The organism is Streptomyces sp. NPDC001544 (assembly GCF_042894285.1).
GTDB lineage: Bacteria > Actinomycetota > Actinomycetes > Streptomycetales > Streptomycetaceae > Streptomyces.
The window spans coordinates 1-55,886 of record NZ_JBIAVN010000026.1; the positions used below are offsets into that span (position 1 = coordinate 1).

Sequence of the window (55,886 nt, forward strand, 5' to 3'; positions counted from 1 at the left end):
GTGGGGGCCCCTCCCGCTCGAGCGAAGTCGAGAGTGGGGGAGTGCGTGCCAGACCCCGCGACCCCGGCGTGATCCACAAGACACCCCCTAGGGCGCCGAGCGGTCACGGACGTCGTGCCACGAAGACGAACTCCTGTCCCGGCCGGTCGGGCGCGTCGCGAATGCCCTCCACCTCGTAGCCGTGCGTGACCAAGTCCCGCTCGACCTCTTCCCGCTCCCGGAAACGCAGCGTCGAATCCGAGGTCAGTACCTGTCCGTCCGCGGCGAACACGAAGGTCCAGCGGAAGGTCACCAGGGGCAGGCTCTTGCGGACCAGTTGGACCCAGCTCTCGACGGAGCCGACGCCCGGAACCTCTGTCACGCGGTGGGAGATCTCGCGGGTCCACTCCTCCCAAGCCCGTCGGGCCGGATCCCGGGTCTCGAAGACGAGATGTCCACCGGGCCGCAGTGCCTCGTAGGCTCCCCGCAGCGTCTTCTGCCACGTCCCAGGATCGACGATGGCCTGGGCGACATTCGCCGTCATCGTCACCAGGTCGACCTGCAGCGGCGGTAGATCCGCGGCGTCACCGCGGACCCAACGCACTCGCTCGCTGCCCGGTTTGGCCCGTGCGACGTCGATGGACGCCGACGCGGGATCGACACCGACGGCCTCGATCCCGCGGTCGGCCAGGAGAAGTGCGAACACTCCTGTGCCGCAGCCGATGTCCAGCACGTGGCGCGCCCCGAACTCCTCCGCCATCTCGAGGTAGGCGTCGAGATCGCTGCGGTCGGGGTCGAGCGGATCGTAGATCGCGGCGAGCCGGGGGTGCCCGAAGCATTCGTCAGCCATGCCGGAGAACGTATGGGGAACCGGCCCCGATGACTACTTGGTTTCGCCGGCAGCAGCGGCCTTGCCGTGCGCCTCAGCCGGCCCGCACCAGAGCGATCCCGGCCTCCTCCTTGGTCCGGGCCCGTCGCAGCAGCACCACGAGGGCCGTGCACTGCACAGCCATGGCGAGCGCATGCTGCGCGTCGCCCGGGCCACCGGGACGGCGGAGCGGGAATGGCTGCGCGAGGCCATCGACACGCTCAGCCGAACCGCGCCCTGACGCGTGCCGCCGGGCAGCGATGTCCTCACGGGTGCCGCCGGCCGTATCCGGCGATGCCGTCGTCGGGTGCGTCCGGCAGGGCGATGCGGGCGGTGATGCGTTTGCCCACCGGTTCCCGCACCACCTCGAAGCCCTGGGTGACGGCCATCACGATCTCCAGGCCGTGCTGCCCCACCCGGCCCGGGTCCGCCGCCCGCGCCACCGGCAGCGCCGGATCGCCGTCCCACACCGTCACCTCGACCAGGCCCCCGGCGATCGCCAGCTCCATCAGCACCGGGCCCGGCGCGTACTTGCGGGCGTTGGTGACCAGCTCGCTCACCACCAGCCGGGTCAGATCCGTGGCACGGGCCGACACCGCCAGCCCGTGCTCCGCCTGCACCCGGGCCAGGAATCGGGCCGCCGCCTCACGAGCCTCCGCGATGCAGCCACCGTCACCCTGCAGGGCTACCGTGGCCCGGACCGGCTCAGCCTCCGGCGTGGCACCGTCGTCACCCACAGGCACTGATTCCACAAAGGCCGCCCTCACCCTTCACCCCCGGCAGCTACCCGCCGGCTCGCACCCCACACCTGTCCGGCCTGCCCGACCCGCCCCGCCCAGGCCCTTCGACCCCGTAGTATGCGGGTCAGCCTGCCGGGAGAACCGGTCCGTAAGTATCTCCGACAGTGCCGAGGGGAAGCGTGGCGGACTCCGACAAAGCGTATGAGCCCTACCGTCTGTCGGTCGTGTCCACCATCACCGACGGCATTCGCGTGCTGACCGTGGCCGGCGAGATCGACCACGACACCGCCCAGCCTCTGCGCCAGGCCCTGGACATCTCCCGCCTGGGTTCCCCGCCGCGTGTGGTGATCGACATGCGGCAGGTCACCTTCATGGACTCCGCCGGCATCAACCTGCTCGTCACCGCCCGCCGGGCCACGTCCGGGCAGCACGGCTGGCTCCGCCTGGCGGGGGCACCCGAATCCGTCATGCGCACCCTGCGCATCGTGGAACTCGACACGATCATCGACTGCCATCCCACCCTCCGCGACGCCCTGCAGCCGTGACCGCCCCGCCCAGGTCATGGGCGGGGCGGTCACGGAGCGCAGGAAAGCCGCAGCCCGGTCAGCCCGCGGGCAGGGGGAAGCCGACCGCCATGCCGTCGGAGCCCGTGGCCAGCAGATCGTAGGTTTCGGTCAGGTGCAGCAGACGTGCCGGCTGGTGCTGCAGGCCGGTGACGAGGAGCCGGCCCCCTTCGTCAAGGAGGCGTCGGCGCAGCTGCAGCAGCAGGTTCAGGCCGCTGGAGTCCATGAAAGGCACTCCCGAGACGTCCACCTGCAGCGTCCTTCCGCCGAGCGGGGTGGCCAGAGTGGCCCGTACGAGTTCGGGACAGGAGCCGAGATCTATCTCTCCGGCTACGGTGATCACGGTGCGGTCGGCGTACTGCTGAGTGAGCACGGCGAAATCGGTCATGGTTCGCCCCTCTATTCCGGGGTCGAGCCCATAACGCCCCGTGGCCTGAGGCATCAAGCGCGCGGCTAGGGCCACGCATGGTCGAGCAAGCCACCCGTACCGCGTCCCGGTCACCGAAGTGACCTCAAGGGCGGCGCGGGGCCTCTCACCAAACCAGGCTGGTCAGCCCTCAGCGTCCCACAGGACAGCCGGTTTGCACCAACCCCGGACCGGGCCCGCTGCGGGCGGGGCACCGCGAGCGGTCGGCCGGTGGACGTCACCGGCCGGTGAGCGTGTCAGACGACGGGCGGAGGCGGCTCACCGCCGTCGCGCAGAGTGAAGATCTGGTCGAGACCGACCATGGCGAGGACACGCAGGAGCGTGGGCGGAACAGCGGTCAGCACGATGTCGCCGTCGGCGGCCTGGGCGTGCTGGCGTGCGGCGAGCAGGGCGGTGATGCCGGTGGAGTCGCAGAACTGCAGATCGGACAGATCGAGGTTCAGGACCTGGCCGGGCTCCAGGGCCAGGGACTCGACCTGACGTCGCAGCGCGGCGGCCTGCTCGTAGTCGAGTTCGCCGGCCACCCGCAGGACGGGGCCGTCGACGGCGTCGTGGTGGGTGATGTGCAGCGGGGTCATCGTGGGTGATTCGTTGCCGGGCGGTTGTCGGACTGGGTTGCGGGGACGCCGAGGGCGAGCAGTGCGGTGTCGTCGTTGAGTCCGTCGCCGAAGCCGTCCAGCAGCTCGGTCAGTGCGGTGATCACCGCCTGGGGAGCGGCGGGCGCCTGGGCGGCGGCAAAGACGAGAAGGGCCTCTTCTCCGTAGAGGCTGTCGCGGGTCGGGCCGGTGCGGGCTTCGGTGAGGCCGTCGCTGTAGAGCAGCAGGGTGTCACCGGGGGCCAGGGTGGTTGTGACGGTGGCGAACGGGGCCTTGGGCAGGGCGCCGACGAGCAGGCCCCCTGGGGTGGGCAGGAAATGGGCCTGACCGTCGGCCCGGAGGATGAGCGCCGGCGGGTGGCCGCCGGAGCCGAGGCGGACCGTCATGCTGCCGTCCGCGCCAGGGTCGAGGATGCCGAATATGCAAGTGCAGTAACGCGGGTTGCCGCCGGCCGTGTACCGCTCGTGCAGGACGGCGTTCAGCGTGGTCAGCGCGGCGTCGGGCTCGGGGTCGTGGTGGGCGGCGGCACGCAGGGTGTAGCGGGTCAGGGAGGTCAGGGCGGCGGCCTGGGGACCCTTGCCGCACACGTCGCCGAGGAAGAAGGCCCAGCGCTCGCCGTCGATGGGGAACAGGTCGTAGAAGTCGCCGCCCAGTTGGTCGGGAGATGCCGTGTGGTAGTAGACGGCCGTTTCCAGCCCGGGCAGCTTCGGCAGGGTGTCGGGCAGAAGGGACTTCTGCAGTACGGCGAGCGCGTCGGCCAGTCGTTGCCGGTCGGCCTCGGCCTGCCGACGGGCCTGCTCCGCCTCCGCGCGGGCCCGTTCGGCTTCGGCGCGGGCCCGTTCGGCGTCCTGACGGCGGCGTAGCAGTTCCTCCTCGTACGCGCGCCGGTCTGCGGCGTCGAAGACGGTGGTGCGGATGAGCAGGGGTTCGCCCTCGCTGCCGTGCTTGACGACGGAGGAGACCAGCACCGGCAGGCGGCCGCCCTGGGCGTTCTTCATCTCCAGGGCGATGCCGCGGAGTTCGCCCTGCATGCGCAGCAGCGGCGCGAAGTGCGTCTCGTGGTACAGCTTTCCGCCGACGGTCAGCAGATCCACGAAGCGCTTGCGTCCCACCACGGCCGAGCGTTCCAGGCCCAGCCAGTGCAGCAGCGTGGTGTTGATCTTGGCGATGGTGCCGTCCATGAGTGTGGACAGGTAGCCACACGGAGCCGACTCGTACAGTTCTTCGACGCTGTCCTCCAAAAGAGCGGTGAACGCCGCGTCCATGGCCTCGTCGTCGCCTGTCTCGGACGGCTCGGGCAAGCCGTCCGTGCGACACATCACGACCAGCTCTGCAGGAAGTCGATGATCGCCTCGGCGGTGGCTTCCGGAGCGCTCAGCTGGGGGCAGTGCCCGGTGGCGGCGAGGGTGACCAGGCGGGAGGAGGGGATCGCGGCGTGCACGTAGGCGCCGACCTCACGCGGAGCGATGGCGTCCTGAGAGCACTCCAGCACCAGGGTCGGCACGCTCACGCTCTTCAGATCGTTCCGGCTGTCGGACAGGAAGGTGGTGCGGGCGAAGACGCGGGCGATGTCGGGGTCGGTGGCGCAGAAGCTGTTGGTCAGCTCCTGCCCCAGCTCCGGCCGTTCCGGGTTGCCCATGATCACCAGGGCCATGGCGGAGGACCAGCCGAGGTAGTTCGACTCCAGAGAGGCCAGCAGCTCGTCGATGTCCTCCGCGGTGAAGCCGCCGCGATAGCCGTCGTCGTCGATGTAGCACGGCGAGGGGGCCACCATCACCAGGGATCCGATCCGCTCCGGCGCGGCCTGCGCCGCCAGCACCCCGATCATGGCGCTGACCGAGTGCCCCACGAACACCGCCCGCTTCAGGTCCAGCGCGGCACAGACCTCGGTCACGTCCTGGGCGTAACCGTCGAGCGAGGAGTACCGCTCCTGGCTCCAGGCGGAGAGGTCGGACCCGCCGGAGCCGACGTAGTCGAACAGCACCACGCGATACCGCTCGGCCAGCGTCGGCACGATCAGGCGCCACATGTTCTGATCACAGCCGAACCCATGCGCCAGAACCACCACCGGCGCGTCGGCGGGACCCGTGACCGTCACATTGTTCCTCCGGCGAACATCCATGCGGGACATCCTCTCACCTGCCCCGAGATGCTCGAGAGGGTGGTCATGGACCTTTCACCAACGCTCCGGGCCCCGAGTGCCCGGCCCGATGGATCCCTTCGCCACGGCAGGTGCCGACGTACCGCCTCAAAGGGGTCGGTCGACGGCCGGGGCGGCGGCGTACTCCTCGTCGGTGACGGGGGTCAGCCAGTGCACGACGTCGTGGTCGGAGTCGCTCTCGTTGATGGCCAGGTGGACCATCAGCCGGTTCGGCGCTGCGCCGTGCCAGTGTTCCTCGTCGGCCTCGAACAGGACGCGGTCACCGGGACGGATGACCTCGACCGGTCCGCCCCGGCGCTGGCACAGGCCGACTCCCTCGGTGACGAAGACGGTCTGGCTCAGCGGGTGGCGGTGCCAGTGGGTGCGCGCGCCGGGCATGAAGTGCACCAGGTTGGCGGTGACACGGGACGGCTCGGGCGCGGCGGCGACGGCGTCGATGTAGACGTCGCCCGTGAACCAGTCGGCAGGGCCCTTGACGGTGTCGATCGAGCTTCGGGTGATCTGCAAGGTCGTTTCCCCCTCTCGGGTCAGGGCTTCAGCAGCGCCTTGATGGCGCGCCGCTCGTCCATCGCCTTGTAGCCCTCGGCGACCTGCTCCAGGGGCAGGGTGAGGTCGAAGACCTTGCCGGGGTCGATGCGACCGGTCAGGACGCGGTCGATCAGATCGGGCAGGTAGCGGCGCACGGGGGCGGGGCCGCCGCGCAGGCCGACGTGGGAGAAGAACAGCTCCTGGCCGTCGACCTGCACCCCGTGGGGGACGCCGACGAAGCCGACGCCGCCGCCCGGCCGCGCCGCGTGCAGGGCCTGCTGCATGGCCTGGGCGGTGCCGACGCATTCCAGCACCGCATCGGCGCCGATCCCGTCGGTGAGGTCCTTGATCCGCGCGACACCCTCCTCGCCACGTTCGGTGACGATGTGGGTGGCACCGAACTCCCGGGCGAGCTTCTGGCGGCTCTCGTGGCGGCTCATGACGATGATCCGCTCCGCGCCCCTCTCCTTCGCCGCGATCACCGCGCACAGTCCGACCGCTCCGTCGCCGACCACCACGGCCGTGGAGCCGGGCTCGACCTCGGCGGCGTCGGCGGCCCACCAGCCCGTGCCCATCACGTCGGAGACGGCCAGCAGGCCGGGCCAGAACTCCTCGCCCGGCACCTCGTCGGTGGCGACCAGCGTGCCCTGGGCGTTGGGTATGCGGATGTACTCGGCCTGGCAGGTGCTCATGAACTCGCGGTCCACGCAGTTGGACTGGAAGCCGGCCAGGCAGTTGGCGCAGGTGTTGTCCGAGGTGGCGAAGGAGCCGACGACGAACTGGCCGGGCTTGACCGCGGTGACCCCGGCTCCGACCTCCTCCACGAAGCCGACGTACTCGTGCCCCATCGGGTGAGCCTCGTCGGTCGAGTCCAGGCCACGCCAGGGCCACAGGTCGGAGCCGCACACACAGGTGACCGCCGTGCGGATGATCGCATCGGTCGGCTTGAGGATCTTCGGATCGCCGAGAGTCTCGAAACGCACATCGCCGGGGGCGTGGATCACTGCTCCGCGCATGAGGGAATTCCTTACGTGCTGAGGGTCGGGCCGCTCGTGCCCGTGTGCGGTTGCGTACCGGGCATGGAAGGGCGACGCTCCGCTGCCCTTGCCTCCCGGGCGGGCACGACCGGCGTGTGGCGACATGTGCGCCGCGGCCGAGAAGTGCCACGCCTCTTCAGGTAACCGGTTTTCCTCCTGGGCAACGAGTTACCGGTGAAAGGTGTACTGCCAGTACATCCCTCCCGCGGCGAGCAGGCCGTACGGTCGAGGTGTGGACAACCGTGACGAGGTCCGCGAGTTCCTCACCTCGCGGCGGGCGAAGATCACTCCGGAGCGGGCCGGGCTGCCCGCCGGTTCCCGGCGCCGCGTGCCCGGGCTGCGCAGGAGCGAGGTCGCCGCCTTGGCCGACATGAGCGTCGAGTACTACGCGAAACTGGAGCGGGGCAACCTCCCCGGCGTCTCCCCGTCCGTCCTCGAGGCCGTCGCCCGTGCCCTGCAGCTGGACGATGCCGAACGTGCCTATCTGCTTCATCTGGCCCAGGCCGCCGACGGATCCGACGTCCTCACCCGCCCGCGGCGCCGTACCACGCGGCAGTGGACACCGCATCGCAGTCTGCAGTGGACCCTTGACGCGATCACCGCGGGGCCCGCCTTCGTCCGCAACGGCCGGCTGGACCTGCTCGCCGCCAACCAGCTCGCCCGCGCCTTCTACGCCGACGTCTACGCCGGCCCCCACAACCACGCGAATCTCGCCCGTTTCAACTTCCTCGACCCCCTCTCCCGCCGGTTCCATCCCGACTGGGAGCTCTTCGCCGACATGGCGGTGGCCATCCTGCGCACCGAGGCCGGCCGCAACCCCCACGACAAGGACCTGCACGACCTCGTCGGCGAACTGTCCACCCGGAGCGAGGAGTTCCGCACCCGCTGGGGATCCCACAACGTCCGCCACCACGGAACCGGCGTCAAACGGTTCCACCACCCGGCCGTCGGCGACCTCACCCTCGCCTTCGAGGGCCTGGAGATGGCGGCCGAACCCGGTCTCACCCTGACCGTGTACACCGCCGAACCCGGCTCGCCCTCCGAAGAGGGCCTCCGCCTGCTGGCCTCCTGGGCGGCCACCGAAGAGGCCGGTTCACCCACACGGCATTCCGCCGGCTGAAGGACTTCAGGAGACGACCACATGCGAGGAGCAGCCATGTGCGCCACCGGTGGCGGCCCGTCGGGGACGCCGTCTTGAGCCGGATCCTGGTGACCGGTTCCGCCGACGGCCTCGGACGTGCCGCGGCGCAGTCACTGCTGTCCGCGGGGCACGAGGTCGTGGTGCACGCCCGGAACGAGCAGCGCGCCGCGAGCCTCGACCCGCTCGTCGAGCGAGGAGCGGACATCGTCGTGGGCGACTTCGCTCAGCGTGACGCCGTACGCCGCCTCGCCGCCGAGCTGCGTGACGCGGGGCCGCTCGACGCGGTCGTCCACAACGCCGGCGTGTGGAGCGGACCTGCGGTGATGCCGGTCAATGTCATCGCGCCGTACCTGCTCACAGCACTGCTGCGGGAGCCGCGGCGGCTGGTGTACCTCAGCAGCAGTTCGCACTTCGGCGGGCGTCCCTCGCTCGACGGGGTCGACTGGCGGGGCCGGAGCGCGGGGTCGTACTCCGACAGCAAGCTGTTCGTGACGACGCTCGCGGCCGCGGTGGCGCGGCTGCGCCCCGGGGTGCTGAGCAACGCGGTGGATCCGGGCTGGGTGCCGACCAGGATGGGCGGCCCCGACGCCCCGGACGATCTCGAGCTTGGCCATGAGACCCAGGAATGGCTGGCCGTCGGCCACGACCGTCAGGCCCTGACGACCGGCGGGTACTGGTACCACCGCCGGCAGCTGCAGCCGCACCGTGCCGTCCACGACGAGGCGTTCCAGGACCGCCTCCTGCGGACGCTGGCCGAGGAGACGGGCACCGCGCTCGACTGATCACGGGTGTGCGAGCCGCGCGTCGGTCCGGCGTCGGCCACCGGCGAGCGGTGCTTCCACGTCGGGGTCGAGCTCCGCCCATGCGGTCGCGACGGCGTCGAGGAACTCGGCCCGGTCCGTGCCCGGCTGCTACGCGTGGGCGTTGGCGGCGCTCCAACCCGCCACCCCGAGGATGCGTCACGTGCGGCGACTCAGCTCTCCGCGGCCGTGCGCCCGTCCTGATCGGTGGTGCCGGGGGCGAGCAGAATTCGTCGGCACCGCCCATATCGGCTACCTGCCGGGCGCACGCATCCTGGGCCTGTCCAAGCTGGCCCGTGTGGTCGAACACTTCGCGTGCCGCCCTCAGGTGCAGGAACGCCTGACGAAACAGGTCGCCCACTGGCTGCAGACCCACCTGGAACCCAAGGGCGTCGGTGTGGTGATCGAGGCCGAGCACTCCTGCATGACACTGCGCGGGGTGCAGGCCACGGGTTCCAGCACCATGACCTCCACGCTGCTGGGCCTGCTGCGTTCCGATGCCCGCTCCCGCAGCGAATTCCTCGCCCTGGCCGGCGTGACCTCCTGACCCGCACCGCACCGCGCCGCGCACAGCCCGGCGTGGCGGCAGTCGCCCAGCGGCTGTGCACCATCACGTTCCGGTGCCGACCACGCCCTCGCCGCAACCGGCGAAACGGGCCGGACGCTGCCGCTGTTCGCAACACCCTTACCGGCCGGGTTACTTGGGGATCCGGATGTCGCCGATAGGCCAGTCCTGGCGGGGTATCCGGGAAGCGACAGCGGTATGCCGACACTCGCGGGAGGTACGTGCCGTGCACGCCTTGAGGCGCTGGTTCGATCACAGTCTCACCGCCCACGCGGTCCTGGTCTTGCTGATGGTGGTGGGGGTCACCGCGCTGATCCGCCGGGACGGGCATCCGGTGTCGTGGTTGCTGCACGGCGTGCTCTACACCGCCCTCGCCGTCTCGTTCACGGCCGTGCAGCGCCGACGGATCAGCCGCGCGGTCGGCACCGACCCGCGAGGAGTCGCCGAGCTCAACGTGAAGATCCGGCGCCGTGAGGTGCCGAGCGATCCCGAGGAGCAGGCGGCGATGCGCCGGCTGGTCGCCGAGCAACTGGGGCGGATGGAGCGTGGGGGCCGGTGGCTGCCCTACTGGCTGGGCTTCCTGGGCCTGGTCGCGGCCGGCATGCTCGCCCTGGGGGTGGCCTCCGACTCGTTGACCTTTCCGCTCATCTTCACATTCTGTGTGGTCGGGCTCTGCGGCTGGGTCCTGTGGATGCGTCCCCGGTCCATGGAGCGCTGCCGCTTCATGCGCTCGGCTCTGCAGGGCCGAAGCGAACGGGTGTAGGAAGCGGCGGCGCCGCCGGTCAGCGGCGTCTTCGGTGACCGAATTCCTCTCATCCGCCGGTAGTACGGCCGATCCTTCGCGTGCATGATGCCCCTCGGCGCGGCCCCGGCGAAGATCACCCTGCAGATCTTCCCGCTCCCGTACGCAGAGAGGCTGTGCAGACAACCATGCTCTTAAGCCGTCGGTACCCAGGACGTCCGGCCCCGGCGAGGCGGGGATGGACAGTCGCCGTGGCCTGTGCCGCCGCCCTTGTCGTCCCTTCGGCCGCTCTGCTCCCCCAGGCGCAGGCAGCGACCCGTTCCACCGCCACCCCGGCCGCTTCGCACCGGTCGGCCCCGGACCGGGCACGCCTGACCGACGCGTTGAACGCCATCCACACCGCGGGCATGTACGGCGCCTACGCGGCCGTGCGGGACGGTGACGGCGTGTGGCGCGGCGCCACCGGTGTCGCCGACCGGGACACCGGCCGTCCCGCGACACCGGGCATGGAGCACCGGATCGGCAGCATCTCCAAGTCGATGACCGCCGTCGCCCTGCTCCAGCAGGTCGCCGCGGGACGCCTCGACCTGGACGCACCCCTGTCCCGCTACCTTCCCGGCCTGGTCCCCGGTCGGCGCGGCGACCGGATCACCGTGCGCATGGTGCTGAACCACACCAGCGGTATCGGGGACTACGTCCCCTATGCGTTCCCCTCGTTGCAGACGCTGGACACGAGCAGCCTCGACGAGTTCCGCTTCCGGCACATCTCCCCCGAGCAGCTCGTCCGGATGGGGGTGCAGGCTCCGCCGACCGGAGAGCCCGGCGAGCATTGGTCGTACTCCAACACGAACTACATCATCGCGGGTCTGCTGCTCGGCAAGCTCACCGGTGAGGACCCCGAGCGGTACATCACCCGCCACGTCATCCGCCGGGCCGCGCTGCGGCACACCTACTTCCCCACCGGCCCGCGCATCAAGGGTCCGCATGCCAAGCTGTACGAGTCCTTCTACGGACTGATCGACCCGCCGCGCGACTACAGCGTCTACGACATGTCCTGGGTGGGAACCGCCGGCGCGGTCGTCTCCACCATGGCGGACCTCGACCGCTTCTACCGGGCGCTGTTCACGGGCCGGCTGATCCCGGCCGCCGAGCTCGCCGAGATGAAGAAGACGGTTCCGATGACCGATTCCCAGGGCAACGTGGTCGGCCACTACGGCCTGGCGCTCATGCGGTACGACTGGGGCTGCGGTACGTTCTGGGGCCACACGGGCGCGGTGTTCGGCGCCGAGACACTGGCGATCTCGAGCCAGGACGGCCGACGTCAGATGGCCCTCGGCTACAACCTGTCGAAGTACGACAAGCTCGGAGCGGACGGCACCGTGCCCGCGGGCCCCATCGACGCTGCCATCAACACGTTCGTGGCCACATCGCTGTGCCGTCCGGCCACCGGTTCACCGGACCTGCGGCCGGCCGACGTGGACCACGTCCTGGCGCCGGGGAGCTCTCTCGACGGAGAGTGAGCGCGGCCGTCTCGACGCGCTCTCCCGTGGCAGGGGCGTCGGCGAACGTGCCGCTCGTTCATGTTCGTTCCGCACCGACCTCCGGTGACGGTGGCATGCGCCGGCCGCGGCCCGAGGGGCTCGCGGGCGGCGCATCTTCAGTCATGAGCCGGGCGGCGGCCGGCGGCGCGGCCGTCACGCATGTCAGTCCGACAGCCGGTGGACCTGCCGCGTCTCGATCAGTGCGGCTGCCATCAGCTCTGGGTCCAGGGTTGAGGAGTCGGTGAGGCGGGCGGCGGCCGCGTAGGAGTTGAGCATCGCCTTCGTGACGCGCAGCGCGGTCGCCGGCCGGCGGATGATGGGCTTGACCCATGCTTCGACCGCGGAGTCGAGTTGGGGCGCAGGGGCCACTTTCTGCAGGAGCGACAGGGAAAGGGCCTCCTCGGCGTCGAAGGAACGGCCCGTCAGTATGAGTTCGCGGGCGCGGGCGGCGCCGACTTCGCTGAGGAGGCGGGGCAGAAGGCCGCCCCATGCGGTGGGCAGGCCGAGGGCGAGCTCGGGCAGCCGGAAGGTCGCCGTGTCGGTGCTGACGCGCAGGTCGCAGGCGAGGGCGAGGGCGAGGCCGGCGCCGATCGCCTTGCCTTGGATGCGGGCGATGGTGACCGCGGGGTTGCCCGTGAGGCTGTCACAGACGCGGCGGGCGCGGTGCCCGGACGCCCGGATGCCGCTGCCGCCGGGGTCGAGGCCCAGGTGCTCGGTGTACTCGGTGCGGTCCCCGCCGAGGCAGAAGTCCTGACCGGCTCCGGCCAGCACGACCACCTGGATGTGCGGTTCCTGCCGGTCCAGCACCGACTGGAGGTCCTCCAGCATGGCGTCGGTGACGGCGTTGCCCTGGTCGGGGGTGTTGAGCTCGATCGTCAGGACGGGCCCCCGCCGACGCACACGCAGTGTCTTCAGCTCCAGTTGTGTCTCGAGTTCCGGGGAGTTCGTCATGTGCTTACCTTCAGGGAGGTCACTCTCCGGAAGACCATCCGGGGAGCGTAGGTGGGTGCGGACACCGGGCGCAACGTCTCGAAGCGGCCGAGGAGTTCGGTGAGGAGCGTGCGGGCCTCGAGGCGGGCGAGCGCGGCGCCGATGCAGTAGTGGGCACCTCCGCCGAAGGTCATGTGCGAGCCCTTGCGCAGGATGTCGAAGCGCTCCGGGTTCTCGTTGCGCCGTGGATCGTGGGCCGCCGCGCCGTACATCACGTGGACCATCTGGTCCTTGGCGATCGGTGTGCCGGCCAGCACGGTGTCCTCGGCGGCGATCCGGGTGTTGAGGTGGATGGGCGGGTCGTACCGCAGGGCTTCTTCTATCGCGCCGTCGACATGCTCGGGGTGCCGGCGCAGCCACCGCCACTGGTCTGCGTCTTGGCCGAGGAACCAGACGGCGTTGGCGAGCAGGGTCGCCGAGTTCTCCAGGGAGGCGATCGTGATGAACATGGTCAGGTCGTAGACGGTCTCGTCCGCGGCTGCCGGATCGTCCGGGAACTGCTCGTCCCAGTGGCGGATCCAGCCGGAGACGACATCGTTGCCGGGGGCCGCGCGGCGTTCCCGGATGAGGCCGGTGAAGAACTCCCGCATCTCGGCGGTCGCCTGGGCGGAGACGTCGAGCTCGCTCTTCGTGGGCAGCAGCTCCTGGGAATGGACCTGGCGGTGAGTGAAGTCGAGGACGTGCGCGTGGTGGCGGGCGGGGATGCCGAGCCATTCGCCGACGGTGAGGACCGGTAACGGGTCACCGACGATGGTGACGAAGTCGGCCTCACCGTCGCGGCGTATTCGCTCGGCCAGTTCGTCGACGAGCCGTTTGGCCTGCGCGGAGACACCGGGCGCCAGGGCAGCGAGTGAAGTGCGGTCGAAGGCATTGCCCAGGCTGCGGCGTTGCTGTGTGTGCGTGGGCGGGTTGAGCCGGAACAGGGCCCGGCTGATGGCCTGTGTCGCGGGTGTCTGCCAGCGTTCGGCGTTGGGCTGGCGTGCTTGCCAGGCGAGGTCCGGGGCGAGCCAGGTCCTGCCGCGCAGGACCTGGTTGCAGACGTCGTACCCGGTGGCCAGGTAGCCGCCCCACGGGGCGGGGACGACATCACCGAGGGCGCGGAGCTGGTGCCACACGGGTTGTGGGTTGCTCTGTCCCTCAGGGGATCGCAGGCGCCGGATGAGGGAGATGACGGCTCTGCGGTCGAGGGTGGTGCCGGTTGTGTCGCCGACGACGGTCACGCGGAGCTCCTCTTGGCTGGGCGTTACCGGTTACCGGCGGAATCTACCCTTCACCACTCCCTTGTCATGCACCCGCCTGTGTTGCTCTGGTCACTTTCGGTGCAGCGCGTCACACGCGGAACAGATCGAGGAACTGCTTCCAGATTCCCTTCCTCGCCGACGTCTGGGCAGTGGCCGCGGGGGTTTCGGGCACTCGCGCGGTCTGCGGCGCGGGATGCCGGGCGGCGGGCGGAAGTGCCGCCGCCATGCGGGTCGCCGGAGTCGGGCTGAACGTGACGGGCAGGTCGGCCAGGGCCCGGTGGAAGGGGCCGGGCCGCCACTGCAGTTCGTGCGCGGGCACCGCGAGGGAGACGTCGGGCAGCGCGTTGAGGAGCTGTTCGATGGCCGTGCTCGCGACGACCTGGGCGGCGCCCCGGGCCGGGCAGGCGTGCGGCCCGGCCCCCCAGGAGAGGTGGGCTCCCCTGCTGTCGCCCTGGTCCGCTGTGGTGAGGGCCAGGTCGCGGTTGGCGCCGGCGAAGCTGATGACGACGGGACTGTTCGCCTCAGCCACCAGGCCCCCGAGGTCGACGTCGCGCAACGGGTAGTGGGTGGCGTAGTTGGCGATCGGCGGGTCGTTCAGCAGCACGTGGTCGAGTGCTTCGTCGATCTGCATACTGCGCCCGTCGCCGCCCCCCTGCGTAAGAAGCCGGAGCAGCGCGTTGGCGATGAGGTTGCGTTCGGGTTCCACGCCCGCCCCCATCAGCATCACCAACTGGTCCTTGAGCTCCTCGTCGTTGAGCCCGGCGGGATGCTGGATGAGCCATGAGGTCATGTCGTCGCCCGGCTCGCGGCGCTTGAGACTGATCAGCTCCATGAGGGCGGCGGTGAGGTCGTCGTTGGCGCGCAGGGCGTCCCGGCCGTCGAAGAGTGCGGACATCGCACTGGTGACGGTGTCACCGATGTCGGCCGGGCAGCCGAAGAGCTTGTTGAACAGCAGCAGCGGAAGCAGCTTCGCGTAGTCGTGGATCAGATCCGCCTGGCCGCGCTCGCTGAACTTGTCGATGAGGTAGGCGGCGATCGGTTCGACGTCGCGGCGGATCCGCGTGACGTTGAGGCGGTCGAGGCTCTCGGTGACCGCCTTGCGCAGCCGCAGGTGTACGGCGCCGTCGGTGAACAGGCAGTTGGGCCGGTAGCCCATCATGGCCAGGACGGGGCTGTCGAGCGGGACGCGTCCTTCGTTGAGCGCGGCCCAGCGGCGTGCGTCGCGCGCGAAGAGAGAGGTGTTCTGCAGCACCCGCAGGGCCATCTCGTGGCCGACGATCAGCGTGGCGTCGACACCGGGAGCGAGTTCGACCGGACCGGCCGGGCCGTGCTCCCTGATCTGGTCGTAGACCTTCTGCGGATCGGCCGCGAAGGTGCCGTCGTACATCGGGCATCTGGCCGGGTGGGAGGCGCCCGTGCTGTAAACGTCCATGTCAGAGTCCTTTGCAGGCCCGGACGGCTGGGTCCGGGCCGAAGATGGCGGGTCAGGCTGCGCGGTCGAGCAGATGGCGGACCAGGGTGATCAGAGCCTGCGCGGAGGATTGCTGGTCGCGGGCGTCGCAGTGGATGACGGGTGTGTCGGGGAGCAGGTCGAGGGCCTCGCGGATCTCCTCGGCGTCGAAGTGCTTGCCCTGCTCGAAGGTGTTGACGGCGATCGCGTAGTCGAGGCCGTACTTCTCGATCAGGTCGATCACGGGGAACGACTCCTCCAGACGTGCGGGGTCGACCAGGAGAAGGGTGCCGAGTGCGCCGCGGGCCATGTCCTCCCACAGCTGGACGAAGCGCTGCTGACCGGGTGTGCCGAACAGGTACAGGACCAGTTCGTTGCTCAGGGTCAGGCGGCCGAAGTCGAGGGCGACCGTGGTGGTCACCTTGTCCGGTGCCCCCTGCAGGTCGTCGACGTGCAGGGACGCCTTCGTCATCTTCTCCTCGGTGCGCAGGGGCGTGATCTCCGACAGGGACCCGATGAAAGTCGTCTTGCCCACGGCGAAATGCCCCACGACCAGGATCTTCGCAGCGGTGCGCACCTCGTCCGAGACGTAGATGGAGCCGTTCGCCCTGGGCTCAGCCGATGTTGAGGTTTTCCAGTCCATGCAGGACCTCCAGGAGGATCGCTCTGTCGACGTGCTGGGCGCGAGCCGGTGCGGCCCGCTGCAGGAGATGGCCCTGTTCGGATAAATCGGTCAGCAACAGGCGGGTCACACCGACCGGCAGCCCCAGATGGCCGGCGACCTCGGCGACGGAGAGGTAACCGCCGGCGCACAGGTCCCAGATGGCCCGCACTTCGGGGCCGGCTCCGAGCGGCAGGTTCCGGCCGGGAGCCAGTTGGACCAGTGTGTGGAGCGCCAGCCGGTCCTCAGCCGGAAGACGGCGGCCGCCGGTGATGACGTAGGAGCGGACGAAGTCGCTGGTGACCGGAGCGTCCTCGCCGGGCCTGGTCATGCGTCAGCACCGGAGTTGAGGCGGGGCGTGGCGCTCAGCCCGCTCTTCATGGCGCTCGCGGTCTTCTGCATGCGCATCGACATCGCCTCCATGTCGACGTCCAGCGCTGCCGAGACGGCCAGGTAGGAGCCGCTGCCCCCGGCGATGAGGAAGATCCATCCACCGTCGAACTCGATCAGCGTCTGCTTCCAGACGCCCTTGCCGGCGCCGACGAAGGGCGCGACGCTCCGGCACAGGGACTGGATGGAGCTCATGGCGGCGGCGTTCCGCTCGGCGTCGTCGCGCAGGATCTCCCTGGAGCGTTGCATCAGCAGTCCGTCGGCCGAGACCAGGATGGCGTGGCGGGCCCCGCGCACCTCGAGCACGTCATCCATCACCCACGACAGGTCGGGATTCACTGGTTTCCTTCCTCGATGTCCGATGCCCGCCCGAGCTGTGTTCCGCGCGCGAAAGCCCCGATGCGCGTCGCCGTTTCCTCGCTGTGCTCCACCGGCTCGGGTGCCTGCCTGGTGGCCGGCTGCTCGGCGACGGCCCGGCGCCTGCGCCGGGGCAGACCGCCGGTGGTGCGCCCGACGACGAGCGACGGTCCGCGCACGGGGGCCGGTGCCGGGATCACGGGTGCTTCGTAGAAACTGTCGTGCTCGGCCGGCTGGGGCTCCGGGGCATCTGCTGTCAGGAGGTTCTCGGGCACGCGCAGGACGGCCCGCACGCCGCCGTAGGGAGAGACCTTGTCGACCGAGACGAAGAACCCGTAGCGGGCGGCGAGCATGCCGCACACGGCGAAGCCGAACTTGGGCGGCTCGCCCAGGCTCGTGATGTCCACGGGGCCCTTCGCGGACAGCAGGCTCATGGCCCGCGCCTCGGTCTCGGGGTCGAGTCCCAGACCGGCGTCGTCCACGATCAGGCACACGCCCGTGGGAACGGACTGGATGTTGATCTCGACGGGGGTGCCGGGGGCGCTGTACTTGGTCGCGTTGTCCAGCAGTTCGGCCAGCACCATGGCCACGGGCTCCACCGCTTTGCTCGTGATGGAGACGTTGGCCTGTGAGTGGACGGTGACGCGCCCGAAGTCACGGATGCGGCCCTGGGCGCTGCGGGCGACGTCGTACACGGTGGCGTTGTGCTCGCGCCGGCCCAGCCAGCCGCCGCACAGAACCGAGATGCCCTTGGTACGGCGGGCGAACTGGTTGCCCATGTGGTCGACCTTCATCAGGTCGGCGAGCACCTCGTTGTCGTCGCCGTACTTCTGCTGCAGGCCGTCGAGTGTGGCCAGCAGTTCCTCGGCGAGGGTGGAGAGCGTTCCCGCCGCCGACTTCACGGTGGCCTTGGTGGCCGACTCGGCGTCCCGGCGCACCTCCTCCAGCTCGTTCGCGTGCCGGGCGCTCTGGCCGGCATGAGCCGCCTGCATCTGGCCGTTCTGAGCCTGCGCCAACGTGAGGTTGGACTGCAGACTGCTGTTGTGTGCACGGAGTTTGATGTTCGTTCTTCGCGCCCGTACCACTGCGAAGGATGCAGCGATGAGCACGACAAGCAAGATCCACAGGAGTGGATCATCGATCAATGACGTCATGAGACTCTCTTCAAGTCGCCTCGCGTCGGGAGCCTGACCGTTAACGGGACCCCGGGGCATCTCCGACCCCATGGGGTCGCGGACCGCCGGCGGACCAACAGTTACTCCTTCGCGATGGGGCCCTAGAGACTGTTCCGCGTACGCGTGTATGACGCGCCGTCAGCCCACTAAAAGTGGAATGATCGTATCAGCAGCCACACAGTCAACGGGCGTAGAGCAGAGGCTATTTGACGACCTTCACAAAGGTCTCCCACCTCCGCATGATCGACGACGCGCGCCGTTGTGCGCGTGGCCGGACGGCGGACACCAAGTCGGCCAGGTGGGCTCCGACGATGCGGGCGCGCCGATCTCCAGTCGGGCGTCGTGGTCTGCCGTGCCGGGTCGGCGGCCATGAGCCGCGGACCGGCCGTGGTCTGCGCGGCGTCGCTCGGGCGGGGTGCGCCGACAGGTTCATCCATCGGGCCGGCGAAGGCACCGTCAATCCCCCTATGGCCCTGCCTGTACGTTTGTCCCGTCGGATGGGAGTGGAATGCAGCCCGGACAGTCTGAAGAGGAGACCGGCGCCGCTGGGCTTGCGGCACGGCTACGGCACGTCTACTGGATCGGCGGCGGGAGCGGCGCGGGCAAATCGACGATCGCCCGTCGGCTCGCCGACCGCCATGGGTGGCGGCTGTACTCCACCGACGACGTGATGCGGGACCATGCCGGGCGGACCACGCCCGAGCAGGCGCCCTTTCTGCACGAGTTCATGGCCATGGACATGGACGACCGATGGGTGAGCCGGCCTCCGCACGTCATGCTGGAGACATTCCACTGGTTCCGGGGCGAGGGCTTCGGCCTGATCATCGAGGACCTTCTTCGCCTGCCGCAGCAACCATGCGTCATCGTCGAGGGCTTCCGGCTGCTGCCCCACCTCGTGAAGCCTCTGCTCACTGCTCCTGAGCACGCCGTCTGGCTCCTTCCCACCCCTGACTTCCGCCGGACCGCCCTCCGCAGTCGAAGCGTGCCCGGGGAGGGATTCGTGTGGAGGACCAGCGATCCGGCGAAGGCCGACCGCAATATCGCCGAACGCGATCACATGTTCACGAGGCGCCTTCACGAGGAAACCTCGCGTCTCGGACTGCACGCCGTGCAGGTCGAGACCACGATGACGGAAGACGATCTCGCCGAGCAGGTGACGAGGGTGTTCCGACTCTGACGTCGGCGGGGCTTTGGTCACAGCTTCGTGAGGCGGACGACCCGATCAGCTACGCGGGATCGATCTCGCCGGCCTCCGTCGCCCCGGGCGTCTTCCGAGGCGGCGACGCGGTCATCCGCTTCTCGAACCAGTGGTGGGCGTACGGTTCGTCGTTGAAGGCGGGGACCTCCCGGAAGCCGAAGGAACGGTAGAGGCCGATCGCGGCGCCGAGCGCCTTGTTGGTGTCCAGGCGCAGCGCCTCGCAGCCGTGCTCGGCGGCCCGCGCCTGGAGTTCGGTCAGGAACCGGCGGCCGAGGCCCAGTCGTCTGGCCCGGGGCGCGACCCACATGCGCTTGATCTCTGCCGGAGCCCCCGGCGGCAGCTTCAGACCCCCACAGCCGACGGGTTCGCCGTGCAGTCGCGCGAGCAGGAACAGGCCGCGCGGCGGCCGGAGTTCACCCGCGTCGGGCAGCAGACTGCGCGCCGGATCGAAGCCGGTGTCGAGGCGCTCCTGCAGCTCGGCGAAGTAGGAGAACAGGCAGCTCCGGGCGTCGGGGTGGTCGGGGTCGACGACCTCCAGAGTGACCGTCGCCGCGGTCAGCAAGCGGTCGACCTCGGCCATGGCCGAGACCAGTCGGGCGCGCTGTTCGCTGTTGAGCGGCCTGAGCAGAGAACCGGCCAGCTCGTCGCTGCGGCCGTCGAGCAGGGTGCGCTCCGCTCGGCCTTCGGCGGTGAGCCGCACGGTGCGCACCCGTTTGTCCTGGCGCTGAGGCTCGACCGTCACCAGGCCGTCCCTTTCGAGGGAGCGCAGCAGTCGGCTGACGTACCCGGAGTCGAGCCCGAGACGCTCACGCAGGCGCCGCACGTCCTGGCCCTGCTCGCCGATCTCCCAGAGCAGCCGCGCCTCCCCCACCGCACGGTCACGACCCAGGTAGTGGTCGTGGAGCACACCCACGCGTTCGGTGACGGTGCGGTTGAAGCGCCGCACCTGGTCGATCTGTCCCGCATCCATTCTCTGACTATAGTCAGAGAATGAGGAGCGGGTGCAACTACGGCTACTTGTTCTAGTATGTTGCAAACAACTGCGACTGCCAGGAGAGTCCTTGTGAAGCGCTCCGCCCGAGTCTCGTTGATCGCCGCCCTCCCCTACGGCTGCGCGCTGGCCGTCGACCTCGCCCTGTTCACCATGGCGCGGCGCCGTCTGCCCGACCGGATGGCGACGCACTTCACCCCTGCCGGAGAAGCGGACGGATTCACCGGTAGCGGTGTGTTCATCACGGTGAGTGCGGTGCTGCTCACCGTGATCGCCGGGATCTTGGCTGTGCTCCTGGCCCGGGCCAGGACGCGGAGCGTCTGGCTCCTCGTGACCGCGTACGCGGTCGCCGGGCTGATGGGCTCGGTCTTCGTCTCCGTACAGCTGGTGAACCACGGGGTGCACGGCGATGCCTCCGCCGTCCGGCTCCCGCCTTGGCATCTGGCGATCGCGCTCGGGGTGGCGGCGGCGTGCGCCGGGGCCGGTGGGCTGGCCGCCCGTACCCTCCCACCCGTTGAACCGGCCCCGGCATCCGCACAGGACACGCGCCTCGATCTGGCCGACGGTGAACTGGCCGCCTGGGCACGCGGGACGGGCTCCTGGCCGCTCGGCATCACGGGCCTGGCGCTGACGGCCGGGGCCTTCGCCCTCATCCCCTTCACGGGGTTGCTCGTCGGCTGTCCGCTGCTGTTGGGCGGCCTGCTCAGCCTCTGCTTCGCCCGGCTGCACGTCACCGTGGGCCGCCAAGGGCTGACGGTGACGCCGGGGCGACTCCCCTGGCCCCGGATCCGCCTACCGCTGGACGCGATGACCCACGCATCGCACCGGGACGTCCATGCCATCGGTGATTTCGGCGGCTGGGGCTACCGGATACGGCCCGGCGCCTCGGGCGTGATCCTCCGCTCCGGCCCGGCGCTCGTCGTACGCCGGGCCGGTGGGCGGGAGTTCGCCGTGACCGTCGACGACGCGGCCACCGCGGCCGCCCTGCTCAACACTCTGATCGCCCGGCGAGAGGCGCGCTGACGTGCTGTTCCGCGTAGACCCCGGATCGTCCGTACCGCTCGGGGAGCAGATCGCCGCAGGCGTCCGGCGGGCCGTCGCCGACGGAGAGGTGGCCCCGGGCGAGCGGCTGCCGCCGGCCCGGTCGCTTGCGGAGTCCCTCGGCGTCAACCTCCACACCGTCCTGCGCGGGTACCAACGTCTGCGCGACGAAGGGCTGATCGAGCTGCGCCGCGGACGCGGCGCGGTGGTGCTGGCCGGCACCCCGGCCCGCGCCCGCCTCCTGGAGCAGGTGCGTTCACTCGTGTCCGAGGCCCGTGCCCTGGGCCTCTCCGAGGACGAGGTGCTGGGGCTCGTACGCGACGGGCTCGGTGGCAGCCGGGCGTGAGCGGAGAGCCGCCGCCTACGACCCGCCGCCGAAGAAGCCGGACTTCAGATCCCCGATGATGGCGTCGAGTGGATGCCCACTGACGATGAACGGCCCGCTCCATGGTGCGCTGAGTGCGAAGAGCAGGGCCAGGCTCAGCCCGACCACGCTCGCGATGCCCGCGATGAGCAGTGATGTCCGCAGGCTGCTGCGGAAGACCAGCGCGCCGGCGTTCACGATCAGGGCCAGTCCGCTGACCACGAGCGTGAGGATGTAGAGCAGGGGGACGTCGCGCGAGGCGGCTGCGATGCGGGCGCGACGGCTGCTGGTGACGGCGTCCAGGGAAACCAGCAGCTCCGTACCGGTCGGACTGCCCAGCTCGGGCCGCGCCGCCTCGCTGCGCACGGTCCGCTCCAGCCGCGCGATCGCGCTGCCGGTGGCCGGGTCGTCACCGGACGCCGCAGCCGCGCCCTGCCACTCCTTGGCACGTGTGGCCTGCAAGTAGTCCAGCAGTGCCGCATGGATCGGCTTCGCATCGACCCGCGGACTCGTCGCCGCCCACGCCAGGCGTGAGGTAGCAGCCGCCTCATCGCTCACCAACCCCTCCGCCGCGCGCAGATACCCGGCTTCACTGGCCAGGGTGAGCGCGGCGAAGATCGCGAAGGCGGCGCCGAGTGTCGGCATCAGAGGCGTGACGATCTGCGGTACCCGGTCGTGTTCTCCGACCGGTACGAGCGCCCGGACGGCGATCCGCGCCAGAACCGCGACCAGCAGGGCGAGCGAGAGCCCGCCCACGACCAGCACCACCGCCGGCAGCGACGTCAACCAGCTCACCAGATCACCCACAGCGCGTTGCCACGAGTACCACACGGCGGCGGCACACCGGCCCCGCTACCCGGAGGTCCTCGTCGGTCCATTCCACGGAGCGCTCATGATCACAGGCCGGGGACCGCTGAAGCGCGCGACGCCCGGAGCGGAGCCTCGGTTGTTGACCCGGACGAACGGGCGTCGTGCGGCCGGTTGGCCGAGGGCCTCGGTCTTCCCGAGCGGCGACGCCCGAGCGCCCCGCTCAGGTGGGAAGGAGGGAGTCGTCCTGCGGGCGCGCGCCGGGCAGCCGGTGGCGCGCGGCGATGAGAGCGGCGTCGATGTCGCGGGTGCCCGTGGCCACACAGAGGCTGTACGCGATGTCGTCCATCCGCCGCTGTACCTCCGGGCTGCCTTCTTCGGCGTGCAGCAGGCGCAGCACGTCGTACTGCTCGATGAGGTTCTGGAGGACGGCAGGGTGTGCCATGAGCATCAGGTGTCTTCCCCTTCTCCCGCGATCACGTGGGTTACGCCGACCCGTCTACCCGGGGTTCGGGCCGCCATACTCGCGCGTCGCGCGGCAGGCGCGGGGCCAGCGCGAGCATGCCCGGGACCGTGAGAAGGGCGAGCGCGGCGATGACGTACCAGGGAGCCGCACTCGACACCTCGAACAAGGCGGAGAACAGCAGTGGGGCGACGACTGTCGCGATCGCGAAGGAGTACTGGAAGACAGCGATGTAACGCCCCCGGACGTCCGCGGGCGCGGCATCCGCGGACAGCGCGTTCGACACGGGGGAATGGACGAGCTGAGCCGCCGAGTAGCAGAGCACGGCCACGGTGAGGCAAGGGACCCACAGCGCCCTCGGCATCCAGAGCGGGCCCGCTGTCAGGCACGCCCACAAGGCCCACAGAACACCGGCCAGGCACAACGACATGTGCCGTAGCAGCGGCCGGATCACGCGGACGACCGAGGTCTGGAGCACGGCCTGGACGACCGTGTTCATCGCCAGCAGCGGACCGACCGCCCAGGTCATGGACGGCAGACGGCGCTCGACGAACGGTGGGAGGGCGATGCTCAGCATGACGTTGCACAGTGCGAACGCCGTGTTCAGCGCCACGAGCGCCAGGTAGGGGCGGTCGGCCCAAAGCACCCGGTAACCGCGACTGCCCAGCTCCACGCCCGTCTGCTCCTCGGGGCCGGGGCCGGGGCCGACCGGCAGAGTGGCGCTGCGCGGTACCGCCCGTCCGAGCAGCAGGGCGGCCGCCGCCAGCAGACCGGCACAGGCGCCGATCGCCCCTCGGTACACCAGGCCCGACTTCGCCGACATGGCCACGCCCGCGACGACGGCCCCGATGCCGTAACCCGCCGCGCGCAACGAGCCGATGACGCCGAACCACCGCTCGCGGGAGCGGCCGCCCGGATCACGGTCGGACATGTTGCTGACGAGGGTGAAGGCGGAGGACCAGAAGGCCCGCTGTCCGAGCGACGTGACGGTCGCGGCGAGGAGTACCGCGGCGCCGTTGCGGACCATCAGGTACCCCAGGAAACCGGCGGCCTGGAGCAGTTGCGCCACCAGTACGATCGGCTTGGGCCCGAGCCGGTCGACCAGGCTGCCGATCCACAGCGGCAGGGGCAGGGACAGCACTCCGGCCAGGGTCAGGAGCGTGCCCACCCGCACCAGCGACGCTCCGGAGCTCGCCGACAGGTAGACCATGGACAACGGGATGAAAAGCCCGTTCACCACGGAGTCGACCATCAGTACGAGGAATACGGCGCCTCCGGCCGTGTTCCGTCGCGCCGCCGCGCGGCGGGTGCCCGGTGGACCGGCTCGGCCTACCGGCCGCCGGGCCGTCCGCCTGCCGGGCCGAGCCAATATCGCCACCCCCACCGGATTCACCGCTCGCTCAGCGGGTGTCCGTCTCGCCACCGGTCACGGCGATGACTTCCCCGGTGGTGTCACTCGAATCCGCGTCCGAGGCGGGAAAGTCATAGTCGCATCGCCCTCACCGAGGTACGGCAGCGCAGCCATGACCAGATGGAAGTAGGCGTAGGCGTCGGTCTTGAAACGTCCGGTCCCACGGGGCCCGGTGCGTGCCTCGGTCTCCTGCTCGGGCGTCCCGGAGCTGCGCGGGCGCCCGTGCCGGGGAGCGGACGCAGGCACCCCGGAACGCGGAGGAACTGGTGGCCGGGATCGCCGCCTTCGTCGAGCAGCGGCTGACGGGAGACGGACGGCGGCGCTCTCTCGCGCGCTACGCGTGCGCCATCGAGAGCGTCCATCACCCCGAACTGCGCGAGATCCTCGTGCCCCGGGGGGACGCGGGCCGGCAGGTCGTGCACGACTTCCTGGCCGCGCAAGGCGTCGTGGACGTCGACGCCCGTACCGTCACGCTGCTGACGTGCGTGGACGGACTGGTCTTCGATCGCCTGGTCGGCGGCGGAAGCGTGTCCGTGCAGGAGATCCGCGGGCTGGTGGCGGCGGCACTCCGCTGACCTCGGCTTCCTTTCCGGCTCCTCGCGGCGGACGCGGGCCGGCGACGCCCTGGTCACCCCTCCGGCGTCGGCTCCGGGCGCGGGTGACGGGCCCGGATCCGGGCCCTCCGGAACGGGCCGCCACCGCTGCTGTCGTACTGCGGCTCGTCGAAGCCGGCCCAGTACGCCGGCTCACCCGGCCCTCGCTTGTGCGCTGCTGACGGGCTCCGGCGCGCCCACGGCATCGATGCTGCCCGGGAACTCCGCCTGCCGCGGCCCGTCCCACGCCGGGTCACGGAGCGCCCGGACCCTGGTGCCCGGCGCCGGCGCTCCTGTCGGCCACACGTCGTCCAGGGGGACGGCCGAGGAGCTGCCCGACGCTTCCCGGTCCTGGCTCCGCGTGTCTTACGCCGTCGCGGAGGGAGCCGGGGTGGTCCGGATGGCGTCCACGAGCGCGGCCACGAGGTTCGCCCGCTCGGCCATCGTGTCCACCAGCACGAACTCGTGGTCGGCGTGGGCCCCGCCGCCGACTGCTCCGAGTCCGTCGAGCGTCGGCACCCCGAGCGCGGCCGTGAAGTTGCCGTCGCTGCCGCCGCCGACCGCAGTGCCCTCGATGCCGGGGAAAAGCCGCTGGGCCAGCGCCATGAGCTCGGCCGAGGCCGACTCGGGCATCGGGGGCCGGCCGACGGACCCCTGGACGGAGATCACGGCGCCGTCGAGGTGCGGAGTGAGGGAGGCGAAGGCGGATTCGACGCGCTCCTTCTCCTCGGCCGACTCGACCCGGACGTCGACGGACACGGTTGCCTGCGCGGGGACCACGTTGGCCTGGGTACCGGCGGAGGCGACGGCCGGGGTGACGGTCGTACCGATCTCGGGCCGGCCGAGCGCCGCGATGCCGAGCACCTGGTGCGCCGCCTCGATCAGTGCGTTCACCCCGGCCGCCGGCTCCAGACCGGCGTGTGCGGCCCGTCCGGTGATGGAGACCTCGAATGTGCCGCAGCCCTTGCGGCCGGTCTTCAGCCTCCCCCCGTCCGCCGCGCCCTCGAACACGAGCACGGCACCGCAGGCGAGGGCCCGTTCCTCGATGAGGGCCCGGGAGTGCCCCGAGCCGACCTCCTCGTCGGCGGTCACCAGGATCTCCACGCCGGAGAGATCGTCGAGCAGCGCCAGACCGTGCACGGCCTGCACCAGCCCGCCCAGCATGTCGAAGACGCCGGGGCCGGTCACCCGGCCGTCCGCCACCGTGAACGGCCGGCGCTCCAGGGTGCCGAGCGGGAAGACCGTGTCGTGGTGACCGAGGACGAGAACCTTGGGCTCGCCTCCGCCCGACCAGTGCACATGCGGCCCTGTCTCGCTCTCGACGAGGGTGGCGCGCCCGCCGAGACGGTGCTCGATGACAGCGGCGACCCCGGCGGCGGATGCCCGCAACGCGTCGAGAGCGCCCGAGGGAGACTCGATCTCGACAAGGGTCCTCAGATCCTCGAGCATCGCGTCGACACTCACGGAGGCGGTCTTCTGCATGGTCATGCCCGCAAGTTAGCCCATTGGGATGGGCCACCGGCGCCACCGGGTGAACGGTGGAACCCTGTGCCGCGCCAACCGCGGCCGGCCCCCCACGGCCGCTAGCGTCGGCTCTTGTGCTGCTCAGCTACGCCTTCGTGAACTTGAAACCCGGAGTGGGAAAGACCACCAGCGCGGTCTGGTTGGCTCATGCCCTGCACGAGACGGGCATCCCACCGCTGCTGGTGGACAGCGACCCCGCCTCCTCCGCGCTGCGCTGGAGTGAACTGGCGGGCGGCTTTCCGTTTCCGGTGGTCGCCCTTCCCGTGGGTGACGTGCACCGGCGGGTGAACGACTTCCTCGGCAACCGGCAGGCGGTGGTGTTCGACGCCCCGCAACTGGAGGACCACGCGCACATCGCCCGCAGCATCATGAGGTACGCGGGCGAGTGGATCGTGCCGGTGACTCCGGCCCCCATCGAACTGGATCGCATGGCGCCCATCGGCGGTGAGATGGGCGACATGCAGTCCCTGCGCGCCGAGCCGGCCCGAGCCGCCGTCCTGCTGAACCGCACGAACCGCCCGGACGCCACGCGCACCGGCCCCGATGCCGACGCCCGGGAAGCTCTCACCGAGCGCGGCTTCGACGTGCTGTCCACCCACATTCCACGGCTCGACCTGTACGCCCAGTCGTTCGGCAGCCCGGTCGAGGTCAAGGGCTCGGCGTACATGGATCTCGCGGACGAGCTCATCAAACGTCAGGACACCCCGTGAACCAGCGCAAGAACACCTATCGGGCGGCGCTGCGGCGCGAACCGCACGCCTCGGCGCCCCACCAGCCGAAGGTGACCCGGCTGCACACCCGATACGTCCGGGTGACCATCGAACTCGATCCCGCCCTGCACAGCGACCTCACCCGCTGGATGCCCCTTCCGGTGTCCGGACTCCTGCACGCGGGTACCGCCGTGCTGCGCCCCCTCACGACCGCCGTCAGCCGTCTAGTGTGACGGGCCGCTGTCCGCGGACGTCACGCCCGGGCGCGGTCCGGGGACGTCGCGCCTGTGCGCGTGGTGCGGGCCGCGGTGGGTGGCCGTCCGCCTGGGGCGGTCGATGAGGTGGGGAGAGGGATGCCGCACGGTTTCCCCCAGAAAGGCGTCGTCGGACGGCCGGACGCTCCAGGCGTCGTCGCGCCAGGTGAGGGAGACGATGTACAGGGGCGGTACCTCCGCCCTCCAGAAGGCGCGTGCCGGTGCGGACAGGGCGTGCACGAGCAGGGCTCTGACGACGGCCGGCTCGGCGACGGCCACGACACTGCCCGTCTGGTGGGTCAGGCTGTTGAGCCAGTGGGCGGCCCGGTGGCACAGTTGACGTACGGATTCGCCGCCGTGAGGCGCGGCATCCGGGTCCGAGAGCCAGGCGCTGAGCCCGTGCGGGTCCACGGCGGCGATGTCGGCCGCCGTGCGACCGCGCCATGACCCGTAGTCGATGTCCCGCAGTGCCGGATCCACTGTGGTCCCGAGTCCGAGAGCCGACGCGGTCAGCGCGCAGCAGGGGGAGGGCGACCGCACGGCCGACGGGCGGGAAGGAGTCACCGCGCAGCCTGCGTCCGTCTCACGCAGGTCGTCGTCACGGGGAGCGCCGTGACCGAAGACCGCGTCCGCGGTCCCGTTCACGGTGTGCCCGCATACAAGTGTCAGGCGGATCGTCATGCGACTGCCCTCCTCTGGGCCCGGTGACGCCGGCGGGTGTGGCGCCGGGACACCGGTGCCGATCAGCCGTCCTGGTCACGTCCTGCCGGTCAGGGCGCGTGGTCTGCACCGACCGCGTGCTCCGCTGCGCTCCTGCCCCCAAGGGTTCGCCGACGGCGGGGCCGGAACCATCCCGCAGGGGGCCGGAAATGTTCCCGCCGGGTGGCGGGGCGACCCCCGCCACCCGGACGGTGCCGGCGGCGAGACCTGCGGGGTGTCTGCCGTCGTGGTACGAATCGGAGAGTGATCCGATGGTCAGTGGGGCACGCGTGATCCGCGTACTGGTGGTCGACGACGAGGCCCTGATCCGGACGGGCTTCCAGCGCATCCTCGACGCCGCGGACGACATCGAGGTCGTGGCCGCGGTTTCCGGTGGCGAGGCGGTGCGGACGGCGCAGGAGAGGCTCCCCGACGTCGTGCTGCTGGACATCCGCATGCCGGACGTCGACGGGCTGACCGTGCTGGCCGGGCTGCTCCGGCTGCAGCAGCCCCCGGTGGTGGCCATGCTCACGACGTTCGACATGGACGAGTACGTCGTGACCGCCCTGCGCTCGGGCGCGGCGGGTTTCCTGCTCAAGGACACCGACCCGGAGGAGCTGCCGTTCCTGGTGCGCGCCCTGGCCGACGGCGGCTCCGTACTGTCGTCGAAGGTCACCCGGACGGTGGTGGACGGATACCTGCAGGCGGGCTGTCAGGAGCGCGCCGCCCGAAGCCTCGGTCGGCTGACCGACCGCGAGCGTGCCGTGCTCGTGCTCATCGCCGAGGGACTGTCCAACGCCGACATCGCCGCCCGGATGCACCTGAGCACGGGCACGGTCAAGGACCACGTGAGTGCCGTCCTCGGCAAGCTGGAGGTGAGCAGCCGGGTCCAGGCCGCTCTGCTCGCCGAACGGGCCGGCCTCCTCAGGTGGCCCCGGGACCTGGAGCCGGGATGATGTCCCGCCGCCTCGCCGACGCGTTGCGTGACGCCGCCCTGATCGGGGTGGCACTGGTCGACGTGTGGGTCAACGTCGACACCAGCGCGCCGGTGCACCTGGCCTTCGCACTGCTCGGCGCCTGCGCGCTGGCGCTGCGCAGGCGCCTGCCGCTGCTCACGTTCGCGCTCACGCTGCCGGGCGTCCTGCTCTCGGACGCGATTTTCGCCACTCTGGCCGCCCTGTACTCGCTCGCGACCGTCACCCGGCGGCGGACTCTGCTGGCGTTCTGCGCCCTGGCGCTGACGCTCAGCGACATGACGTCCGCCTCACCCACCCTGCACCTCGACCTCTGGAACGCCTCGGCCATCATCACCCTGGGCTACACCGCGGCCACGGCGGCGGCCCCCGTCTTCCTCGGCCAGCTCGTACAGGCCCGGCGCGATCTGTCCCTGCGGCTCGACGAGATCTCCCGGGCACGTGACCACGAGCGGCGGCTGACCGAGCAGGCGATACTGGCCAAGGAGCGCGCGCAGCTCGCCCGGGAAATGCACGACGTCGTCTCCCACCAGGTGAGCCTGATCGCGGTACGGGCCGGAGCGCTGCAGGTGGGCGCGCGGGACGCCGACGCCAAGGAGGCCGCGGCCACCATCCGGCGGCTGAGCGTGCAGACACTGGACGAGCTGCGGCACATGGTCAACGTCCTGCGTGACGCGCACGGCCACCCCACGGACCTGACCCCGCAGCCGTCGCTGACCGACCTGCGGCGGCTGATCGACGCCAGCGGGATCGACACCCGTCTGAAGGCGGACCTGCCCGACGGCCTCGCGCCGGCCCTGCAGCGCGCCGTCTACCGCACCGTCCAGGAGGCGCTGACCAACGTCCGCAAACACGCGCCCGGCGCCACCGCGACCGTGCAGGCCTGCTGCGAAGGCGACACCATCCGCGTCACGGTCAGCAACACCCCGCCGGTCCGGCCCCCCTTCCCCCTGCCGAGCGCGCACTACGGTCTGGTCGGTCTGCGGCAGCGGGCCGCGCTGCTGGGTGGCACCGTGACCTCCGGTCCCACCCCCGACGGCGGCTACGAGCTCCGCCTGGAACTACCCACCGAACAGGCGCCGTGACACGGCGGCTCCCGGCTGGCCGCGGTCACGTCACGGGGGGAAAATGGTCAACAGGTGCGGAAAATCTGTATTTCTCAATACTTCTCTGTACGTGCTCCGTATATAAGTCATGACGTCAGATTCGATGCTCACGCCACGCGCGGCCCGCGGCGACACCAGAAACGGCCGGCCGGAAGGTGAACCCGCCATCGGGGAAGCACCGGCCGGCCCGGGACCTGCGACTTCCCGGCAGGTGCCGGTGCCGTGCGAAGGGAACGGCGCGCACCCACCGGAGCAGGCGCATCGCTGTGCGTGGCTGCGCAAGGGGGCGGATCCGCCTTCGGTGTCGAGGGCGGGCCCGGTCGGGCAGTCCGTCCCCGACGGGGAACATGGGCACGGGTTCCCGGCGGACCGGGCCGCGGTGGACTCCCAGGGCGTGGGCGAGATGCCCGTGTACGTGCCGCCGGCGGTCGGGGGCACGGTCATGCTGCTGATCGGGGTGCCGCAGGCCGGGATGGTCCGTGACCACCCAACGAAGGTCATGGTCCCCGGCCGGGTCCATGACCGTGCGGGGAGGTGTGGTCGATGACCGTCGAAGCCGGCGGCCGCATGCGCCGACCCGGCAGGCCCGACGACGCGGGCTTCTGGCGCGCTGTCCTCACCGGCGGCGGCGTCACCACGGTTCCACGCTGGTCCGTCGCGCCGGGGGCGGGTGTCGCGGAGCACGAGGAGGCGGTCCCCGAGGGCACGATGACCGCCGTGCACCGGCTGGCCCATGACATGGGCGTGCCGGTCGGCTCGGTCCTGCTCGCGGCACACGCCAGAGTACTGGCCGTGTTGTCCGGCGAGCCCGAGGTCACGACGGGTTACGTCGCCGAGCCGGGCGGCCGCCCGCTGCCGTGCAGGCTGACGACAGACGTCCCGTCGTGGGAGGCACTGGTCCGGGAAGCCCGGCGTGGCGAGGCGGATCTGCTGGCCCACCAGCGCTTTCCGGTCGTGGACCTCGAACGGGAGCTGGGCCTGCGGGGCCCGCTGAGCGAGGCCTCCTTCGATCCGTTCCCCGCCGACGGTGGGTCCCTTGCGGACGGGGGGTGCGATCTCCCGCCCGGCACCGTGTTGCGGGTCGGATTTGCCCGGTACCCCGGCGGGACCGTCCTGCGGTTGCGCTACCGCCGTGACGCGCTGGACGCCCCGTACGCCGCGCGGATCGCGGGATACCACCTGGCGGCGCTGCGCTTGATGACCACCGATCCGGGCGCCCCGCACCAGGCGCAGAGCCTGCTGTCCGACCCGGAGATCCGCTTCCAGCTCGACGCGCTCGCCGGTCCACGGCGAGAGCTGCCGCACCACTGTGTGCATGAACTGTTCGAGCAGCGCGTCCGGGAAGACGGGAACGCCGTCGCCCTGGTGCACGGGGCACGGCAGTGGACGTACGCGGAACTCAACGAGCGTGCCAACAAGGTGGCACGGGCTCTGCTCCTGCGCGGGGTGGGGCGCGAAGACGTCGTCGCGGTGGTGACGGAGCGCGACCCGGACTGGGCGGCCGCCGTTCTGGGGGTCTTCAAGGCCGGGGGCGTCTACCTGCCCGTCGAGCCGCACTTCCCCGCCGATCGCATGGCGCGCATGCTCCGGCGTGCCGGATGCCGGCTCGTGCTGGCCGAGCAGGGAAGCACCACCACCCTCGACCGCGCCGTGGACATGCTGCCCGAGGTGCGGACCGTGCTGGTCGAGACGGCTTACGAGGAGACGCGCGCGGCCGGGAACGTGGACATCGACGTGTCCTTGGACCAACTCGCCTACGTCTTCTTCACCTCGGGCTCCACCGGTGAACCCAAGGGGGCGATGTGCGAACACGCGGGGATGCTCAACCACATCCATGCCAAGATCGACGACTTGGGCATCGGCAAGGGGCAGGTCGTCGCCCAGACGGCGCCGCAATGCTTCGACATCTCCCTGTGGCAGCTGCTCGCGGCGCTGGTGGCCGGGGGACGGACACTGCTGGTTCCCCAAGAGGTGATCTGGGACGTCCCGCGCTACCTCGACACCGTCGTGGACGGCCGGGTCAACGTCCTGCAGGCCGTGCCCTCCTACCTCGATGCCGTGCTGTCGTTCCTGGAGCGGTGCCCACGCGCGTTGCCGGACCTGCGGTGCGTGTCGGTCACGGGTGAGGCGTTGAAGAAGGAGCTCGTGGAGCGCTGGTTCGCCGCGCAGCCGGGAGTCAGGCTCGTCAACGCCTACGGGCTCACCGAAACCTCGGACGACACCAACCACGAGGTCATGGACCGGGTGCCGGACACCGAACGGATCCCGCTGGGCCGTCCCGTCCACAATGTGCGGGTCCGCGTCGTCGACGAAAGCCTGTCGCCGGTACCGCTCGGAGCGCCCGGGGAGATCGTCTTCTGCGGAGTCTGTGTGGGCCGCGGCTATGTGAACGACCCCGAACGCACCCGCCGGTCGTTCCCGGCCGATCCCTACCGCACCGGCGAACGGCTCTACCGCAGCGGCGACTACGGCCGTTGGCTGCCCGGGGGAAAGCTGGACTTCCTCGGCCGCCGCGACAGCCAGGTCAAGATCCGGGGCTTCCGTATCGAGATCGAGGACGTGGAGAACGCCCTGCTGAAGGTGCCCGGCGTCCATGCCGGCGCGGTGGCGGTCGCCCGGGACGACGGGGGGCGGCGCCTGGTGGCCTTCTGCTGCGGTGAGCCGCCGCTCGCGGACGACGCCATGCGCGAGCAGTTGGGCAGGTGGCTGCCCGCCTACATGGTCCCTTCGGGCTTCCACTGGCGCAGTGACCTGCCGCTGACCGTGAACGGCAAGGTCGACCGCAAGGCCCTGGCCTCGCTCGCCACGGGCCTCGACAGCACCGGGCCAGGCGGCGGCACCACCGGATCGGAGCCCGGCGAGCCGCCCCGCACACCGACGGAGCAGCGCCTGGCCGCTGCCTGGGCCGCCGTGCTCGGCGTCCCGCAGCACCGGGTCGGCCGTCGCGCCCACTTCTTCGACAGTGGCGGAACCTCTCTCACCGCGGTGCGGCTCGCCATCCGGCTCGACCGCCTGGTGACCCTGAAAGACCTCACCCGGAACCCGGTCCTCGCCGACCTGGCCCGGCTGCTCGACGCGCGAGCGGCGTCGTCCCCGACCGTTGACCCCTCAACGGAGGCAATGCGAGATGCCCTTCTCACCCACCGCCCGGCCCCTCGAACCGGACCTGCGGCCCGGCCGGGTACCGGTCCTGACGACCGGCCCGACTGACGATCCGTCCCACTGGGCGGGCGAACACCAAGGCGAGCTGCGGCGCCTCGTCGCCGAGCACGGCGCCGTGCTGGTCCGCGGACTCGGTCTGCACGACCTGTCCCGGGTGACCTCGGTCTTCGGACGACTGGCCTGCGGCCTGATGGATGAAAGAGAGGCATTCGCCGCACGGCGGTCCTTCGGCAACGGGGTGTACTCGTCGTCGAAGTGGCCGCCCACCCAGCAGATGTGCATGCACCACGAGCTGAGCTACGCCCTGCGGTTCCCGGGCATGATGGAGTTCGCCTGCCTGACATCGCCGGCCGGCGGCGGAGCGACGGCCCTCGCGGACTCGCCGACCGTGCTCGACGCCCTGCCGGATGCACTGGTCGAACGGTTCGAGCGGGAAGGATGGCTGCTCATCCGGAACTACAACGACGACATCGGCGCCTCGTGGGCCGACGCGTTCGGCACCGAGGACCCTGCGGCCATCGAGGACTACTGCCGCGCCGCGGCGATCGAGTTCGCCTGGCGGCCCGACGGCGGGCTACGGACCAGGCAGCGCCGCAGCGCCGTGATCCATCACCCGCTCACGGGTCGGCGCTGCTGGTTCAACCAGATAGCGTTTCTCAGCGAGTGGACCCTGGACCCCGAGATACGCGAGTACCTGGTGGATGTCTACGGCGCCGACGGGCTGCCGTTCAACACCCGTTACGGCAACGGCGACGCGATCTCCCCGGAGACCGTCGACCTCATCAACCGGGTCTACCAGGCCGGCACCGTACGTGAACCGTGGCAGGACGGCGATCTGCTGCTGGTCGACAACGTGCGCACCGCGCACAGCAGGGAAGCCTACGAAGGACGGCGCGATGTGCTTGTCGCCCTGGCCGACCCGGTGCAACTGGCCGACTGCTCGCCGACCGTGGAGGTGGACCCTTCATGACCACCGCCTGCTCCCCCGCCCCCCGGCCGACACCGGCCGGGACGCCGCGGGTGCCGCCCTTCGCCGTCGTCTCCGGCGCTCAGGTGCAGAGTGTGCTGCAGGGCCGGGAACAGCGCATCGTGGAGCTGGTGGAGGACGTCTACCGGCTGCACGCCGAAGGGGCCACGGTGAACCCGCCCTCCTACTTCCTGCGTTTCGACGATCGTCCGACCTCGCGCATGGTCGCGCTGCCGGCGTCGCTCGGCGGCCGGACACGGGTGGACGGCCTGAAGTGGATCTCCAGCTTCCCGCAGAACACCACGGCAGGCATCCCCCGGGCATCGGCGGTTCTCATCCTCAACGACCACGACACCGGCTACCCGTTCGCGTGCATGGAGAGTTCGATCATCAGCGCCTCCCGAACGGCCGCGTCGGCGTCGCTGGCGGCCGCATGGCTCTGCCGGGACCGGCCGCGCCCGGTGAGCCTCGGCTTCGTCGGAACGGGGCTGATCGCCCGTTACATCCACACGTTCCTGGCCGGCACGGGCTGGTCGTTCGACGACATCGGCGTGTACGACCTGTCCCAGGACAACGCCACGGCCTTCCGCTGCTCCCTGGAGCAGTCCGGAGCCGCGGGGCGCATCACCGTGCACGACAGCGTGGAACAGGTGATCCGCCTGAGCGATCTGGTCGTCTTCGCCACGGTCGCCGCCCGTCCCCACGTCCACGACCCGGCATGGTTCGCGCACCGCCCTGTCGTTCTCCATGTGTCGCTGCGCGACCTGGCACCCGCGGTTCTGCTCGCGTCCGCCAACATCGTCGACGACGTCGAACACTGCCTGCGGGCCGACACGTCACCGCACCTCACCGAACGGCTCACCGGCAACCGCCGGTTCCTCGACGGCACACTGGCGGACGTCATGGGCGGGCGCGTCACACCCCCGGCGGACCGCCCCGTGGTGTTCTCACCCTTCGGGCTCGGGGTCCTGGACCTGGCCCTGGGCAAGTACGTGTACGACCGGCTCGTCGACTCCGGTGAACTGCACTTCGTCGACGACTTCTTCCATGAGCTGAACCGCTACGGATGAGCGTTCGGCGGCGCCCTCGGGCACCGAGCCGCTCTCACCAACGGAGGCCATCGTGCCAGTCATATCCGAGCCCGCCGGCTTCAACGAGGAAGATCTCTACGTCGACCTGCAGTCGATCTTCGGACGCCCGCTGTTCCTGAAGTGCGAAGGCTTCAATTTCGCCGGCTCGATCAAGCTGAAACCGGCTACGGAGATGGTCGAGGCCGCGGAGCGGGAGGGAACCATCACGCCCGACTCCATCCTGGTGGAGTCCTCGTCGGGCAACATGGGCGTGGCGCTGAGCGTGATCGCGGCCAGCAAGGGCTACCGGTTCCTGTGTGTGACCGACTCGCGCTGCAACCTGTCGACGCGGCTGTTGATGGAGGCGCTCGGCGCCCAGGTCCAGGTCGTCACCGAGCCCAGCCCGGAGAGCGGTTTTCTCGGTGCCCGTCTCGAGCACATCCGCAGGCTGTGCCTGAGGGACAAGCGGTACGTGTGGCTGAGCCAGTACACCAACGCGTACAACTGGAAGGCGCACTACCACCGGACAGCACCGGCCATCGCGCGTTGGTTCCCCCACCTCGACGTGCTGTTCGTCGGTGCGGGTACGACCGGAACGCTCATGGGGTGTGCCCGTTGGTTCCGGCGCTGGCACCGCCCCGTGCGGATCGTCGCGGTCGACACGGTCGGCTCCGTGACGTTCGGCGGAGCGCCGGGGCGCCGGATGCTCCCCGGGCTGGGCATGAGCATCCGACCACCCCTGCTGGACACCTCGTACGTGGACGAGGCGATACAGGTCGAGGAGGCCGACACCATCCGGGCCTGCCACCGACTCGCCAGCCACGGCTTCCTGTTCGGCGGCTCCACGGGCACCGTGGTCAGCGGGGCGATCGACTGGCTGTCCCGGTACGACACCCGGCCGCCCACCGCGGTGGCCATCGCGCCGGACCTCGGCGAGCGCTACCTCGACACCATCTACCAGGCCAACTGGATACACGCCCTCTACGGCGACGACATTCTGCCCGCCGATGCGCGGCCTCACGCCGGTCCCCGTCAAGCCCCGTCGGCACCCTCGGCACCGTCGGTGCGGTCGCCCGGCACACCGTAGGGGGCGTTGCCCGACGGTCACTCGTCGGGGCGGCCAACACGGCGAAAACCGCGCCGAGTTGTCGCGCATAGGACAGTACAGTCGGCCTGGTGATCACTCATCCCAAGATTCAGCTGACCATCGACTGCGCTGATCCCGAGCGACTCGCGGCATTCTGGGCCGCCGCGCTGAGGTACCAAGTCGAGCCACCGCCTGCACCGTTCGCCACCTGGCGGGCGTACTGGCTGGACCAGGGCGTGCCTGAGGAGGAACTGGGCTCGGGCGACTGCAGCGACTCCGTCGTCGATCCGAACGGCGTCGGTCCGCGGATCTGGTTCCAGCAGGTACCCGAGCCGAAGGCCGTCAAGAACCGGCTCCACCTCGATCTGGGTGTGGGCGGAGGGCGCGGCGTACCGTTCGCCACTCGCAAGGAGCGCGTGCTCGCGGAGGTGGAGCGAATCGAGAGCGCGGGCGCGTCCCGACTGCGTGTCCAGGACGCGGAGGACTCGAATTCGTTCGCCGTTGTGATGCAGGACCCGGAAGGCAACGAGTTCTGCGTTCATTGATCAGCTTGGCCCCCGCGTGGCCCGCCGTCCCGGGACCGGCGGGCCGACACCCGGAAGGGCGCCGTCGCGAGGTACCCGGAATCTACGCTTCTGCAAACCGAAACGGAAGCCCCAATTCCTCTTGACCCTTCGACCTGCGCGGAAGCACCCTGAACCCCACGCACCACAAGGGAGCACAGCAATGGGTCGGGCAACCACGACACACCGGGTCGTCGAGTACTGGACGGAGAAGGGCACCCACGTGATCTTTCCCGTCGAGCGGAACGAAGAAGTGGACCGCATGAGCGACGAGCAGCTGATCTCCAGATTCGGGGATCCTGAGGACGGGGCGGTCGCACGCATCGTCCGGTGAATCACTTCAGGTCGCGCTGGAACCAGGTGCCTGACTTGCCGCCGAGGTCTGCCGGGCCGGCCGGGCCGACCGGCACGAACCCGGACTTGGTCAGCACCCTCCGGGACGCGGCGTTCTCGAGTGCGGTGGCCGCACGCAGTGTCCGCAGCCCGTGCCGCTCCGCCGCCAGCCCGCACAGCTCGCGCACGGTCGCGGTCGCCGCGCCGCGGCCGGTGACGTGCTGCGCCACCCGGTAGCCGAGGTGGGCGGTGCCGTCCTCGAGGTCGTACAGGTTGAACCGGCCCGGTACCGGGCCGTCATCGGCGACGAGCACGTAGAAGGCGCAGATGCCGGCCTCCTGCTCGGCCAGCAGGGCGCTGTACCGTTCGGTGAACCGGTCGAAGCAGTCGTCGCCGCGGTCGGGGACCGAGGCAGCGAAGAAGGCACGGTTCGCCAGCTCGAAGGCCAGCACCGCCGGGGCATGACCGGCATCGAGTCGCTTCGGCTCAGGCACCGCGCGACTGTACCCAGGCGGGGCCTTGGGGTCACCCGAGTTTTCCGCTGACCGCTCGAGCCCGCCAGGGCCCGGGTGCGGCTCGGTCGGTCCGCGGCGGGTAGGTTCCCCCAGGAGACGACGCGGCGCGAGCAATCGGGGGGCCCATGACGAACCAGCCGCCGTACGGCCACGAGCAGCCACAGGGTTTCGGCCCCCCACCACCGCAGTACACCCCGGCGCCACCGCAGTACCCCCAGCCGCCGATGCCGCCCCAAGCGGCTCCGTCCGGCCCGGAGTTCATGGCCGTCGACCGCCACAACTCGATCGTGGTCGACGTGGAGGGCGTGGCCTTCGAGGACCACGACGTCACCGCCGAGTTCCCCTGGCAGGAGATCCGCAGTGTCCACTACAGGTCGAGCCCCTCGGGCAAGGCCCTGATGATGGCCGTCGTCCACCTCGACGGCAGGGTCTACGAGTGCGTCGTGCAGGCGAAGCCGCGCGAACTGCTGGGGCAGTGGTTCGCGCAACTGGCGGCGGTGCTGGGGTACTACCGCCCGGCGGGGTACTGAGAGCGGCATTGGGCAGGGCCGGCGCGAGTGGGTCACGACCCGACGCCGGCCTGCTCAGGCTGCTCTCCGGACCGACCGTCGCCCGCACTTCGTCACCCACCCGAATGGACCAACCACACAGCGTGAACCCCTTGTCCCCGCTGGTCCGTCCCCCGTTCGGAGTTGCGTCCGCTCGGAGGACATGAGTCGGTGGGAGTCGTGTCCCACCGGATCCCACCATCAGGAGGAGACATGGGCATCGAGCAGAAGGGCCGTTCGGCCGAGAAGCTGGGCGTCGTCTTCACGGTCCGTGTGATCGAGGGCGGCGAGCAGGGGTTCCTGGAGATGTACGAGGAACTCCGGAAATCCGTCTCGAACACCCCCGGCCACATCGTCGAGAGGCTGGGCGAACCCGTGGACGACTCTCGTCTGTGGGTGATCACCAGCGAGTGGAAGACAGCAGAGCACTTCTTCGCCTGGCAGCAGAGCGAGGAGCACCGCGCGCTGGTGGCCCCGCTGCGCCAGTGGGTCGACTCGACGCAGTCGCTGCGGTACCGGGTCGTCAAGGAGACGCGCGGGGTGTCGTCATGACCCGGGCAACGGACGGGCCCGTCGCCGTCCTCGGTCTCGGCACGATGGGCAGCGGTCTGGCCGCCCGCCTCCTCGACCAGGGCATCGCGGTCCGGGTCTGGAACCGCACCGCGGAGCGGACCGAGCCGCTCGCCGAGGCGGGCGCCCTCGTGGCGGCCCGCCCCGCCGACGCCGTCGCGGGAACGACCGCCGCCATCTGCGCCGTCGCCGACGGCGAAGCCCTGGGCGCGGTGCTGCGGGGACCGGACGGCGTGCTCGCCGACGGCCCCTACCCCGGCGTCCTGATCTGCGCCAGCACCGTCGCCCCCGAAGAGGTCGTCCAGGTGGCCGGGGGCTGCCCGTCGGTCCTGGACGTCGGCATGCTCGGCAACCGCGACCACGCCCGCGACGGCGAACTCCGGCTGTTCGTGGGAGGCGAGGAGCAGGCGTTCGACGCCGGCCGGGCACTGCTGCGCATCCTCGGCAAGGAAGTGGTCCATCTGGGCGCACTCGGCTCCGGCATGCGGGTGAAACTGCTCCTCAACCTGCTGATGGGCATAGAGGTGCAGGCCCTGGCGGAGGCCAGTGAGCTGGCGGCCGCCTGCGGACTCGACCGTCAGCTGGTCCTCAAGACGATCGCGGGCAGCGGCTTCGCCTCGCCGGTCATGGCGTTCAAGTCACGGCGCCTGGCCTCCGGCCGGTTCGACGAGCCGGACTTCCGGCTGCGCCTGATGGCCAAAGACCTCATGCTCGCTTCCAAGCAGGCAGCGGCGGTCGGCCTGCACCTGCCGCTGGCGACAGCGGCGGCGGAGACCCACGTCCGCGCCACCGAGCTCGGACTGGGCGACGAGGACTGTGCAGCGGTCACCCGCGCACTCACACCGGAACCGGGAAGCCACACGTGATCATCGACATCCACGGGCATCTGTCCCCACCCGAAGCGGCCGAACGCTTCCCCATGCCCCCGAGCCTGACCGACGTCGACGGCATGCTCGCCGCTCGCGCCGAGGCCGGGATCGACCTGACCATCATCGGCAGCCCCGTAGGGGCCGGCGCGATGGCGCGGGTCCCGGGCATCGACAACTACACGCAACCACGCGACCGGCTGCGCGGTTTCCACGCCTGGATGTCGGGCCTCATCGCCAGGTTCCCGGACCAGTTGCGCGGATACGTGTACGCCAACCCGTTCGGCGACGACGACCACCTCGAAGGGGTGCGCGAGACCTTGGCGGACCCCGCGTTCGTCGGGTTGATCACCACGTCCAGCGTCCATGGCGAACTGCTCGGCTCCCCGCGCGCCGACTCGTTCTTCGCGCTGGCCGCGGAGGCGGGCGTGCCGGTCCTGGTGCACGCCCCCGCCGAACCGGTCGGCACGGAGCGGGTCGACGAGTTCGGCTTCGTGGAGCAGATCGGCCGGTTCGGCGACGTCACCATGGGCATGGCCATGATCGCCTTCGCGGGGTGGCTGGACAAGTACCCCGGTCTGCGGCTGATCGGTGCGACCGGCGGTGGCGCGATGGCGCTGCTGCCGGAGCGCCTGCAGACGGCGGCGCGCCCCCGGCACTGGGCCGGGGGCGCGCCGCCCCCCGGCCGGGAGGGGGCCACATCCGCCCCGCCCGCGGACGTGGCGCCGGTGTCCGACCCAGCCGCGGCGCTCCGGCGCATGTACGTCGACACGAGCCCGTTCAGCGCGGCGCACCTGAGCCTCAACGCGGAGGTGCTGGGGCCCGAACGGATGCTGTTCGGCACCGACTCCCCGCCGATGGCGGCGCCGCTCGGGGAATTCATCCGCATGATCGAGAAACTGCCGGTCGACAAGGCCTCCCAGCAGCTCGTCCTCGGCGGCAACGCCGAGGCCCTCTTCGACCTCAGGAGTCGTCCGTGACCACCACGCAAGAGGCCGTCACCGCGGCCGAGCGGTGCACCCCGGAGTTCCGGCGGGACCCACACGCGGTCTACGCCCGGCTGCGGGAGACGGCGCCGGTCTGCCCCATGCGACCACCGCACGGCAACGAGACGTACCTCATCACACGGTACGAGGACGCGCGGGCCGCCCTGTCCGACCCACGGCTGAGCAAGGACATGTACGGGGCCATGGACGCCTACCGGAAGATCTTCGGTGACTCGTCCGTCGCGCTGGACGACAACATGCTGAACTCCGACCCGCCCAAGCACACCCGGCTGCGCAGGCTGGTCAACTCGGCGTTCACCCCACGGCGCGTCCAGGCGCTGCGCCCGCGGATCGAGGAGATCGTCGAGCACCTGCTCGACGAGTGCCCGACCCGGGAGCCCTTCGACCTGCTGCCCGCGTTCGCGTTCCCGCTGCCGATCACCGTGATCTGCGATCTGCTCGGCGTGCCGCCCGAGGAGCGCTCGCTGCTGCAGCGGCTGTCCACCACGGTGGCGCAGACCGGTTTCGGCGCGGAGGCCAAGCGGGCCCAGCAGCAGGCGGAGGAGGACCTGCACGCGTACTTCTCACAGCTCGTCGCGGCCAAGCGCGACCGCCCGGGCGACGATCTGCTGAGCGCGCTCACCGCGGTCCGGGACAACGACGGCGGGCTCACCGAGAACGAACTGGTCTCCACCGCGTTCCTGCTGATGTTCGCGGGGCACAAGACGACCGCGTACCTCATCGGCAACGCCGTCCATCACCTGTTGTCCCATCCGGCGCAGCTGCGCGCCGTGCGGGAGAACCCGGAGCTGCTCCGTCCGGCGGTCGAGGAGCTCGTGCGCTACGACGGCTCCGTGGAGAGCGCGACGTTCCGCTACGCCACCGAGGACGTGGAGTACGGCGGGACGCGGATCCCGAAGGGCGCCCTGGTCCAGATCGCGCTCAGCTCGGCCAACCGCGATCCGCGGAAGTTCGACGCGCCGGACCAGCTCGATGTGATGCGGCCCGGCAACGCGCAGGACGCCCATCTCGGGTTCGGGCACGGCAATCACTACTGCCTGGGAGCGCCGCTGGCCCGGTTGGAGACACAGCTGGCCCTCACCGGCCTGTTCGGCCGGTTCCCGAGGATGACTCCGGCCGGTCCCGGCGGTGAGCCGCGGTGGCTGGAGGTGCCCTTCCCGGCCTTCCGCGGCCTCGCGGAGCTGCCGGTCGTGCTCGACCCCGCCGGGTGAGCGACGCGTCGGCGGAGCGGACCCGGGCCACAGACCCGGGCCCGCTCTCATTCGTCGGTTCCGGGCTTGTCGCTCGGCAGTAGCGTCTGGCGTGCCCACAGGCTCAGCAGTACCGTCCCGCCCACCAGCAGTGGCACGGGGTCGCGGGACGTCGGAGCCAACGTGTATCCCAGCGCGGTGACCGTGCACACCACCAGGGGGATGAACGCCGCGGCGCCCTCCATGCCCAGTCGCAGGGTCGGCCTGCCGGCCACCAGGACACTCGCCCCGCCGGGTACCCACGGGCCGGCCGCGACCACCAGCAGTCCGGCGGCGACGCAGGGATCGACCAGCCGGTCCGACATCGGACCCGGGCTGTGCGGGCCGCCCGCCCACAGCCGCAGGGTGTCGCCGAGCAGGGTGAGGGACAGCCCGACGCCCCCTATCCAGAGGGTGGCCCGCTGGTCACCCCGTACGAGACGGCGCAGGGCGAACAGAAAGCTGAGGAAGACGACTTCCGCGCCCCACAGAACCCCGACCATTCCCGTCCCCACCCGCCAGCCGTCACCGGCCTTCCACAGCAGGACCCATCCCGTCATGAACACGGACCCGGCGGTGACGACCCCGTCGAAGAGGCGCCGCAGAAGGACGTGCCGGCCCGCACCCGCATCGGCCGCGACGACCAGACCGGCCATCCCCAGCCCGATCGCGAGCGTCACTCCCATGACCACCATCGAACCGAGCGCATCGCGTCCCCATGCCTGAGGGTGGGCCGAGAGGACGTTGACCGCTCCCCGGTACACGCCCCCGGATGCCCCGGAGCCCGCCAGCAGCAGCAGGCGTCTGCGGACCAGTCCGCCCACGCCGCGCGCGCGAAGCATCAGGGAGACCGTGAGCAGCCAGCAGGCGACGGACGGTCCGGAAGCGACCATCCGTGCCGCCGCACTCCCGGTCGCCCACCGCCCGCTGACGGTCAGCGCCGTTCCCAGGAGACATGCCGCCCCGATCACTCCCCAGGCTTTCGCCGTGGTCCAACGGCAGCGGTCCGCGCGGACTGCGAGTACGTCCGGCGACTTCCCCAATCCCAACATCCGGTGCGCCTTTCAACCGGCCCCCCGTCCGGATCTTCTCGCCAGACCGTAGAAGATCCGCCACCAGCGCCGAACCAAAAGGCCCGCTGATTCACTCGTACTGCGTAAGGCCCGGTTCGGCTCCCCCACCCGGGCGCTCGGGAGGCTCGATAATCGGGACGTGGCACCGCTGCTGGCCGTCTGCACCGGGTACTTCATGGTCATCCTGGACGTCACGATCATCAACGTGGCCGTGCCCGCGGTGGGCCGGGACCTGTCGGCCTCGCTGACCGGCATCCAGTGGATCACCGATGGGTACACCCTGGTCTTCGCCGGTTTCCTGATGACCGGGGGCGCCCTGGGCGACCGGCTGGGAAACCGGCGCGTCTTCTGGTCGGGCGTGGTCGTGTTCACGGTGTCCTCGGCGGCGTGTGCGTTCGCGCCGAGCGCGCCTTTCCTCGTCGCGGCCCGGCTGGTGGAAGGGCTCGGGGCGGCGCTGATCGTCCCCGGCTCCCTCGCCCTGCTCCAGGAGGCCTATCCGGTGCCGGCGGCACGCTCGCGGGCCTTCGGGCTGTGGGGGTCGATGGCGGGCATCGCGGCCTCCGCCGGACCGCTGCTGGGCGGGCTGCTGGTGTCGACGGTGGGCTGGCGGTGGGTCTTCCTCATCAATCTGCCCATCGGTGCGGTGTGCCTCCTGCTGACCTCGCGGTACGTCGCACCCTCGCCGAGGCATGCCGGCCGGGCCCTGGACTGGCCCGCGCAGTGCGCCGTGGTGGCGGCGGTGGCATCGCTGACCGCGGCGCTGAACGAGGCGGGGCGGCGCGGCTGGTCCGACCCCGCCGTCCTCTGCGGGCTGGGCCTGGCCGTGCTGGCCGTCGCGGCGTTCATGGTGCGTGAGCGGCTCGCCCGGTGTCCCGCCCTTGCGCCGCGGCTGCTGCGTTCACGCGCGATGAGCGGCGGGGCCCTCATCGGCCTGCTGTTCAACTTCGGTTTCTACGGCATGGTGTTCACCGCCAGCCTGTACTTCCAGCGCGGGCGCGGCTTCAGTGCCCTGAAGACCGGACTGGCGTTGTTCCCGGCGGTGGCGGTGACCATGTTCGCCTCTGTCCTGTCCGGCCGGCTGACCCGCCGCACCGGTGACCGTCCGCTGGTGATCTCGGGCATGCTCCTGGGCGCCGTCGGGCTGGCCGGCTGGGCCGCGGCGGGCTCCGATCCCGCCTACCCGCTGCTGGTGGCCCCGATGATGGCCACCGGGTTCGGTACGTCCTTCGCGCTCACCGGCTCGACGGCCACCGTGATGGGGGCCGCTCCCCCGGAGTACGCGGGAGCCGCCTCCGCGCTGTTCAACACCACCCGCCAGATCGGCAGTGCCACCGGCGTCGCACTCGGGGGCAGCCTGCTGGCCGTGAGCACCGACTACGGGTCCGGACAGCGCACCAGCATGGCCATCGGGTCCCTCGCCTATCTGACCGCCGCGGTCCTGGCGTGGCTGTGCGTGCCGGCCAGGGCGGACGCGGGCGGTCGCTGACCCGGCCGACCGCGGGACCCACGGTCAAGAGTTGTACATGAACGCTTGTGGGGTTCTGCGGGGCGGCGGATTATTGGCCGAATCCCGCCCGCGCACCAAGAGCACGCAGGAGTTCCCGGTGGCCGCTGGTCAAATAATCTCCGAGCCGGCCGACACGCCGGCAGCTGCCCAGGCGGAGCGGCAGAAGCTGCGCAAGCACTTCGGCCGCTTCGACATCCTCTTCTTCCTCCTCTGCACCATCGTCGGGGTGGACACCATCGGCACCGTCGCCTCGTCCGGTGCCGAGGCCTTCACCTGGCTCATCGTGCTGGCCGTCGTCTTCTTCGTGCCCTCCGCGTTGCTGACCGCCGAGCTCGGGGCCGCGTTCCCCGACGAGGGCGGTCCCTACATCTGGACCAGCCGGGCCTTCGGACGGCTCGCCGGTGCCGTCAACAACTTCCTGTACTGGATCACGAACCCGGTGTGGCTCGGCGGCACGCTGTCCGTTTCCGCCGTCACCGCCTTCACCATCTTCTTCAACGACGGGAAGGACTTGAGCACCCCGGCCTTCTACGCCTTCACCCTGGTGTTCGTCTGGCTGGGCGTGCTCGCCGCGATCCTCTCCTTCGACGTCGGCAAGTGGATTCCCACTGTGGGCGCCTGGAGCCGCTTCGTCCTGCTCGGCCTGTTCACCGTGACCGTCGTGGTGTACGGCATCCAGCACGGCCTGCACGGCTTCGGGCCCGGCGACTTCTCCCCGACGTACGCGGGATTCGTCGGCCTGGTTCCCGTCCTGATGTTCAACTACGTCGGATTCGAGCTGCCGAACACCGCGGGCGACGAGATGACCGACGCCCAGCGGGACGTGCCCTTCGCCATCTTCCGCAGCGCCGGTCTCGCCGTCGTGCTGTACGCGCTGCCGATCCTCGGCATTCTGCTCGTCCTGCCGGTCAAGGCCATTTCCGGCCTGGGCGGGTTCGTCGACGCGATCCGTGAGGTGTTCACCGTGTACGGCGGCCACGTCGCCGCCGACGGCACCGCCACGCTCAGCGGCGCGGGCAGCGTGCTCGGGGATCTCGCCGCGATCATGTTCATCCTCACGGTGCTGTCGTCCGGGGTCACTTGGATCATGGGTTCCGACCGCGCCCTCGCCGTCTCCGGCTACGACGGGGCCGCGCCTCGCTTCCTCGGCGTCATCTCAAGCCGGTTCGGCACTCCGGTACGGGTCAACATCCTCAGCGGAATGGTCTCCACCGTCGTCCTGGTCCTGGCCCACGAAATGACCGGCGGCAGCGCCGCCAAGCTCTTCGGCGCCGTCCTCGGCCTGGCCGTCTCCACCACCCTCGTCAGCTACCTGGGCATCTTCCCGGCGCTCGCGGTACTGCGCCGCAAGGCGCCGGACGTCTCGCGCCCCTACAAGGCGCCCTTCCCTCGCACCATCAGCGTGGTGCTCACCCTGTTGATCCTGTTCGCCAGTGTGCAGCTGGTCGCCCCCGGACTCGGTGACCACTGGTTCGGTTCCGACTACGCGCCGGACGGCTGGAGTTACGGCGAGCGCTGGAAGTACCTGCTGACGGAGGCCGTCCCGCTGGTGGGGTTCATGCTTCTCGGGGTGCTCTTCTGGGCGCTCGGCAGGCCGACCCGTACTTCGTCCGGCGTCAAGTCCCGGCCGGCCGGGCGCGGCGTGAGCGTACGCGGTTCGAATATGCCTTAATATCCAGAACGCCCGGACGGTGCCGCCGAACCGTGAACTGACAGGCGCCTGGCAACCAAGAATCGCGGCCCGCCGGGGCGGAACTTCTGAAGACCGGCCAGTTGCCGTGTGGCCGTGTCGAAATCGGGTGGTGCCGACTGCGCCACTGCTCAGTGGCGGTGGCAACCGCCCGTGGCGCTTCTGGTTGGAGCCGCTGTCCGGCGGCCTCGGTCGCCGGGCCTCTACCTTCAGGGAGGCCTCCATGTCGAAGTCTTCATCCACTGCCTGCGTCGAGCCCGACGCCCCCGGCCCTCGGCGGCTGGGCGGGTCCGAGGCGGTGGTGATCGTGATCATCATCTGTCTGAGCTCCGTGCTGGCAACGGTCGCCGGGATGAGCGTCCCCGACGTGCTGCGGCTGCTGGCCGGAGCCGGTGCGGTCGCTGCCCTCGTGGTCGGCCTGGTCACCGGGGCACCGCTGCGGAGCGTGCGCCGGATGCTGGGCGTACTGCTCGCCCCGCCTGTCTGAGGTGCTTGTCCGGGACTCGCAGGGGCGCGCGCGGGGGCGCGCCCCGGGCAGTCAGCGGCGGGCCGTGGCGCGCTGGGGCGGTGCTAGGCGCACGCGCTTGTCCTCGGGCGCGTTCTCGATGTCGTCGAGTTGCGCGAGGATGGTGCTGCGCAGGTCGTCGTAGTCCTCGAAGCGGTAGTCGTGGAACAGCGTGTAGCCCGTCCACATCAGATTGGCGCACACCCGCGCCGGGACCCGGCCGGTCCGGGCGCCCATGCCGACCAGCGCCACCGATCCGATGCTGCCCGGCGCCGCCTCGTTCTGCCAGTGGATCGCCCGCCGCCCGCCACGCCTCCACCACCTTCGTATTGACGTCGGTCAACACCACCCTGAGCGGCGGCTGCACGCGGTTCACGGTCATCGTCCACACTCCCATCGGGAAACGGTCCTTCCAGCGATCAGGACGCTACGAGGCGCCACTGACAACGCAGTTGGGGAATCTGCGTTGTCGTAACCCGCTGCTAGGGCCTGTCCGGCGGATCAGGTCGCAGGGCACGGGCGGTGCCTCGTCGGCGCTGGTGAGCGGGGCGAATGGGGGTGCCCCCGCGCGAGCTCGTTCGAGCGTGGGGGAGTCGGGAACCGACGACAACGCCGGTGGGGGCACCGCCCGCTCGAGCGAAGCCGAGAGTGGGGGAGGGCGTGCCGAGCCCCGCGTCTGCGGCATGATCCGCCGGACAGGCCCTGGCCTCCCGGCCATGATCGACGACGACGCTCCCGCACAGCCCGACCCGAACGATCCGCCGGCCCTCACCGACCTGTTCAAGGGCGGCGGTGAACCATGGCTTCCGCTGCTGAAGCCGGTCATCGAGGCACGGCCGGACGCGGCCACGTTCATCGGTCCGGGCCGCGGCCCGGACGTCGTTCCCGTCCGCGAACCGACCTTCCAGGCACTCAAGCCCCATCCGCCGCACAAATGGAAGGTCGTCGTCTTCGGCCAGAACCCGTACCCGCGGCCGGAGAGCGCCACCGGCATCGCCATGTTCGACAACACCTGTCTCACGAGTTCGGCAAGCGACGGGTGGACGAGGGGGCCGCGAGGCTGTCCGCGGACGCGGTCGCCGCGCTCTACCTCTACACCTGCGAATCCGCGTTCTACCGGGAGATCAACGCCGTCCTGCGCAACCCGGACCGGTCGAGGGTCGCCCCGTACCTCCCCTATCTGCGGCTGCTGTTCTCGGCGGTGTCGGGGCTTGCGGTCCGTACGGAGCCGTTGTGGCGCGGAGCGCCGCTGGACCTGCGGGCGCAGTACCCGCTCGGGCGGACCGTGACCTGGTGGGGTGTGTCCTCGTGCACGTCCGAGCTCGGGGTGGCACGGGCGTTCCTCGGCGGTCGGGGCAAGCGGACGCTCTTCGAGGTGGAACCCGTACGGGCCGTCGGCATCCGCGAGTTCTCCGCGTTCACGGGCGAGGAGGAGTTCATTCTCCTGCCGGGCACGCAGCTGAAGGTGACGGACGTGAAGGCCGAGCGCGGCGGCCTGTACACGGTGAAGCTGACCGAACTGACCGAGCAGAGCCTCGTCTCCTGACCGGCCGAGTCTCTGAGGCTGCTCAAGTCGCTTGGCAGTCGCGGGACATGACGATCACGATGATCCGCATGACGGAAATCGTGGGACTGAACAGGAAACACAACTTCGTGCTGCTCGTCCGGGACTCGGACGTGATCGCGGCGGCCCTGCGCCAGGCGCTGGCCGAGGCCTCGCCGGAGGACCGTCCGGGCCTGGAGCGTGCCGCCGCACTCGTCGAGTCCACCGCCGCCGCCCCCGAAGGCCGGCTGCGGGCCCGCTGGGTCCGCTCCCGGCTGGCCGCCGTCGGCTTCACGGGTGACATCGCCTCGGTCGCGGCGATCCGTGCGCTGCGTCGGGCGGAGCCCGCACTGAGCCTGCTGGCGGCGGTGCAGCTGCAGAAGGAGGCGGTGGCCCATCCGGAGTGAGGCACACCGCCGTCAGCCCAGCAGGTGTCGTTGCATCCAGTCCGCGGCGGTCCGGCGGAACAGGCGGCGGTTGTCCGCCCGGCGGAAGTCGTGGCCCTCCTCGCGCAGCACCAGCAGTTCCGCGTCCAGCCCGCGCTCCCTGGCCGCCCGTACGAACTGCTCCGACTCCCCCGGTGGCACGTTGGTGTCGTGCTCGCCGTGCACGGCCAGGACCGGGACACGCAGGGCGTCGATGCGGCTCATCGGCGACAGGGCCCGCAGCAGGTCCCGATCGCGTTCCGGGTGCCCGTACTTGTGGGCGGCCGACTCGGCGATCCACGGTTCGGTGCCGGCGAAGAAGGTGTTCAGGTCGGACATCCCGCAGACCGCGACGCCGGTGCGGAACAGCTCCGGATGCCACACCAGGGAGGCCATCACCAGGTATCCGCCGTACGAGCGGCCCATCACCGCGAGGCGCCGGGGATCGGCCAGGCCCTCCACGACCACGTGGGCCGCGCACGCGGCGACGTCCTCGATCGCGGCGAAGCGGCCTTCGCCCAGGTCGGCGTCGACGAAGGAGCGCCCGTAGCCGGAGGAGCCGCGGATGTCGGGGGCGAAGACGTCCAGTCCCCGGCCGAGCAGCTCGTGGTACAGCGGGTCGAGGACCGGGCGCTCCTGTTCCTCCGGTCCGCCGTGCAGATGCAGCACGCAGGGCGCGGGCTCGCCCGGGGGCCGGCCCGGCGCCCGGTAGTACCAGCCACCGAGGGGGAGGCCGTCCCCGGCGACGGGGCGGACAGGGACCGGCCGTACCGGCGGGCGGGTGCCGGGGACCGCGTCCTCGTCGCGCGAGGACCAGGCGGTCCGCAGCGCCACACCCTGGGGCAGCCACCACACGCCGGGACGCCGCCGGGATCCCGACAGTGCCACGACCGGGCCGTCGGGGTCGGCGGTGGGTGCCAGGCGGGTGACCACCTCGTGGGGCAGTGTCACGGCGCGGGACGGCCCGGCCGCCGGAGCCCGGGTCAGGGCCGTGACCTCGAGTTCGCTGACACCGCGCACGTTCCAGGAGAGCAGCGCGCTGCGTCCGTCACGGTCCAGGGCCAGCAGCTCCAGGTCGCAGTCGGCGCGGGCGGCGGCCACGGTGTGCCCCAGACGCTGTCCCCGCGCGTCGAGCCGGAGGGCGACCAAGGCGGCGTACTCGCGGTCGGTGTCGCTGCGCAGCCACACGGTGCGGCCGTCCGGGGCGAACCCGCCGATCCAGGGGTCGCCGTCGGCGACCCGGACCGCGCAGGTGACCGCGCGATCACGAGTGCGCACCACGAGCGCCTCGCGGCGGCCTCGCGGCCCCCTGCGCAGCAGGGCGAACCCGCCGTCCCGGCTCAGGTCGCACACGCGCAGCGTGGGGGCCCCGCGTTCGCTCGCCAGCAGCGTTGGTGCGTTCCCGCCCTCCGGGTCGACCAGGTACGCCGCGAGCGTCCTCGGCTCGGCTTCCCGCAGTGCCACCGTCGTGGTGAGCGGGGTTTCGCCCAGCAGGACCGCACGGCCGTCGCGGCCCCTCCAGTCTCCCGGGCGGGACTGTTCGGGCGGCTCGGACGCCCCGGGTTCGGTGACGGTCACCGCGAGGGCCGAGCCGTCGTGCCGCCAGCAGCCGAGGTACGCGGATGTGCCCGGTTGGCCGCCGGCGAGCAGTCGCCGCCCGGTGCCGTCGGGGCGTACGCACAGTACCCGGTTGAGCTCCCCGCCGCCGGGGGCGGTGGTGTAGGCGATCCAACGGCCGTCCGGCGACCAGGACACCTCGATCACCGGGTCGGGGTCGGCGTCCAGCAGGTGTACCTCCCCGCCGCCGACGGGGCCGGTCCACAGCTGCGGGACGCCGGTCCGGTCGCAGATGAAGGCGATGTACCGGCCGAGGGGGTCCACCGAGGGGTACCAGCAGCCGTGGGCCGTCAGGGGCTGCGGTACGTCGTGCGGTGCGGAGGCGTCCGCGAGGAGTACCGGCTCCGGCGCGGGGTGGACCGCCGCGGCCTGGGCGGGGCGGAGCGGTTCCTCGCCCCGCCCCGCCCGGCCGGGCAGCGGCGCGAGGGCTTCCCCGTCCCCGGTGGTGTCCCCCGCCTCGAGGACCGTGGCGCCGGGCGGAGCCGCCGGACTGCCGCCGCCCGGGCCCGTACCGGTCAGCGGATCCCGTGCGTCTGCAGCCATATCTCCAGCAGCGCTACCTGCCACAGTGTGTTCGCTCCTCGCCTGGTGCGATGCTCGTCGGGTGCCGCCAGCAGATCGGCGACGTACTCCTGGCGGAAGACTCCACGGGTTCTGGCCTCGGGTGCGGTGAGGGCGTCGCGGACCCGCTGCAGCACCGGGCCGGCCATGTGCTTGATCGCGGGGACCGGGAAGTAGCCCTTGGGCCGGTCGACGACCTCGCGCGGCAGGATCTTGCGCCCGGCGGCCTTCAGGACGCCCTTGCCGCCGTCCGCGAGCTTCAGCTCGGGCGGGCAGCAGGCGGCCAGTTCGACCAGTTCGTGGTCGAGGAACGGCACTCTCGCCTCCAGACCCCAGTCCATCGTCATGTTGTCGACGCGTTTGACGGGGTCGTCGATCATCATCACGTGGGTGTCCAGCCGCAGTTCGGCGTCCAGCGCCGTCTCGGCGCCATCGGCCGCCATGTGCTCGCGCACGAACTCCGCGGAGGCGTCGCGGTCGCACAGGAGACCGGGCCGGAGGATGCGTGACAGGTCGGCGTGCGACCGGTCGAAGTAGGTGTCGATGTACGCCTCGGCGGCGCGCTGCCGCGGCACACGCGCCATGGCCGGGTACCAGTGGTAGCCCGCGAACACCTCGTCGGCACCCTGGCCGCTCTGGACGACCTTGACCTCCTTGGCGACCTGCTCGGACAGCAGGTGGAAGGCCACCGTGTCGTGGCTCATCATGGGCTCGCTCATGGCCGCCACCGCATCGTCCAGGGCGCCGGAGACCCGGTCCGAGGGGACCATGAGCTGGTGGTGCCGGGTGTCGAAGTGGCGTGCCACGAGGTCGGAGTAGTGGAACTCGTCCCCCTCCTCACCGCCCTCGGACTCGAACCCGACGCTGAAGGTCGCCAGGTCGTCCTGCCCCTCGTCGGCCAGCAGGGCCACGATGAGGCTGGAGTCCAGGCCGCCCGAGAGCAGCACGCCCACCGGTACGTCGGCGACCATCCGGCGGCGGACCGCGGTGCGCAGGGCGTCGAGCACCGCGTCCGTCCAGTCCTCGGCGCTCATCCGGGCGTGTTCGGGGCGGCGGGTGTAGGCGGGCTGCCAGTAGCGGTGGTCCCGGTGGGTGCCGTCCGGCTCGACGACCCGCACGGTGGCCGGCGGGAGCTTGCGCACCCCCTCCAGAACCGTGCGGGGTGCCGCCACGGTCGCGTGCCAGCTGAGGTACTGGTGCAGAGCGACCGGGTCGAGCGAGGTGTCGACGTCGCCGCCGGCCAGGAGTGCGGGCAGCGAGGAGGCGAACCGGAGCCGGTCCCGGGTCGGGGCCAGGTACAGGGGTTTGATGCCGAGCCGGTCGCGGGCCAGTACCGTCCGCCCGGTGTCCTGCTCGACGATCACGAACGCGAACATGCCGTGGAAACGCTCGACACAGGCGGTTCCCCACTGCTGGTACGCCTTGAGCACCACCTCGGTGTCGGAGTCCGAGAAGAAGTCGTGACCGAGCGCCCGCAGTTCCTCGCGCAGCTCGCGGTAGTTGTAGACACAGCCGTTGAAGACACCCGCGATCCTGGCGCGGGGGTCGGCCATGGGCTGGGCGCCGCTCTCGGACAGGTCGATGATCTTCAGCCGGCGGTGGCCGAGGGCCACCGGTCCCTGGGACCACAGTCCGCGGCCGTCGGGACCGCGGGGCGCCAGCCGGTCGGTCATGCGTTCCACCGCCGCCATGTCCGGCCGTCGGCCCGAGAACCGGATCTCGCCGCTGAGCCCGCACATCAGGGGGCCTCCCTTCGCTGCCCCCCAGGCCGCCCTGGTCGTGTGACGCAGCTGCGCGGCCGGTGCGGGGGCCGGGGCGTGCCGGCTCCGGCGGGGCATGGGTGGTGGGGGGCCGAGGGGTGTTGTGTGCTGAGCATGGCGGTTCGGTTCTCCTTGGTGACGATCACGGCGAAAGACGCCGAAGCGAGTGGCCGGTGGGACGCGGGCCCTGGGCGCGGTGACGGCGAGGCCTGCGGAGTCGGACGATCAGGCGCTCACGCTCGGGGCCGGGGGCCCTCCGACGTACGGGGGGCCTGCGCGGCCGGTGTTCCCGGCCGTGGTGGCGCACGGAGGATGGATGACGGCACGCCGTGCCGCTTGTTCCCCGCGGGTCTCGGCCACCAGCAGGTCGATGGCGGCGAGGAGGTCGGCGCGCTGCGCGGCCTGTCGCAGCCGGTGGGCCGCGCTGCCACCGCGGAGTGCTTCCTCGAGCAGTCCCCGCACGGTGTCCCAGTCGCCGGACGCCTCCAGAGCCGGCCGCAGTCTGCCCACCATGCCGCGCAGCACCACGGGGGCCGGTGCCGCGCACCGGGCCACCGGGTCGACCAGATGTCCTTCCAGACCGGATCGCGCGGCACGCCAGGTAGCGGCCCGCAGCCAGTCGTGCCAGTCGTGGCGGCCGCCGTAGCCGGGGTGGTCCCGGCGCTCCAGGCACTCGCACGCGTCGCGCACCAGGGCGCGGAAGAGACCGGCGACCAGCACCACGGTCTCCACCCGCGGGCAGGCGTCGCAGATGCGCAGTTCAAGCGTCCGCTGGTGCGCCGAAGGCCGTATGTCGTGGTAGACCATGCCGGCGTCACTGATGACTCCCGAGCGGATCAGCTCCGCGAGGGCCGCCTCGTACTCCGCGGCGTCCGCGTAGCAGCCGGCCGGCCCGGCGGTCGGCCAGCGCTGCCACAGCATGGTCCGCCAGCTGGCGTACCCGGTGTCCGCGCCCAGCCAGAACGGGGAACTGGCCGAGAGGGCCAGCAGCGGCGGCAGCCACGGGGAGACCAGGCACATGGCGCGTACGGCGGTGTCCCGGTCGGGCACGTCGACATGGATCTGCGCACTGCAGATGAGCTGTTCGTCGGCGACCAGACGGTAGTCGTCGGCCATGCGCCGGTAGCGGGGATCGGCGGTGACGTCCAGGGAACGGACATGGGCCAGCGGTACCGTACCGGCGGCCACCACCGCCAGGCCGAGCGTGGTGGCCGCCGCGTCGAGCCGGCGCCGCGCCGCGGCCAGATCCTCGTACAGGCCGTCGAGTGTGCCGTGCACCCCGCTGTTGCTCTCCACGACGGTCTGCTTGAGCTCGCTGGTGAAGCCGGGTCTGTCGATGCGGGCGAGCACCTCGCCGGCGCGTGGGACGAGCTGCCCGCTCTCCACGTCCAGCACGTGGAACTCTTCTTCGGCCCCGATACGTGGTGTCACGGCTTCTCCCCTGTACGTGGTCATCGGCCTGGTCAGTGGCCGCCACCAGGTTGACCCGACGGCCGGTGTCCGCCGGTCGGCGTGGTCCGAGTGCCCCGGATCAGCCGTCGACAAGCCCGTTGTGCGGTACTACGTACCGGGACCCTCACAGATGAGCGCGCAGGGGCGGCTACGACGCGTCGCAGTCAGGGGGGTGGTCGTCCGGGGCCGGCCGCGGTGGGCGGCCGAAATCGACCTGTACCTTTTCGAAGCCCTTGAACACCTCGGTGGCGGCGTAGGTCTGGTAGGCACGGCGGTCGCCGGGGCTGAGCCGTACGCGGTCGGTGAAGGGGGTCAGCAGGCTGCGCGGCCACAGCCGCAGGGACCGTACCGCGCTCACCTCCGCTGTCAGCAGGAAGACGAGCGCACCCAGGTAGAGCCAGGCGAGCAGACCGAGGACGATGCCGAACATGCCGTAGGTCGCCGTGGCCCCGCGCAGGAGGTGGCTCACATAGTAGGAGCCGCCCCATTGCAGCACCTGCCAGGCGCAGGCGCCGCCGAGCGCGGCGCCGTACACCTGGCGCAGGGGGAGTCGGCGGTGGGTCAGTACCTGGTGGCTCAGCACGAGCAGGAACGCGTTCAGTGCGATCGCCGCGACGACCGCGGCGGCCCTGGCCCCCGTCGCCAGGCTGGTGCCGAAGACGGTTGCCGTCGACACCACCGTGGAGAGCAGAGTCGCCACGCACAGGCCCACCGCGAGTACGGTCAGGAACAGCAGCCCTTTCAGACGGGAACGCAAGGGATCCGGCCGGGCGTGCCGGGGCACGGCCCATATCTTGTTGAGCGCGTACTGCGCGGCCTGGGCCACTCCGAGAGCTCCGTAGAGGGTGCCCGCCACCCCCAGTCCCAGTGCGACGCCGCTGCCCTGCAAGGAGTGCACGCTCCGGCCGATCTGGTCGCCGATGACCGGGAACTCCCGGAGAGCGGAGTCAAGGAAGCGTTCCTGCATGGTCTGGCTGCCGCTGAGCAGAGCGCCGAGGACGGCGACGAGGATGAGCAGCAGCGGGAAGAGGGACACGAAGGAGTAGTAGGCGAGCAGGGCGGCGAGATAGGTCCCCTGGTCGTCGTAGAACTTGTAGACCACGGCAAGCGGAAACCCCGCCCAGCGGTGGCACCGCTGATACGCGTCGGCTCGTGCCAGGACTCCCATCTCGGTTCTTCTTCCGCCGGCCGGTCAGGACCGGCCCGATGGACATCCGCACCACAACCAGTACCCCGTCCGGGGCGGGAACCCACGGCCGCGCTACGTGGCAATGGTGGCCAGTCCGGCGATGCCGATGAGGTAGACGACGATGGCGGTGATGCTGTCGACCCCCATGCGCGCGTACTGGCGGCGGGGGCGGAAGACGAGCCCCGTCATGTAGACGACGGTGAGGATGATCCCGAGGGCGGTCAGGTAGATGTCGGTGTCGTGCGCGGCCGGCAGGACCGGCTTGCCGGAGATCACGGCTGCGGGGAGGAACAGCACGGGCAGGAAGGCGTTGCCGCCGAAGATGTCGCTGACGGCGAGCTGGTAGTCACCGAGTTTGGTGGAGGTCAGGCCGGTGCTGATCTCGGGAAGAGAGGTCGCCGTGGCCAGGACGGTCGCGCCGAACAGGACGCCGCTCAGACCCTGTCGGCCGAAGAACTCCTCGCCGGTGCATTCGATGACGACGCCCGCGACGAGTGTCGCCAGGGCGGCGACGGCGAAGACGAGCGCGGCACGCCGGGTGCCGACGCCCTGGTCGGTGG

57 protein-coding genes and 2 pseudogenes (1 of these 59 running past the window's edge) are annotated in these 55,886 nt (G+C 70.9%); 30 read left to right on the forward strand and 29 right to left on the reverse strand.

Annotation, left to right across the window (positions count from 1 at the left end; translation table 11 throughout):
• Nucleotides 1-103: 103 nt before the first annotated feature.
• Both ACFY0F_RS37050 and ACFY0F_RS37055 read right to left on the reverse strand, forming a co-directional pair.
• Nucleotides 104-829 carry a class I SAM-dependent methyltransferase gene (locus ACFY0F_RS37050; protein WP_388804827.1) on the reverse strand — a complete coding sequence of 242 codons (726 nt, stop codon included), beginning with the start codon at nt 827-829 and terminating at the stop codon, nt 104-106.
• Nucleotides 830-1,113: 284 nt separating this feature from the next.
• On the reverse strand, nt 1,114-1,584 hold the full coding sequence (locus ACFY0F_RS37055) for an ATP-binding protein (RefSeq protein WP_388804829.1): 471 nt from the start codon (nt 1,582-1,584) through the stop codon (nt 1,114-1,116).
• Nucleotides 1,585-1,811: 227 nt separating this feature from the next.
• Between ACFY0F_RS37055 and ACFY0F_RS37060 the strand changes: the two genes are divergently transcribed.
• Complete coding sequence (locus ACFY0F_RS37060) at nt 1,812-2,132, forward strand: STAS domain-containing protein (RefSeq protein ID WP_388804832.1); 321 nt, start codon at nt 1,812-1,814, stop codon at nt 2,130-2,132.
• Between the two features lie 58 nt (nt 2,133-2,190).
• Here ACFY0F_RS37060 and ACFY0F_RS37065 read toward each other — a convergent pair whose 3' ends face one another.
• From ACFY0F_RS37065 to ACFY0F_RS37090, 6 genes are all read right to left on the reverse strand, one after another.
• Nucleotides 2,191-2,538, reverse strand: a complete 348-nt coding sequence (locus tag ACFY0F_RS37065; protein ID WP_388804835.1) for an STAS domain-containing protein — start codon at nt 2,536-2,538, stop codon at nt 2,191-2,193.
• A gap of 275 nt (nt 2,539-2,813) precedes the next feature.
• A complete protein-coding gene (locus tag ACFY0F_RS37070) occupies nt 2,814-3,155 on the reverse strand; it encodes an STAS domain-containing protein (protein WP_388804838.1) in 342 nt (113 codons plus the stop codon).
• Nucleotides 3,152-4,492, reverse strand: coding sequence for a PP2C family protein-serine/threonine phosphatase (locus ACFY0F_RS37075; RefSeq protein ID WP_388804841.1), 1,341 nt, complete (start codon nt 4,490-4,492; stop codon nt 3,152-3,154). Before ACFY0F_RS37075 ends, ACFY0F_RS37070 begins: the two co-directional genes overlap by 4 nt.
• Nucleotides 4,492-5,295, reverse strand: coding sequence for an alpha/beta fold hydrolase (locus tag ACFY0F_RS37080; RefSeq protein WP_388804844.1), 804 nt, complete (start codon nt 5,293-5,295; stop codon nt 4,492-4,494). The genes ACFY0F_RS37075 and ACFY0F_RS37080 overlap by 1 nt, the downstream gene beginning before the upstream one ends.
• A gap of 126 nt (nt 5,296-5,421) precedes the next feature.
• Nucleotides 5,422-5,841 carry a cupin domain-containing protein gene (locus ACFY0F_RS37085; RefSeq protein WP_388804847.1) on the reverse strand — a complete coding sequence of 140 codons (420 nt, stop codon included), beginning with the start codon at nt 5,839-5,841 and terminating at the stop codon, nt 5,422-5,424.
• 20 nt (nt 5,842-5,861) lie between these two features.
• Entirely contained in the window at nt 5,862-6,878 is a 1,017-nt protein-coding gene (locus tag ACFY0F_RS37090) for a zinc-dependent alcohol dehydrogenase family protein (protein ID WP_388804850.1), read from the reverse strand.
• Between the two features lie 253 nt (nt 6,879-7,131).
• Between ACFY0F_RS37090 and ACFY0F_RS37095 the strand changes: the two genes are divergently transcribed.
• The 5 genes and pseudogenes from ACFY0F_RS37095 to ACFY0F_RS37115 all read left to right on the forward strand — a co-directional run bounded on the left by ACFY0F_RS37095 (nt 7,132) and on the right by ACFY0F_RS37115 (nt 11,667).
• A complete protein-coding gene (locus ACFY0F_RS37095) occupies nt 7,132-8,019 on the forward strand; it encodes a helix-turn-helix transcriptional regulator (protein ID WP_388804853.1) in 888 nt (295 codons plus the stop codon).
• Nucleotides 8,020-8,093: 74 nt separating this feature from the next.
• Nucleotides 8,094-8,822: an SDR family NAD(P)-dependent oxidoreductase gene (locus ACFY0F_RS37100; protein WP_388804856.1), complete on the forward strand. Its 729-nt coding sequence runs from the start codon at nt 8,094-8,096 to the stop codon at nt 8,820-8,822.
• Between the two features lie 247 nt (nt 8,823-9,069).
• Nucleotides 9,070-9,387, forward strand: a pseudogene (folE, locus tag ACFY0F_RS37105) (GTP cyclohydrolase I); the annotation flags it as partial.
• Nucleotides 9,388-9,631: 244 nt separating this feature from the next.
• Nucleotides 9,632-10,168, forward strand: a complete 537-nt coding sequence (locus tag ACFY0F_RS37110) for a hypothetical protein (protein ID WP_388804859.1) — start codon at nt 9,632-9,634, stop codon at nt 10,166-10,168.
• Nucleotides 10,169-10,398: 230 nt separating this feature from the next.
• Complete coding sequence (locus ACFY0F_RS37115; RefSeq protein WP_388804862.1) at nt 10,399-11,667, forward strand: serine hydrolase domain-containing protein; 1,269 nt, start codon at nt 10,399-10,401, stop codon at nt 11,665-11,667.
• A 183-nt stretch (nt 11,668-11,850) separates the two neighbouring features.
• Here ACFY0F_RS37115 and ACFY0F_RS37120 read toward each other — a convergent pair whose 3' ends face one another.
• The 7 genes from ACFY0F_RS37120 to ACFY0F_RS37150 all read right to left on the reverse strand — a co-directional run bounded on the left by ACFY0F_RS37120 (nt 11,851) and on the right by ACFY0F_RS37150 (nt 17,931).
• The gene (locus ACFY0F_RS37120) at nt 11,851-12,639 is read right to left on the reverse strand and encodes an enoyl-CoA hydratase/isomerase family protein (protein WP_388804865.1); all 789 of its coding nucleotides are present in this window, start codon (nt 12,637-12,639) and stop codon (nt 11,851-11,853) included.
• Entirely contained in the window at nt 12,636-13,898 is a 1,263-nt protein-coding gene (locus ACFY0F_RS37125; RefSeq protein ID WP_388804868.1) for a cytochrome P450, read from the reverse strand. Before ACFY0F_RS37125 ends, ACFY0F_RS37120 begins: the two co-directional genes overlap by 4 nt.
• A gap of 109 nt (nt 13,899-14,007) precedes the next feature.
• Nucleotides 14,008-15,351 (reverse strand): cytochrome P450, encoded by a 1,344-nt coding sequence (locus ACFY0F_RS37130; RefSeq protein WP_388804871.1) that lies wholly within the window; start codon nt 15,349-15,351, stop codon nt 14,008-14,010.
• A gap of 52 nt (nt 15,352-15,403) precedes the next feature.
• Complete coding sequence (locus tag ACFY0F_RS37135) at nt 15,404-16,012, reverse strand: ATP/GTP-binding protein (protein ID WP_388804874.1); 609 nt, start codon at nt 16,010-16,012, stop codon at nt 15,404-15,406.
• The gene (locus ACFY0F_RS37140; RefSeq protein ID WP_388804877.1) at nt 15,984-16,361 is read right to left on the reverse strand and encodes a DUF742 domain-containing protein; all 378 of its coding nucleotides are present in this window, start codon (nt 16,359-16,361) and stop codon (nt 15,984-15,986) included. The genes ACFY0F_RS37135 and ACFY0F_RS37140 overlap by 29 nt, the downstream gene beginning before the upstream one ends.
• Nucleotides 16,358-16,759: a roadblock/LC7 domain-containing protein gene (locus ACFY0F_RS37145; protein ID WP_388804880.1), complete on the reverse strand. Its 402-nt coding sequence runs from the start codon at nt 16,757-16,759 to the stop codon at nt 16,358-16,360. The genes ACFY0F_RS37140 and ACFY0F_RS37145 overlap by 4 nt, the downstream gene beginning before the upstream one ends.
• A complete protein-coding gene (locus ACFY0F_RS37150) occupies nt 16,756-17,931 on the reverse strand; it encodes an ATP-binding protein (RefSeq protein ID WP_388804883.1) in 1,176 nt (391 codons plus the stop codon). The genes ACFY0F_RS37145 and ACFY0F_RS37150 overlap by 4 nt, the downstream gene beginning before the upstream one ends.
• Before the next feature lie 529 nt (nt 17,932-18,460).
• Between ACFY0F_RS37150 and ACFY0F_RS37155 the strand changes: the two genes are divergently transcribed.
• Entirely contained in the window at nt 18,461-19,129 is a 669-nt protein-coding gene (locus ACFY0F_RS37155; protein WP_388804885.1) for a shikimate kinase, read from the forward strand.
• A gap of 49 nt (nt 19,130-19,178) precedes the next feature.
• Here ACFY0F_RS37155 and ACFY0F_RS37160 read toward each other — a convergent pair whose 3' ends face one another.
• The gene (locus ACFY0F_RS37160) at nt 19,179-20,120 is read right to left on the reverse strand and encodes a GNAT family N-acetyltransferase (RefSeq protein ID WP_388804888.1); all 942 of its coding nucleotides are present in this window, start codon (nt 20,118-20,120) and stop codon (nt 19,179-19,181) included.
• Nucleotides 20,121-20,213: 93 nt separating this feature from the next.
• Here ACFY0F_RS37160 and ACFY0F_RS37165 point away from each other — a divergent pair, with 93 nt between their 5' ends.
• On the forward strand, nt 20,214-21,164 hold the full coding sequence (locus ACFY0F_RS37165; RefSeq protein ID WP_388804891.1) for a DUF1648 domain-containing protein: 951 nt from the start codon (nt 20,214-20,216) through the stop codon (nt 21,162-21,164).
• Nucleotide 21,165: 1 nt separating this feature from the next.
• Nucleotides 21,166-21,528, forward strand: coding sequence for a GntR family transcriptional regulator (locus ACFY0F_RS37170; protein WP_388804894.1), 363 nt, complete (start codon nt 21,166-21,168; stop codon nt 21,526-21,528).
• Nucleotides 21,529-21,543: 15 nt separating this feature from the next.
• On the opposite strand, the gene ACFY0F_RS37175 is transcribed toward ACFY0F_RS37170, so the two are convergent.
• From ACFY0F_RS37175 to ACFY0F_RS37185, 3 genes are all read right to left on the reverse strand, one after another.
• Nucleotides 21,544-22,341: a hypothetical protein gene (locus ACFY0F_RS37175; RefSeq protein WP_388804897.1), complete on the reverse strand. Its 798-nt coding sequence runs from the start codon at nt 22,339-22,341 to the stop codon at nt 21,544-21,546.
• Nucleotides 22,342-22,576: 235 nt separating this feature from the next.
• Complete coding sequence (locus ACFY0F_RS37180; protein ID WP_388804899.1) at nt 22,577-22,804, reverse strand: DUF5133 domain-containing protein; 228 nt, start codon at nt 22,802-22,804, stop codon at nt 22,577-22,579.
• A 34-nt stretch (nt 22,805-22,838) separates the two neighbouring features.
• On the reverse strand, nt 22,839-24,239 hold the full coding sequence (locus tag ACFY0F_RS37185) for an MFS transporter (RefSeq protein WP_388804902.1): 1,401 nt from the start codon (nt 24,237-24,239) through the stop codon (nt 22,839-22,841).
• Between the two features lie 215 nt (nt 24,240-24,454).
• Here ACFY0F_RS37185 and ACFY0F_RS37190 point away from each other — a divergent pair.
• Nucleotides 24,455-24,802, forward strand: a pseudogene (locus tag ACFY0F_RS37190) (TetR family transcriptional regulator C-terminal domain-containing protein); the annotation flags it as partial.
• Between the two features lie 384 nt (nt 24,803-25,186).
• Here the strand turns inward: ACFY0F_RS37190 and ACFY0F_RS37195 are convergent.
• A complete protein-coding gene (locus tag ACFY0F_RS37195; protein ID WP_388804905.1) occupies nt 25,187-26,308 on the reverse strand; it encodes a M20 family metallopeptidase in 1,122 nt (373 codons plus the stop codon).
• Between the two features lie 131 nt (nt 26,309-26,439).
• Here ACFY0F_RS37195 and ACFY0F_RS37200 point away from each other — a divergent pair, with 131 nt between their 5' ends.
• Complete coding sequence (locus ACFY0F_RS37200; protein WP_388805035.1) at nt 26,440-27,054, forward strand: hypothetical protein; 615 nt, start codon at nt 26,440-26,442, stop codon at nt 27,052-27,054.
• On the forward strand, nt 27,051-27,287 hold the full coding sequence (locus ACFY0F_RS37205) for a hypothetical protein (protein ID WP_388804908.1): 237 nt from the start codon (nt 27,051-27,053) through the stop codon (nt 27,285-27,287). The genes ACFY0F_RS37200 and ACFY0F_RS37205 overlap by 4 nt, the downstream gene beginning before the upstream one ends.
• On the opposite strand, the gene ACFY0F_RS37210 is transcribed toward ACFY0F_RS37205, so the two are convergent.
• A complete protein-coding gene (locus tag ACFY0F_RS37210; RefSeq protein ID WP_388804911.1) occupies nt 27,279-27,989 on the reverse strand; it encodes a histidine phosphatase family protein in 711 nt (236 codons plus the stop codon). The two genes, ACFY0F_RS37205 and ACFY0F_RS37210, sit on opposite strands and share 9 nt — an antisense overlap.
• Before the next feature lie 308 nt (nt 27,990-28,297).
• On the opposite strand from ACFY0F_RS37210, the gene ACFY0F_RS37215 reads away from it, so the two are divergent.
• The 8 genes from ACFY0F_RS37215 (at nt 28,298) to ACFY0F_RS37250 (ending at nt 37,270) form a co-directional block, all read left to right on the forward strand.
• A complete protein-coding gene (locus ACFY0F_RS37215) occupies nt 28,298-28,963 on the forward strand; it encodes a response regulator (protein WP_388805038.1) in 666 nt (221 codons plus the stop codon).
• Complete coding sequence (locus ACFY0F_RS37220) at nt 28,960-30,066, forward strand: sensor histidine kinase (RefSeq protein WP_388804914.1); 1,107 nt, start codon at nt 28,960-28,962, stop codon at nt 30,064-30,066. Before ACFY0F_RS37215 ends, ACFY0F_RS37220 begins: the two co-directional genes overlap by 4 nt.
• A gap of 564 nt (nt 30,067-30,630) precedes the next feature.
• Complete coding sequence (locus ACFY0F_RS37225; RefSeq protein ID WP_388804918.1) at nt 30,631-33,297, forward strand: amino acid adenylation domain-containing protein; 2,667 nt, start codon at nt 30,631-30,633, stop codon at nt 33,295-33,297.
• Entirely contained in the window at nt 33,215-34,219 is a 1,005-nt protein-coding gene (locus ACFY0F_RS37230; protein ID WP_388804922.1) for a TauD/TfdA family dioxygenase, read from the forward strand. Before ACFY0F_RS37225 ends, ACFY0F_RS37230 begins: the two co-directional genes overlap by 83 nt.
• Nucleotides 34,216-35,286 (forward strand): 2,3-diaminopropionate biosynthesis protein SbnB, encoded by a 1,071-nt coding sequence (sbnB, locus tag ACFY0F_RS37235; RefSeq protein WP_388804925.1) that lies wholly within the window; start codon nt 34,216-34,218, stop codon nt 35,284-35,286. The genes ACFY0F_RS37230 and sbnB overlap by 4 nt, the downstream gene beginning before the upstream one ends.
• Before the next feature lie 52 nt (nt 35,287-35,338).
• Nucleotides 35,339-36,373, forward strand: coding sequence for a 2,3-diaminopropionate biosynthesis protein SbnA (gene sbnA, locus ACFY0F_RS37240; protein ID WP_388804928.1), 1,035 nt, complete (start codon nt 35,339-35,341; stop codon nt 36,371-36,373).
• 92 nt (nt 36,374-36,465) lie between these two features.
• Complete coding sequence (locus tag ACFY0F_RS37245) at nt 36,466-36,918, forward strand: VOC family protein (RefSeq protein ID WP_388805042.1); 453 nt, start codon at nt 36,466-36,468, stop codon at nt 36,916-36,918.
• A 181-nt stretch (nt 36,919-37,099) separates the two neighbouring features.
• Nucleotides 37,100-37,270 carry a hypothetical protein gene (locus tag ACFY0F_RS37250; RefSeq protein ID WP_388804930.1) on the forward strand — a complete coding sequence of 57 codons (171 nt, stop codon included), beginning with the start codon at nt 37,100-37,102 and terminating at the stop codon, nt 37,268-37,270.
• Between the two features lies 1 nt (nt 37,271).
• Here the strand turns inward: ACFY0F_RS37250 and ACFY0F_RS37255 are convergent, their stop codons facing one another.
• Nucleotides 37,272-37,763, reverse strand: coding sequence for a GNAT family N-acetyltransferase (locus ACFY0F_RS37255; RefSeq protein WP_388804933.1), 492 nt, complete (start codon nt 37,761-37,763; stop codon nt 37,272-37,274).
• A 146-nt stretch (nt 37,764-37,909) separates the two neighbouring features.
• Between ACFY0F_RS37255 and ACFY0F_RS37260 the strand changes: the two genes are divergently transcribed.
• The 5 genes from ACFY0F_RS37260 to ACFY0F_RS37280 all read left to right on the forward strand — a co-directional run bounded on the left by ACFY0F_RS37260 (nt 37,910) and on the right by ACFY0F_RS37280 (nt 41,986).
• Nucleotides 37,910-38,314, forward strand: coding sequence for a hypothetical protein (locus ACFY0F_RS37260; protein WP_388804936.1), 405 nt, complete (start codon nt 37,910-37,912; stop codon nt 38,312-38,314).
• A gap of 231 nt (nt 38,315-38,545) precedes the next feature.
• On the forward strand, nt 38,546-38,884 hold the full coding sequence (locus tag ACFY0F_RS37265; protein WP_388804939.1) for an antibiotic biosynthesis monooxygenase family protein: 339 nt from the start codon (nt 38,546-38,548) through the stop codon (nt 38,882-38,884).
• The gene (locus tag ACFY0F_RS37270) at nt 38,881-39,768 is read left to right on the forward strand and encodes an NAD(P)-dependent oxidoreductase (protein ID WP_388804942.1); all 888 of its coding nucleotides are present in this window, start codon (nt 38,881-38,883) and stop codon (nt 39,766-39,768) included. The genes ACFY0F_RS37265 and ACFY0F_RS37270 overlap by 4 nt, the downstream gene beginning before the upstream one ends.
• The gene (locus ACFY0F_RS37275) at nt 39,765-40,748 is read left to right on the forward strand and encodes an amidohydrolase family protein (protein ID WP_388804945.1); all 984 of its coding nucleotides are present in this window, start codon (nt 39,765-39,767) and stop codon (nt 40,746-40,748) included. Before ACFY0F_RS37270 ends, ACFY0F_RS37275 begins: the two co-directional genes overlap by 4 nt.
• The gene (locus ACFY0F_RS37280; protein WP_388804948.1) at nt 40,745-41,986 is read left to right on the forward strand and encodes a cytochrome P450; all 1,242 of its coding nucleotides are present in this window, start codon (nt 40,745-40,747) and stop codon (nt 41,984-41,986) included. Before ACFY0F_RS37275 ends, ACFY0F_RS37280 begins: the two co-directional genes overlap by 4 nt.
• A 47-nt stretch (nt 41,987-42,033) precedes the next feature.
• Here the strand turns inward: ACFY0F_RS37280 and ACFY0F_RS37285 are convergent, their stop codons facing one another.
• Nucleotides 42,034-42,897 carry a hypothetical protein gene (locus tag ACFY0F_RS37285; protein WP_388804951.1) on the reverse strand — a complete coding sequence of 288 codons (864 nt, stop codon included), beginning with the start codon at nt 42,895-42,897 and terminating at the stop codon, nt 42,034-42,036.
• A 319-nt stretch (nt 42,898-43,216) separates the two neighbouring features.
• Here ACFY0F_RS37285 and ACFY0F_RS37290 point away from each other — a divergent pair, with 319 nt between their 5' ends.
• The 3 genes from ACFY0F_RS37290 to ACFY0F_RS37300 all read left to right on the forward strand — a co-directional run bounded on the left by ACFY0F_RS37290 (nt 43,217) and on the right by ACFY0F_RS37300 (nt 46,761).
• On the forward strand, nt 43,217-44,563 hold the full coding sequence (locus tag ACFY0F_RS37290; protein ID WP_388804954.1) for an MFS transporter: 1,347 nt from the start codon (nt 43,217-43,219) through the stop codon (nt 44,561-44,563).
• 73 nt (nt 44,564-44,636) lie between these two features.
• Nucleotides 44,637-46,256, forward strand: coding sequence for an APC family permease (locus tag ACFY0F_RS37295; RefSeq protein ID WP_388804956.1), 1,620 nt, complete (start codon nt 44,637-44,639; stop codon nt 46,254-46,256).
• A gap of 241 nt (nt 46,257-46,497) precedes the next feature.
• On the forward strand, nt 46,498-46,761 hold the full coding sequence (locus ACFY0F_RS37300) for a hypothetical protein (RefSeq protein WP_388804959.1): 264 nt from the start codon (nt 46,498-46,500) through the stop codon (nt 46,759-46,761).
• Nucleotides 46,762-46,812: 51 nt separating this feature from the next.
• On the opposite strand, the gene ACFY0F_RS37305 is transcribed toward ACFY0F_RS37300, so the two are convergent.
• Entirely contained in the window at nt 46,813-47,016 is a 204-nt protein-coding gene (locus ACFY0F_RS37305; protein WP_388804961.1) for a hypothetical protein, read from the reverse strand.
• An 802-nt stretch (nt 47,017-47,818) separates the two neighbouring features.
• Here ACFY0F_RS37305 and ACFY0F_RS37310 point away from each other — a divergent pair.
• Nucleotides 47,819-48,325, forward strand: a complete 507-nt coding sequence (locus ACFY0F_RS37310; RefSeq protein WP_388804964.1) for an ADP-ribosyltransferase domain-containing protein — start codon at nt 47,819-47,821, stop codon at nt 48,323-48,325.
• A 68-nt stretch (nt 48,326-48,393) separates the two neighbouring features.
• Nucleotides 48,394-48,729, forward strand: a complete 336-nt coding sequence (locus ACFY0F_RS37315; protein WP_388804967.1) for a hypothetical protein — start codon at nt 48,394-48,396, stop codon at nt 48,727-48,729.
• Nucleotides 48,730-48,741: 12 nt separating this feature from the next.
• Here ACFY0F_RS37315 and ACFY0F_RS37320 read toward each other — a convergent pair whose 3' ends face one another.
• From ACFY0F_RS37320 to ACFY0F_RS37340, 5 genes are all read right to left on the reverse strand, one after another.
• Nucleotides 48,742-50,907, reverse strand: a complete 2,166-nt coding sequence (locus ACFY0F_RS37320) for a S9 family peptidase (RefSeq protein WP_388804969.1) — start codon at nt 50,905-50,907, stop codon at nt 48,742-48,744.
• On the reverse strand, nt 50,880-52,664 hold the full coding sequence (locus ACFY0F_RS37325; RefSeq protein ID WP_388804972.1) for an N-acetylglutaminylglutamine amidotransferase: 1,785 nt from the start codon (nt 52,662-52,664) through the stop codon (nt 50,880-50,882). Before ACFY0F_RS37325 ends, ACFY0F_RS37320 begins: the two co-directional genes overlap by 28 nt.
• A gap of 246 nt (nt 52,665-52,910) precedes the next feature.
• A complete protein-coding gene (locus ACFY0F_RS37330) occupies nt 52,911-54,116 on the reverse strand; it encodes a YbdK family carboxylate-amine ligase (protein WP_388804975.1) in 1,206 nt (401 codons plus the stop codon).
• 169 nt (nt 54,117-54,285) lie between these two features.
• Nucleotides 54,286-55,305 carry a YihY/virulence factor BrkB family protein gene (locus tag ACFY0F_RS37335; RefSeq protein WP_388804978.1) on the reverse strand — a complete coding sequence of 340 codons (1,020 nt, stop codon included), beginning with the start codon at nt 55,303-55,305 and terminating at the stop codon, nt 54,286-54,288.
• A 93-nt stretch (nt 55,306-55,398) separates the two neighbouring features.
• Nucleotides 55,399-55,886, reverse strand: partial view of a sodium:calcium antiporter gene (locus ACFY0F_RS37340; RefSeq protein WP_388804981.1) — the end only. It continues 577 nt past the right edge of the window; the window shows 488 of its 1,065 coding nt (coding positions 578-1,065); its start codon lies off the right edge, out of view; it ends in the stop codon at nt 55,399-55,401.

Coding starts and splice junctions, on each gene's coding strand:
- ACFY0F_RS37050 (WP_388804827.1), bottom strand. CDS start 829: ATGGCTGACGAATGCTTCGGGCACCCCCGGCTCGCCGCGATCTACGAT.
- ACFY0F_RS37065 (WP_388804835.1), bottom strand. CDS start 2,538: ATGACCGATTTCGCCGTGCTCACTCAGCAGTACGCCGACCGCACCGTG.
- ACFY0F_RS37070 (WP_388804838.1), bottom strand. CDS start 3,155: ATGACCCCGCTGCACATCACCCACCACGACGCCGTCGACGGCCCCGTC.
- ACFY0F_RS37075 (WP_388804841.1), bottom strand. CDS start 4,492: ATGTGTCGCACGGACGGCTTGCCCGAGCCGTCCGAGACAGGCGACGAC.
- ACFY0F_RS37080 (WP_388804844.1), bottom strand. CDS start 5,295: ATGGATGTTCGCCGGAGGAACAATGTGACGGTCACGGGTCCCGCCGAC.
- ACFY0F_RS37090 (WP_388804850.1), bottom strand. CDS start 6,878: ATGCGCGGAGCAGTGATCCACGCCCCCGGCGATGTGCGTTTCGAGACT.
- ACFY0F_RS37120 (WP_388804865.1), bottom strand. CDS start 12,639: ATGACGAACTCCCCGGAACTCGAGACACAACTGGAGCTGAAGACACTG.
- ACFY0F_RS37130 (WP_388804871.1), bottom strand. CDS start 15,351: ATGGACGTTTACAGCACGGGCGCCTCCCACCCGGCCAGATGCCCGATG.
- ACFY0F_RS37135 (WP_388804874.1), bottom strand. CDS start 16,012: ATGGACTGGAAAACCTCAACATCGGCTGAGCCCAGGGCGAACGGCTCC.
- ACFY0F_RS37140 (WP_388804877.1), bottom strand. CDS start 16,361: ATGACCAGGCCCGGCGAGGACGCTCCGGTCACCAGCGACTTCGTCCGC.
- ACFY0F_RS37150 (WP_388804883.1), bottom strand. CDS start 17,931: ATGACGTCATTGATCGATGATCCACTCCTGTGGATCTTGCTTGTCGTG.
- ACFY0F_RS37155 (WP_388804885.1), top strand. CDS start 18,461: ATGCAGCCCGGACAGTCTGAAGAGGAGACCGGCGCCGCTGGGCTTGCG.
- ACFY0F_RS37160 (WP_388804888.1), bottom strand. CDS start 20,120: ATGGATGCGGGACAGATCGACCAGGTGCGGCGCTTCAACCGCACCGTC.
- ACFY0F_RS37180 (WP_388804899.1), bottom strand. CDS start 22,804: ATGCTCATGGCACACCCTGCCGTCCTCCAGAACCTCATCGAGCAGTAC.
- ACFY0F_RS37195 (WP_388804905.1), bottom strand. CDS start 26,308: ATGACCATGCAGAAGACCGCCTCCGTGAGTGTCGACGCGATGCTCGAG.
- ACFY0F_RS37210 (WP_388804911.1), bottom strand. CDS start 27,989: ATGACGATCCGCCTGACACTTGTATGCGGGCACACCGTGAACGGGACC.
- ACFY0F_RS37220 (WP_388804914.1), top strand. CDS start 28,960: ATGATGTCCCGCCGCCTCGCCGACGCGTTGCGTGACGCCGCCCTGATC.
- ACFY0F_RS37225 (WP_388804918.1), top strand. CDS start 30,631: ATGACCGTCGAAGCCGGCGGCCGCATGCGCCGACCCGGCAGGCCCGAC.
- ACFY0F_RS37230 (WP_388804922.1), top strand. CDS start 33,215: ATGCCCTTCTCACCCACCGCCCGGCCCCTCGAACCGGACCTGCGGCCC.
- sbnB (WP_388804925.1), top strand. CDS start 34,216: ATGACCACCGCCTGCTCCCCCGCCCCCCGGCCGACACCGGCCGGGACG.
- ACFY0F_RS37250 (WP_388804930.1), top strand. CDS start 37,100: ATGGGTCGGGCAACCACGACACACCGGGTCGTCGAGTACTGGACGGAG.
- ACFY0F_RS37260 (WP_388804936.1), top strand. CDS start 37,910: ATGACGAACCAGCCGCCGTACGGCCACGAGCAGCCACAGGGTTTCGGC.
- ACFY0F_RS37265 (WP_388804939.1), top strand. CDS start 38,546: ATGGGCATCGAGCAGAAGGGCCGTTCGGCCGAGAAGCTGGGCGTCGTC.
- ACFY0F_RS37270 (WP_388804942.1), top strand. CDS start 38,881: ATGACCCGGGCAACGGACGGGCCCGTCGCCGTCCTCGGTCTCGGCACG.
- ACFY0F_RS37285 (WP_388804951.1), bottom strand. CDS start 42,897: ATGGTCGCTTCCGGACCGTCCGTCGCCTGCTGGCTGCTCACGGTCTCC.
- ACFY0F_RS37300 (WP_388804959.1), top strand. CDS start 46,498: ATGTCGAAGTCTTCATCCACTGCCTGCGTCGAGCCCGACGCCCCCGGC.
- ACFY0F_RS37305 (WP_388804961.1), bottom strand. CDS start 47,016: ATGGGCGCCCGGACCGGCCGGGTCCCGGCGCGGGTGTGCGCCAATCTG.
- ACFY0F_RS37315 (WP_388804967.1), top strand. CDS start 48,394: ATGACGGAAATCGTGGGACTGAACAGGAAACACAACTTCGTGCTGCTC.
- ACFY0F_RS37320 (WP_388804969.1), bottom strand. CDS start 50,907: ATGGCTGCAGACGCACGGGATCCGCTGACCGGTACGGGCCCGGGCGGC.
- ACFY0F_RS37325 (WP_388804972.1), bottom strand. CDS start 52,664: ATGTGCGGGCTCAGCGGCGAGATCCGGTTCTCGGGCCGACGGCCGGAC.
- ACFY0F_RS37335 (WP_388804978.1), bottom strand. CDS start 55,305: ATGGGAGTCCTGGCACGAGCCGACGCGTATCAGCGGTGCCACCGCTGG.